This is a genomic window from Psychrobacter sp., assembly GCF_049295055.1.
GTDB lineage: Bacteria > Pseudomonadota > Gammaproteobacteria > Pseudomonadales > Moraxellaceae > Psychrobacter.
Window position 1 is genome coordinate 173,014 of sequence record NZ_JBAQQF010000076.1, and the last position, 45,610, is coordinate 218,623.

The window sequence follows — 45,610 nt, forward strand, 5'->3', positions numbered from 1 at the left end:
TAGCAAGCTAAACGTAAATGGTTCATCACTTGCTGCCGGACATCCATTTGCTGCCACTGGTGGTCGTATCTTAGCAACTGCTGCTAAACTACTGGACCAAAAAGGCTCAGGTCGCGCGCTTATCTCTATCTGCGCAGCGGGCGGTCAAGGTGTTACTTGTATCCTAGAAAAGTAACACTGGCTGTTATTTAGCTAAGCTATTTTTTAGTTAGATAACATCTCGTTATAAAACACCCTTTAATCGCTTGATTAGAGGGTGTTTTTTTGTCTTTATAAAAAGCTTATTTAAAATAGTAAGGCTAATAGCGCTAATAACGTAGTATCTAACAACCTAATATTCAATAAAAATAGTGATGAAGTAATTAGGCAATTAGGCAGCTAGGTAATGAAGAATAGTCAATACGTAGCTCCATCGCTAACTATGCTAAAGTAAGGGGCATGCCAATAAGAACCATAAAGTATTTATCAGGAGCTTATTATGAGTAATTCCCCCTCAGTAATTGACCCTAAATTTTTAACACAGCAAGCGCTAAGCGAGCTTAGTAAGCCTGAACAAAGTAACTTCATTGAGCGAATGGATAAAGATCTCTTAAACGATGAGCTACGGCGTAAGATGCATCAAGACTTAATTGACAGTTATGATGAAGAACTTGAAAATGAGATAGATGATTATATCCGCGATTTTCGTTTTGATGGTCGCAAGATGAGCGAGCAAGAGCGGCTAGATCGGCGTACCTACTTTCAAGAGCTGGTGCGCTTGCAACGTGAGCTTATTAAACTGCAAGATTGGGTGGTTGATCGCGGTGAGCGTATTGTTGTTATATTTGAAGGACGTGATTCTGCAGGTAAAGGTGGCGCAATCAAACGTATTACCCAGCGATTAAACCCCCGTGTGTGCCGAGTCGCTGCTCTACCCGCACCCACTGAACGTGAGCAATCACAATGGTATTTTCAGCGTTATGTGGCGCATTTACCTGCTGCTGGCGAGATTGTTTTATTTGATCGTAGCTGGTATAACCGCGTAGGCGTCGAGCGTGTCATGGGATTTTGTACCGATGCGCAATATGAGGAATTTTTCCAATCGGTACCAGAGTTTGAGCGCATGCTGGTACGTTCGGGCATTCGCTTGGTCAAGTATTGGTTTTCGATTACTGATGATGAGCAGCATTCGCGCTTTATGAGCCGGATTCATGATCCGTTAAAGCAGTGGAAGCTATCAGCGATGGATTTGCAATCACGGCGGCGCTGGGAGGATTATACCAAAGCAAAAGAGACCATGTTTGAGCGTACTCACATTCCAGAAGCACCTTGGTGGGTAGTCGAGGGCAATAATAAGAAACGCGCAAGGCTCAACTGTATTGCGCATTTACTCGAGCAGATTCCTTATAAAGAAGTGCCGCGCGACGAAGTAGAACTGCCTGAACGTAAACGCGACGACGAGTATTACCGCGAGCCTATCCCTGATGATATGTATGTGCCGCCGCGTTATTAAGATAAAATCAGATAACCTTTAAGAATATATCATTTATAGCAAAACAGCCTTATAAAAATATAAGGCTGTTTTTTACGACATGATTTTTTACGACGTTTTTTTTATGAGATTATTTTTATAACAGTGCTGATTTAATATCTATATTAATCACAGCGCAGACGATTATCGATAAGCATAAATACTACATGGTATAAGTTGACTGCAAACTGTCAATCTTACCGGCTAATAGACGTTCGACTTCATTTTTGATTCTGAGTCCAGACATATCAGTGCCAATCTGTACGGCAAAACCCGCTGGGCGACCACTTTGAGCCTTAGAATTAACCCAAACTACCTTGCCATTCATGGGTAAACGCTCGCTAGAATTGGGCAAAGTTACGGCAATAAAAACTTCATCACCCAGTTTTTGTACTCGATCAGAGGGCACAAACAACGCGCCATTGGTAACAAAGGACAAATAGCTCGCATACAACATATCCATATTTTCAATATGACAGGTTAAAATCCCGCCACGTCCTGGCATTGCCATAGTCCGCTTCCTTTATTAATGAGGTTTACTGTATTTCTCAATACATGGTTAATATTATGTCAGCGCAAACCATAAGTGTTAAACATGAATTTGGCACCGCTAATTATATTTTTTGGGTTTGCTAACTATTATAAATCAGCCAATTCTTGCATCAGCTTATCATAGGCAAATTTTTCTTGCACATTTTGTTGTAGCGCTGTTTTTGTATTTTGTAGACTCTGTACAAACGCTTCTAACGCAGTATCGATGGGTTGGTAATCATTCAAAGCTGTTAAAAAATCAATGTCTTTTTGCAGCGCATCAAACCCTAAACGAACACGGCGCATATCCAGTAGCATCAGCTCAGACAGCTCGATAAATTCTGCGATACTGAGCTGTGTTTGCCAGTAATCGCTTGCTGCGACGCTACTACGCTTACCACTACGTAATGCTTGCCATGTCGTGAGCCACAGCGCACGCTTGCTATACCATGGCGCCTTAGCAAGCGCTATCGCCGCTAAAGGTGCACCATTCGCTAATTGTATCAGCTGCTCAATCGCAGCCGTACTAATTGCTTCACGATTGACGGTACTACCTAACGCCTGAGTTACATAATCTAATGAAATAACAGGGTCAATCGTTTGTAATGCCAGTTGCTGAACGCGGCTTTTGATCGTTGGTAGCAACTGCGCAGGGCCATCACTAATCAATAATAAATATACTTGTGATTGTGGTTCTTCTAAAGTTTTGAGTAGCGCATTGGCGGCAGCAATCGTCATTTTTTCAGCATGATCAAGCACACAAATCCGCATACCTTGGCCACCTTGATAAATAAAAGGCTGTAAGGCACGTATATCATCGACTTTTATTTTTATTGCTGCGTTACTAGCTGCTTTGGCAGACTTCTTGTCTTTGGCAGTGCTGCTGGCCGCTTCTTTATGATGAGCACTATCAACACTGACTGGCATACTGACGATTGGTAAAACGTGTAAACTTGGATGCGTACCTGATCTGAGCCACTTACAGCTCTCACAATGACCGCAAGCGCCGAGTGGATGCTCATCACGCGCGCGGCATAATAACCATGCCACCAAACGCCAAACAAAAGCGCGCTTACCCATTCCTTGCATACCAGCAGCCAATAGCGCGTGCGGTAAAGATTGCTGCGGCGTTGATACCCGCTTCGTCAGCTGTGTCCATAGCGATTGTTGCCATGGCAATAGCGGTGCAAAATAAATATTATCTGTCACATCACTCATAGCCATCACTCAATACTTTTGAATAAGAAATAATTTAGCATTTGATTAAAAACCGTTCTATTTTTTACTTAGGCTATTTAATATTAAGCACTTTGAAAAGCTGACAAACTCATGGCATTCAAACGTTCCAGATCTGCTTGTGTATCAACACCTGCTGGTAGCAGACACGCCGCTGTTGCGATAGCAATATGTCCGCCGTTTTCTAACACCCGTAATTGCTCTAGGCTTTCTAATATCTCAAGCGGCGTTTGTGGCCAGTGGACAAACTTCTGCAGTAGACTGACGCGATAAGCATATAGCCCTAAGTGACGAAAGGCATTTTTTGGTGGCTGTTTATTATTCTCAGTTGCCAATACAACATCACGGTCGCAAGGAATCGGTGCCCGACTAAAATAAAGTGCCCGCTGTAGGCTGTTAGAAGTTTGACTGACGACTTTGACGACCGATGGACGCATGAAAGTATTATAGTCTTCGATTGGTTCACATAAAGTCGCCATCACGCTATCAGTATCTTGGACCAACAATGCCTTGACTTGCTCTAACAATAATGGCGGTACCAGTGGTTCATCACCTTGCATATTGACCACAATATCATGCGCAGCCCAGCCTTTAATAGCAGCCACTTCAGCCAAACGATCGGTGCCTGAAGCATGCTCGCTACTGGTCATCACAACATCAAAGCCTGCATCTCTACAAATTTTGGCAATCGTTTTATCGTCAGTAGCAATACACATATCATCAGCAAAATCAGCCAATTGTGCTTTTTCAGCCACCCAAAGTATCATCGGCTTGCCATGAATCTTTAATAGCGGCTTATTAGGCAATCGCGTACTTTTAAGACGTGCGGGAATGACAATGTGAGTTTTGACTGGCGTAACGACTGATGACATGCTTAATTCCTAAAAATCATCTAAAGTTTTAAATGGCAAGGTTTAGACACTTGCTCTTTCAAGCTACTTGCTATTGATAGCGATATTCACAGCTTGTAATTGTTGTGCTAACTGCTCGTAGCAACTATCTGATAATACTGCAGTCACTGGTAAGACCCATAGCCGATTAACAAGCTCTTCATATTCATCATTAAGCGTCTGGTTAATAGTCGCTTGTACCAACAACGCTCTTATTTTAACAGCATCTTTGCTGGTCACAATGATAGGATGCTCAGAATACTGCAATAGTTCCGCTAGACTAAAATCATAATGGTCAGGATAAGAATGCGGGATAACATTTAAATCAAGCGAGTTTAAAGTATCAAAAAAACGCTGTGGATAGCCAATACCACTTACCGCGTGTACCTGATTACCTTTCTCAGGTGCTACAGCATTTACTATCACCAAACCATCCGTTTGATCACTAGATGACCATAAAAGCTCTAAATCATCCGGTTGTAGATGCATCGTTAAACGCTCAGTCACAGAGGAATTACTGTCAGATTCATCATTATTAACTGATGATGCGTCCGTCTTTTGATGATAAATGACATTAGCACCCTTTAATCGTGACATCGGCTCGCGTAAAAATCCTGTTGGTAGCAGCTGTTTATTGCCAAATCCACGTGCCGCATCTACCACAATCCATTCAATAGCACGTTGCAGTGCATAATGCTGCAAGCCATCATCGGCAATAATCAATTGTAGGTCAGGATAAGTTTCCAACAAAGTAGTAATCGCTTGCTGACGATTCGGGCAGACGGCCATCGCAGCCCCTGTCATATTAACAATTAAACACGGCTCATCACCCACCACACTGGGTAAACTATCTGGCATTACCAATGCGGGCATCTGGCTGCTATCACCACCATAACCACGGCTAATGACGCCTACTTTTATGCCTTGCTGCTGTAAATGACGTACTAAAGCAATAATCAATGGCGTTTTACCACTACCACCAACGGTAATATTACCTATGACCATCACAGGGATGGGTGCGCGATAACTTGCAAACACGCCTATTTTATAAGCTTGATGGCGTAACAGCATAAGCAGCGCATATAACCAACTAATAGGCAGCAATAACCAAAGCCAAATAGCTTGACGTTGCCATGCACGCGTCATTGTCGTCTCAATACTCATTGTTATTTACGACTTATCCTAGTTATTGAATACAGTTTATTGAATACAGTTTATTGAGTACAGTTTATTCAGCAAAACGCTGGCAATTAAAATGGGCTGACTACTATTATTCAAAATCGCGAGCATACATTTGCGCATAATGACCATGCAACTCCATCAGCTCAGTATGTGTACCTAACTCGACGATCTGACCGCCATCTAGTACAGCGATACGATCAGCAGACTCAATCGTGGTTAAGCGGTGGGCAATAACCAGCGTCGTACGATCTTTCATAATATTATCGAGCGCTTTTTGAATGTAATACTCCGATTCATTATCCAAAGCGCTAGTGGCTTCATCTAATATCAAAATCGGCGCGTCTTTCAATAATGCTCGTGCAATAGATAAGCGCTGACGTTGACCGCCAGATAGCTGTAGCCCTTCAGCGCCAATCTCACTTTGATAGCCATTTGGCATTTTCATAATAAAATCATGGGCAAAAGCATCTTTTGCTGCTTGTTCAACTTCAGCTTGAGTTTTATTAGCTAAACTTCCATAAGCAATATTATTAAAAACTGTGGTATTAAAAAGCACCACTTGCTGATTCACTATCGCAATCTGGGCGCGCAAACTCTCAAGTTTAATATCTTCAATCTGCATACCGTCAAGGGTAATCTGCCCTGAAGAAGTCGATAAGGTACGTGTTAGCAAGTTTACTAAGGATGATTTACCAGCGCCACTACGTCCAACTAGCGCCACTGTCTCGCCTGCACGCACATCTAAAGTAAAATCGCGTAGTGCGACGGTTGAATCCGGATAAATCAAGCTCACATTATCCAGTTTAATTTCACCTGCTAAGGTCGGACTAAGTGCCCCTGTATCTTCTTCTTCCGGCTCATCTAACAATGCAAATATCGATTCACCTGCCGCAAGACCTCTCTGTAATTGTTGATTAACGTCAGTCAATGAACGTACCGGTTTACTTAATAGCCCTGCTGCAGCGATGTAGGAGATGAATTCACCTGCGGAGATATTGTCTATGACAGCAGGACGCAGCGCTAACCAAACCACCACCGCCATTGCCATCGCCATCAATAACTGTACCGCCGGTGTATTAATACTATTGGTGACCACAACCTTCATACCTTGGCGTAGGTTTTTCTTAGAAGTCACATCAAAACGCTTAGATTCGTATGCTTGTCCACCGTAATTTTTGACCACTTGATAACCACTAATAACTTCATTGGTGATATGACTAACATCACCCATGGTTTCTTGAATACCCTTAGAAAGCTTAAGGTAGCGCTTTGAGGCCACGCGAATGAGCCATAAAATCGGCGGCAGTACGACGAATAAAATCAAAGTTAAACGCCAATTGCTATACAGCAAGAAGCCCATCAATGCTATTACCGTCAAACCATCGCGTAACAAAGTCTTCATCGAATCGGTGCTAGCTGCTGTCACCTGCTCAACATCAAAAATAAGCTTAGATGAAATCGTCCCTGCTGGATTCGCTAAATAGAAAGAGCTAGGCAAGCGTAAAAGCTTATTAAATACCTGAACGCGTAACTCATAGACAAGATTACGCGATACTAATGCCGTATAGTAATTACCTAGAAAGCTTCCTACACCGCGCACAAAGAACAGAGCAACAATAATAAATGGGAATAAATCCTGCTTACTTTGGTCGTTTTGATTAATGGCATCGGTAATATATTGCAGTAATTTGGCAATCCAAATCTCTGTAGCTGCATTAATAGCAAAGCCAATAACAGTGAGTAATAGCGCCCACCAGTATGGCTTCAGATAACTTAATAAGCGTATAAGCGTCTTATGCTTAGGTGTACTTGATGGCGCCACTGAAAGCTTACTAGCAGAAGCTTTTTTAGAGTCAGATTGATAAGCTTGGCTCATAAAAGCCTCAATTTAGGTATAAGAACAGGAATGAATTGCACTGATAAAGCAGTGGTAAATGGTTATAAGGAAGAGCAATACAAAACAGTGCTAGCGCTTAATAGCATGATTTATCGTATTCTCAAATACCATCAAAAATTATTGTGGTAACGGTTGACCAAGCGGAACAACCGTACTGATATTTATATTTAAAAAGCCTAATTTACCAGCGACATCCATGACTCGCACCACTGATTGATGGGTAGCATTGGCATCCGCAACAATGACAAATAGCATATCACGATTACTACCTGTCTCTTGCTGTAGCATACTGGTCAACTCCGCTTCGTTACTACTGGCAAGAGTGATGCCATTGACCAAATAACTGCCGTCTTCTTGCACTGCTACCTCAATACTATTCTTTTCTTCAGTCAGCGCCACACCTTCAGCTTCAGGCAGAATAATGTTTAAACGGCTAAAATGATTAAAGGAGGTTGCGAGCAGCAAAAATACGATTAAAAATAATAAGCAATCAATCATTGGGGTCAGATTAATTTCAAGCGGCTCAACAGTTGGTTTTCTAAAGCGCATATCACTCTCTTCAATATACTTGATACTAATGGGCTCAATGTAGGACTATCATAAATATAGGACTATTATAAATGTAGAATTATCATATCTGCTACATAGCTATTATTACGAAGTAGCGGTCGCTACTTTATCTAAACCTAAGCCATTAATTGAACGCTCGTCTTCTACACGATCATCAACCACTCTATTTTTCACAGGCGTATTGAGCCCATAACTATGCTCTAATAACTTATAGTCATATAGCTCTTGAATCATGAGTCCCGCTTGAGTCTCAAACTGAGCATTGATATCAATAATACGGCGCTGAAAGTAACGATAGGCGACCAATGCTGGGATAGCGACAATCATACCGGCAGCGGTAGTAATTAGTGCCTGTGACACGCCAGCAGCAAGCATCGTCGGGTCTTGCATCGCACCATCAGTAATCGCTAAAAACGAAGAAATAATCCCCAATACTGTCCCCAACAAGCCAAGCAATGGCGCAATCGCGCCTATGGTACCAAGCATATTGATGTTTTTTTCTAGTTGATGAACTTGGACACTGGCACGATTTTGCATATGCATCGTCATCGACTCTAAGCCATACTGGCGATAGAGCAAACCAGTCGCTAGAATATCACCAAGAGGGCTCTTTTCTTTCACATTCATCAGCTGCGTACGACCGATATCGCCATTTTCACGTAGGCGAGTGATCAGCTGCTCGCGCAATCTATTAGGTACAATTTTATTAAATTGTAAAGTATGGCTACGCTCGATAATAATTACTAACGCCAAAATTGAGCACAACACGATAGGCGTCATCAGCCAACCACCCGCCTTTACCAACTCCCACATACGAACTCTCTTTTATATTTTTATAAAAATAGTTGTCATCAAGATAACTTGACAAGATAATTTGAACAGCGACTACAAACGCATTCAATACCTTAAGCCTGTGCTTCTATATGCTTAATTAAGGCGGCTAACTGATCTTGGCTATGGAAGAATATCTCGACGCTTCCCTGCCCATCTTTTTTATGCTTGAGCTTAACTTCTGCCCCTAGCATATCTGTCAGTCTCTGGGTTAAACGTTCAGCATCGCGAGATTGTGCTTGTTCGATACGGTTGACTTTGGGCGCTGGCTGCAAGATGGACTTAACGAGCTTTTCCGCTTCACGTACAGTCATGCCGCCATCGATTATTTTTTGGGCGATGATAGGCTGCTGCTCAGAAGATAAGGCTAAAAGTGTACGTGCATGACCCATATCTAGGGCGCTATTCGCTAGATGGTCTTTCACCGTGTCATGTAATTGATTCAGACGCAGTAGATTCGATACCGTCGTACGAGCCTTGCCAACGACCTCGGCAATCATGGCATGGCTCATACCAAATTCAGTATGAAAACGCTGTAACGCTGCAGCTTGCTCAATCACTGATAAGTCTTCGCGCTGAATATTTTCAATCAATGCGAGTGCAATCGCCAGCTCATCTGATAAAGCGCGTTCAATCGCTGGAATAACGGACTTGCCTGCCATTTTTGCGGCACGCCAGCGGCGCTCACCGGCGATGATTTCATGAGTAACAAACGCTGCACTTTTATCTTCATTTGCCAGCAATGGGCGGATAACGATAGGCTGCATGACACCGTGCTGTTCAATAGAAGATGCTAACTCTGCAAGCGCAGTCTCACTCATGTCACGACGTGGTTGATACTTGCCTGCTTGCAATCGCGTCACATCGATTTGTACCAAACTGATTTGATCTTCAGATGCACTACTTTCTGTACTATTGGCTCGATTGATATTCGCCGGGCTCTTAGTCATCGTGCGCGGCGAACGCGCTTTACGATGACCAGTATCTTTCGACTCAGAAGCAGTTAACTCAGAAGCAGTCGATTTTACACTGGCTTTTGCCTGAACGTTTTTGGCAGACGTCGTTGTATCTAGCGTTTCAGCGAGCAAAGTTGTGTCACGCGCAACCATATCATCTTGCAAGGCAGAGGCGGTAATTTGCTTTTCTTTTTTGATTGACCCTAATAAAGCATCCAAACCTCGATTAGCAGCCAACCCTCTTTTCTTCGCCATGATTACCTATCCTCTAACGCTAAAATAAAAGCCAAATGCTTGTTAATGCGGCTTACTAATAAATACTCTATTAAGTGCTGTTCAATACTTAATGGTTTGGCTAATCGTTTGCTATTATGACTAATCAATTGTTCTTATAAATTGTGCTTATAAATAACCATTTTTTCTTACATTAATACAACTAGCTGCTTTGCTTCATGACTTCAGCGGCTAATTTTTGATAAGCGCGCGAGCCTTTTGACCATCTCTCATAGGCAATAACTGGTAAACCATGCGCAGGCGCTTCTGCTAAACGGATGTTTCTTGGAATATGAGTCTTGTACATAATGTCGCCAAAGTGCGCTTCAAGCTCTGCAGAGACATCGCGAGCTAAAGTGTTACGAGCATCGAACAAAGTTCTCACCACGCCACGAATATATAGCTTAGGATTTAGTTCAGTTAAACGCTCTATCGTCTGTGATAAGTCCGCTAAACCTTCTAATGCATAATACTCACACTGCATCGGAATAATAACGCTATCAGTGGCAACCAAAGCATTAATCGTCAGCAAATTCAAGCTGGGTGCACAGTCTATAATCACATAATCATAAGCAGGTTTTTGAGCTGCTACTTGATCATTGACTAAATCCGCCATCGCTGTTTTAAATAGCTCATGACTGTTGGTCTTACTCATCAAAGTAATATCCATACCAGCCAAATCACGATTAGCACCGATCACATCAAACCCTGCTGGACTACTCACAATAACATCAGATAGCGATACGCCGTCCAGCAACACATCTGCTATGGTCAACTCTAGCTCGTTTTTATCTACGCCCGTGCCACTGGTCGCGTTGCCCTGTGGGTCTAAGTCAATCAGCAGTACGTGCTTGCGCTTGGCAGCCAAGCTGGCGGTCAAATTTACCGCCGTCGTGGTCTTACCCACACCGCCTTTTTGATTCGCAATTGCTATGATTTCCATACACTCACTCAATTTAATTAAGATCTATTACTGGTTTTTATTGAAGCTGTCTTTTTTATAGCTTATTTTATGTCAAATCTCGTTAAAACCTATCTAACTTAAATGCCCTAGTATTTAGGTACTAAAGTAGTGATAACAGGGTTTTAGTTTTATCATCTAAATAATATAGTAAATGAATTTCATAATAAAACATTTGTTTTGTCATCATTATTTGCGTGCTCATAGCTTAGACATTTTTATGAGATAATTCAATTAAATGGCGACTATCATGTAAACGCGGCACATTAAGTTTAATGGTTTTAATCTGCCAATTATCACCCAACGCTTGCAACTCCTCATCGCTCGGCGCCTTACCTTTCATTGCACATAAATATCCACCATCTGCTAACCTTGGCTGTGCCGCGTCAACAAAATCTATCAAACTGGCGAACGCTCTAGACGTGACCACATCATAACTGGCCTCATGCGCTTCGATACGCGAGGCGATAGGCTGCACGTTACTCAAGCCAAGCTCGCTGCTGATTTGCTTAATAAAACGAATCTTTTTCTGATTACTATCAAGCGCAGTACATAGGCGTTCAGGCTGGCAAATCGCAATAATAACTGCCGGTAAGCCCGCGCCGGTGCCGATATCAAGCAGCGACCCTGATGGTAAATGCGTTATAATAGCCAAACAGTCGATGACATGCTTGATCAAAGCCTCTACTGGGTCGGTAATGGCGGTCAGATTATACGCTTTATTCCATAATAAAAGCTGGTCTAAATACAATAATAACGTGCGCTGCTGCGTCTCCGTTAATGCTAGACCAAGCTCATTGATCGATTGTGCCAAGATATTTGCTAATGTCGGTAATTGCGCGCCAAGCTTTACAAAGCCGGTCGGATCGATATGGATATTACCCGTGCTAGCAGATGATGAAGATATTTTAGTAGAGTCTGACATACAAGGAATTATCCAGTTTTGATACGTGAACCGTCTATTTTATCATGCAGGCTGCTCATTGAATAGTTGCAGATTGCGCCAATGTAGGCCATCTTATACTATCTACGCCTACATTGAGCCGTTATTCTTCCTTGATAGTCTTCTTGATAATCTTAAAGCTATCATATCGAAGTTGAGGTTAAAGCTAAGCGCACTCTTATCCGCTAAAACATGCGTCTCTATATGATACAAAACTGCGCTTAATGACTTCTTTAAAAGGTGGCGTTATCTTGTAAGATATCCCATCTATTATGAAACATGAAACATGAACAACCAAACGTGAAATCAAGCATTAAAAAAACAACCATTTAACATTATTTTAACGTTATTAAAAAGACTGACCATACGCTTATGACCGAACAGCCAAACACACTTATGAATCAAGATCAAAAAGATACCAATAATATGCTAAGTCCTACCAGTGCCTTCAATAATAAGCATACTGATGGCGAACAGCGTGATAGCGAAACAGCCGCACTTATCACGCCTCATCCAATATTTACAGAGGTCAGTCAGCGTTGCCTTATCGCGGCCGAACAGCTTAAACGCTATAGCCAGCCTAGTCTGCTACCCACAGATACACGCACTGCGCCAGATTTAGACATCGGTTTTGGGCAGCAGCGAGCGCTTAAGGCACTGTACACTGCTCTCGACATCCACGCTAGCGGCTATCATGTGTTTGCCGCTGGTGAAAATGGCTTGGGTAAACGGACAGTGATTAGTCGCTTGCTAAGTCGCATTGCCGCCGACGCACCGACGCCTGATGATTGGGTTTACGTGCATAATTTTACCGATCCCCGGACGCCTCTGGCTTTGCACTTACCTGCCGGTCAGGTAACGATATTGCAACAACAGGTCAATAACTTGTGGCAGCAAGCTAAAAAGCGCCTGAGCCAACGCTTTCGTAGTGATCAATATCAAAGTAAAATTGAAGCCATCAAAAATGACACGCATCAAAAAGAAAGCCACGCTTACGATGCATTAAATGCTGAGGGCAAACAGTATGATTTGGCGTTGACGTTCCGCTCATTTGATAATAAAGCGGTGTTTGTACACCCCAGTCAACTGCCTGCAGAAGAAAATAATCCTATTGCTAATAACCCAAAAATGGCTAGCAGCAATAAAAATCAAACGGCGACAGATAAAACTAAAAATACGAATAACCGTACTGACACTCATATCAACGATGACATTCATACCAACGATGCTAATAATGCCAATAGCAATAATAAGTATGATGATAGTGCATACAGCGGTCGCGAATATGAAACTGAGCTGAGTAATTTTGCCCAAAAGAACCATATGCAAAAGCGACTGAGTCAGCTAACCATCGCTTTGGAACAACTAGAAGATGAAGCCAATGATGCGATTGAAGCGCTACATCGCAATATTGCACGGCGGGCGCTACAGCCTTTATTCGCCCCTGTATATGAGCTATTTACCGCTCATCCGCTGGTCATCGAATATCTCAAAGCGGTATTTACCGACATGGTTACTCATGTCGAGCGTATCGTGAATGGCGATGACGAAGAGTTTGTGACCGCAGTGTTGGCCACGACACCGAGCCGATATGCAGTCAACGTTATTGTCAGCCATGAGCCAGATAGTGGTGCACCGGTCATCTTTGAAGATTTGCCCACTCACCTAAATTTATTGGGTCATGTGGAGCAAATTACTCAGTTAGGTACGGTCACCACTGATGTCAGCATGATTCGAGCGGGTGCCTTACATCGTGCCAATGGTGGTTATCTGCTGCTAGAAGCCAGCCATTTGCTTGAACACCCTTATGCATGGCAAGGTCTCAAGCGTGCCTTACAATCACGTAAAATCAAACTCTCTAGCCTTGAGCAAATACTGACCTTAACAGGTAGCTTATCATTATCGCCTGCGCCAATAGACCTTGATATTAAAGTAATTTTGCTGGGTGAAGCAGATTTATACTATCAATTATTAGAGCTTGAGCCTGAGTTTGATGCGGTATTCAAAGTGCGCGCTGACTTTCATGATGATGTGGTTCGCACCCATGAGCACGAATTGGCGCTAGTAGGAAAAATGGCTGATATTATCGATTATGCCAAGCTTTATCCTTTTGATAGGAGCGCGCAAGCCGCCCTGCTTGAATATCTGAGCCTACAAGCGGAAGACCAAGACCGTCTAAGTCTGCACAGTGACTTACTCATTAAACTCTTGCATGAATCCAACCGTCAGGCACGTTTGTGTGGTCAAAATATTGTGAGTGCGAATCACGTCACACAAGCCATCGAGGACATGGATGAGCGCTCAGGATACTTGCGCGACCTATATTGGGATGAGCTAAAAAACGGCCAGCAGCTTATTCAAACTCAAGGCAGTGCTGTCGGACAAGTCAACGCTCTCACGGTAGTGAGCTATGCAGATAGTGAATTTGGCATGCCAGCACGTCTGACGGCGGTCATTCAGCCAAATATCGGTACTGGTGAAATACTCGATATCGAGCGTGATGTTGATTTGGGCGGTAGCTTACACGCCAAAGGTATGCTGATTATGACCAGCTATTTACGCGCGCTATTCAGCCAGCATCATGCACTAAATTTTAGCGCCTCACTCGCCTTTGAGCAAAGCTACGCTCATATTGATGGCGATAGTGCCACTGTCAGTGAAGGCTGTGCGCTCTTGTCGGCCTTAGCTAACGTACCGATCAATCAATCTTTCGCAATTACGGGTTCTATGAACCAATTGGGTGAGGTGCAAGCAGTCGGTGGGATTAATGCTAAAATCGCAGGCTTCTTTGATGCTTGCCGCGAGCAAGAACTGACCGGACAGCAAGGTGTGGTCATTCCGATGGCAAACGTCAAACAGCTCATGCTGCGTGACGACATCATTGCAGCTGTCAAAGCTGGCAGCTTTCATATATATGGTGTGCATACGCTCAATGAAGCGCTAACCTTGATGACTGGCTTGCCTATCGATACGATGAATAAGAAAGGTCGCTATCGCAAAGAAACGCTGTTTGGTAAAGTCTTAAGCCGTCTGATGCTGTGGGATGAAAACCAAGATACTAATGACGATATCGATGACAAAAAATCGAAAAAGAAAGCTAAAAAAAAGCGTAAAGCAAAACGTCAAAAAAAAGAAGACAAGAAAAAAGCAGTTAATAAAGACAAAGGTGTAACGACAGACGAACATCCCTAGACGTTACGATAATTTTCTGCGATGATAATCTGTCATTGATTAGCTGCTAAATAGTTACAACTTACAGCCAGTCAATTAGCAACCCGCTCAAAATTTGACCCGTGACTTTATAAAGGTTATCTCTGAATGACTGTATCTCATATCGACGCCGATAGTTCCCAAGCTCAACACTCTGTTGATGAACAGCCAAACGCGCTTGTGGTTTCGGACAATAAAGCCTCCAAAGATACAGCCGATAACCGTCACGGAGCAGCGACGACTGCGCGGCAGTGGCAAGTGTTGTCACAGCTACAGCGCAATCGCTGGGTGGGCACTACTCATGTCTATGAGCAACTTATACTGGCAGGTTTTGATATCAGTTTACGCACCGTGCAACGTGATTTAAATGCCCTCGCCAAACGTTTTCCTATCGAAAAAAATAACGCCAACCCGCAAGGCTGGCGTTGGTGTGATGACGCTCCGCTACAAAGCTTACCGCATATGAATTTATCACAAGCGGTTGCCTTTAATATGGTTGAGGCCAATCTAACCCAATTATTACCGCCCGTTATTCTAGATGAATTATTTCCTTGGTTTGACTTAGCACGTCGACAACTCAAAAACAGCAAAGTAACCCACTCATGGATTGATAGAGTGCGTATTGAGCCTGCGACTCAGCCTTTAGTTGCCCCGCATATTGATTTAGATAGTAAAGACAATATTTATCACGCTTTATTTTATCAACTGCAAATCAAGGCCTGCTATACACGCAGCAATAAATCAGAAGCCAGCGAATATACCTTAAATCCTATTGCTATCATCCAGCGTGGTGTGGTTATCTACCTGCTAGCGACGCGCACCGATGATCCAGAATTTATTATTCGCACTTTTGCCTTGCATCGATTTGCTAGCGTTGAGATACTTGAAAGCGCGGCGCAAACGCCTGACAACTTCCAATTAGATAACTATCTAGATGCCGGTGGCATGGGTTTTAGCCACCCTCTATTTAGTCAGCTACCCAATCATGGCAAACAGGCTGCTATTGAGCTACAATTTACCAAACAAGCAGGCAAAAGCTTAACGGAAAGCAAGCTCAGTGAGGATCAAACCGTCACCATAAACAGCGATGAAACCTTGACCATACAGGCAACGGTTAATTTAACCTCACAACTGGTCTGGTGGTTACGTGGCTTCGGCAATGGTTTGTTAAATGCTAAACCCGCGCTACTCTATCAAGCTATATCAGACAACGCTTTAAATGATAAATAGTGGCTATTACCTAAGCTAATGACGCTAACATTTAGCTGTCTTCAAAATATTATGATCATTTAAAAAAATTAAGAATTAAAAAGGAATATTATGTCGACCACTACCCCATCACCACTACTTTCAGACAGTTTAAGAGGGCTGGGTTTAGATGCGGGGACTTTATTTTTTGCACTCAATTATGAATTTACCAAAATTGAGCAAAAAGGCTTGTTTAAACGCCTAAAAAAGCGTTTTAAAAAAAATGTAGGTGCTATAGATATCGATTTAGCATGTGTATTGTATGATGATAACTGCACCATCAGCGACATGGTCTGGTTTAAACAATTGCGTGACAAAGCCGAATCGGTTCGCCATCAAGGTGATAGCCTCAATGGTAAAGACCGCGGTACGGAAGCGATGTACCTTGCACCACTGGATCAAGAACAAATTAGACTTTACTTAGACGAAATCCCAGCCCATATCACTCATATTGCCTTAATTGCCAACTCATACCATGGGCAGCCTTTTACCAGAGTCAAAAAAGGTGAGATTCATTTAAGCGATGATGAAGGCAACCGCTCTTTTGAGGTGAACTTAAAACAGCTACCGCGTGATTGCATTACGCTTTGGGTAGCACATTTGCGCCGAGAAGTGGACGACTGGCATCTGACGCTACAAAATCTACCGCTTCCTGCGACAGACTTGCAAACAGCCGCAGAACAAGTAGCGCACGAATTGGCACGCGCCTTGCCTATTCCACAAGGAATATAAGATTAAGAGAAGAATGACTATGCGGTAATCATAAAAAATGGTGAGGCGTTAATTAATAACGTCTTACCATTTTTTTATTCCATAGACAGGAAGTATTGATATATTAGAAAGTGTTAATACATTAGAAACGTTTGAGTATTGATTTTGCACGCTATTGACTCAGCTTTACTCTAAATGCTCACCACAATGTGGGCAAAAATTCTTTTTCCGTACTTCTTTTTCACGGCGTTCGAGCTCTTGCTCACGCAGCACTTGCAGCACAATATCCTGTGCTTGCTCCTTATCCAACCCGAGCTCTCGGCGTATTTTCTCAATCATCATCTGATTTTGTACCAAATCAAAATCACTATCGACCAACTGTCCTCGAAAGTCTTGCTCAAGCTCTTCGCGGCGCTGACTAAGCTCATTGGCCAAACCAGTGGCTAAAATACCTGCAGGTAACGCTGCTAGACCGACACCTAGTATAGTAATGACCGCACCCAATATTTTACCTGCATTGGTAATTGGCGTCACATCGCCATAGCCTACAGTTGTAAGCGTCACTACCGCCCACCACATCGCTTTCGGTATCGATTCAAACTCTTCTGGCTGCGCATGGTTTTCTACCAAATAGATGCCGCTAGATGCTGTCACAATCATAATCACTAAGATAAAAATAACCGCTTGAAATGAACCTTTTTCTTTACTGAGAACCACCAATAAAATACGTAATGAGGCAAAATAACGGGTAAGTTTAAGAATTCGAAACAGACGCAAAATACGTAGGAAACGTAGATCGATACTGACAAAGAAGTTTAAAAATGCCGGTGCAATCGCAATGACATCAATCAATGCCGATGGACTTTTCAACCAATCCCAACGCTGACGCCAAGTGGTATTGGCTGGTTTGGCTTCGGCAACGCTCCATAAACGTAGCAAATATTCGACAGAAAATATCACAATTGAAAAGTTTTCAAACCAAGTAAAGTATTGTTGATAAGGGTAATACCAATTATCAACAGACTCAGCGATGACCGCAGTAACGTTCGCCATGATTAAAAAAATAAGGAAATAATCTACATAGCGACTAAAGAGCGTATCGTGCTCATCGTTTTGCAAAATATTATAAACAAAAAGACGCAAGCGCCGTATAGATTGGAATAGCATGCCGTCCCTATGCGGTGTAACACCGGTCTTATATTGATAAAAAATTGGTTTTAAGAAAAGTAATTTTGGGGTGTGAAAAAAATTGTCTAATGGACACACAGATAATCATTTAATTAGTTCTTCATAAAAAACATTACTCAATCGTTAATTTATTGATGAATGATAGAAAAATCCATCAAAATTAAGGAAATCTTATGATATTTATTTTAAGACTCTCTTAAAGCGTCGTTTAACCGCAGCCTATTTTTATATTAAGACTAATACGGCTATCTTATTCATCAAACGCCATTATTATACAAAGTATATATAATAAATATGGGTCGCCACTACTAATATAATGGCAATCGTAATAAAAGCACAGCGTAAAGATTGCTCATCTGCCCGTAATTGATTGCTTAAGTTTTGCGCAGGTAACAAAAAAAGGCCACACTTTGGGCAGCAACAGTCTATTTGATTTAACAGCTTGACTGAGCGGGCATTTTCACAGCGAAGCGGCGAATTACTACAGTAGCCGAGCATAATAGGTAACCGATTCCTTTATCAACCTTTATATAATAGCGGTGAAAAATGCAGCGTTAAAATGATAACAGTGATTTAACTATCCATCTCTAACTTATCTTATCTTAGTGAATCTGATTGTAACTTAAAATATAAATATGTCCGCTTTCTATTCAAAACCTTACTTTTATTAAGGTTTTTGTACTATAATACAACTATAGTGTTACGGGTTAATCCATAACCCTAGCATTGAGTATCGGTAACTAATGTCATCCCTCATTAGCAATTTACCAAAAATCATCTACCACGTTGAGGAATTAAACGATGAAACTACAGTCCCTAGTTTTAGCCGCTGCCACTGCCCTTACTATGACCACTGCTTTTGCTGTACCTGCTGGCACTTGGTCAGTAGCTGCTGGTGCTCACTATGTTGATCCTAAGAGTGATAATGGTACTCTAGCAAATGGTGCAATAGCAGTTAAAGTTGACGGTGATGTACGCCCAACAATTAGTGGTGAATACTTTATCGCTAATAACATTGGTATCGAATTACTAGCTGCGATTCCATTTCATCATGACATTACACTAACAGATGTTGCTACCGGCGAGAAGCTTGATGCAAAGACTCAGCATCTACCACCGACTCTTTCACTACAATATCATTTCGATGGCTATAACATGCCTATGAATGCAAAACCATTTATTGGTGTTGGTGTGAACTACACCAATTTTTTTAAAGAAAAACTTAATAATACTACAGGTTCTGAGTTAAAACTTGACGATAGCGTGGGTGTTGCTGGTCATATCGGTCTTGATATCCCATTTGCTGCAACGGAAGCTTTCCGTATCGATGCCCGCTATATGGATATCAAAACAGATGCTAAGTTAAATGGTGCTGATATTGGCGAAGTAGATATCAGCCCTTGGGTTTACGGCGTTGCTTTTGTAAAACAGTTCTAATATATTCTATTACTATATATTGAAGACAGCGAATAATGAATAAAAGAGGCCAGCTTAATAGCTGGCTTCTTTATGTCTGTCATTTGTCTATAATTTGATGAAATAACAAATATAAAAAAGACCATCCGTAGACAGTCTTTTCATTATTCATACTTTTAGTTATTCATATTGGTTTAAGTTATTCATATCGGTTTAAATAGCCATAAAACCTATAGCAAAATGCGACGCGGATCCGCAAGCAAAGTTGCAACATAACGCGTAAATACGGCCGCATCAGCACCATTAATAACACGGTGGTCATAAGATAACGACAATGGTAGCATTAAACGTGGCTCAAAAGTCTGCTTGGACGCATTCCAATGTGGATGCATAGTGGCTTCTGAAGCGCCTAAGATACCCACTTGTGGCCAGTTAACTAATGGCGTAAATGCCGTACCGCCTAAGATACCTTGGCTTGAAATCGTAAAGCTAGCGCCTTGTAAATCTTTAGTGCTGAGCTTTTTATCGCGAGCTTTAACTGCCAACTCGCCAATTTCAATGGCAATTTGCTTAATACCTTTATCTTGTGCATTTTTAATAACTGGTACAATCAGACCATCGTCAGTAGCTACCGCAATACCCATATTGACACTTTTACGTAGAATAACTTGCGTATTGTCATCGCTTAAATGGCTGTTAAAGCGTGGATGTTGCGTCAGTGCATAAGCAGTCGCTTTGACGATAAAGGCAAGAATGGTTAGACCAATCCCTTCAGCTTTCATGCCACCTTTTAACTCACCCCGTAGCTTTTCAGTTTCCGTAATATCAGACAAATCAAATTGCGTCACTTGCGGCAGATAAGTGTTGTAATTGAGCTGCGGTATCGACACTTTTTGTAGACGCGTTAAATCTTGTGTTTCCGTCTCACCCCAAATCTCGGTATTGCTCATATCAGGCAAGCTTGGTAGGCTTGAACGTACTGCAGTACCGCTAGCAGGTGCTGTACTTTTGGTATTCATGCTGCTTTTGACGTGCGCAAACAAATCTTCCTTTAAGATGCGATCATTCAAAGCTGAACCATTCACTTGCGTGATATCCACACCTAATTGACGCGCAAGCTTACGTACCGCAGGACCTGCATATACTTCAGCCGATTTAGCATTAACCTGAGATTCGGTTAATTTACTATCGCTTTTACTCGCAGCAACATTATTTGTCACAGATACTGATTTAACAGGTGCTTGTTTTGGTTCACCTGTCGTCTGAGTTTGCGGTTCAGACGCAGCAGCTTGCTTACTGGTTGACGCTTCTTGAACGTCAGACGTATCCGCTGCATCATTACCAGCAGCAACGTCATTACTAACAATAATAATGAAGTCTTGGCCATTAGCAACCATATCACCAGCTTTGACCAGTATTTTCTCAATCCTACCCGCTTGTGGAGCAGGTACTTCAACCGACGCTTTATCAGACTCAATCAACAAGATTGACTGATCAGCACTGACCATATCGCCTTCGCTAACCATAATTTCAGACACTTCAGCTTCATCAACGCCTAAATCTGGTAGCGCATGAGTGGTCGCTACGCCTGATTTTTTGGTAGGTTTAGAATCGTTTGACTCAGCCGCTTTAGTATCGTTTTGCTTCTCTTCTTGTTGAGGACTCTGCGGCTCATTCTGCTTATCAGCTACAGGCACTTCTTTGCTTTCTTCATCAGTCGTTTGGCTAGTATCTTGACTATCAGTATCAGATTCAGCATCGTTTTCGAGCTCGATCAGCACCATGCCTTCACTGACTTGATCGCCAACCGCAACGTTAATTTTAGTGACTTTACCAGCGGCAGAGCTTGGTACTTCCACCGAGGCTTTATCAGATTCAATCAGGATAATATTGTCGTCTTTTGCAATGACATCACCAACTTCAACCATAATTTCACTGACTTCGGCACTATCGACACCCAAATCGGGGGCTTTAATTTCCATCCTTGTTCTCCTTGTCTTATGGTTATTTTTCTTTGACGTCATCATCATTGAGCAAGGCTGCATCAGCTTTGTCTTCAGCGCGACCTTCACTGCTTATCTCTTCATCATCTTCAGCGACAAACTCAGGTACTGGGTTTGGATTGATGTGTTCAGCTGTTGGTGCTGGTGCATCTGGGAAGTGATCATAATGAGGCTGTTGCTGCCATGCAGGTGCTTGATCCGCTTCGATACCGAAGCTTGAAATTGCGTCTTTTACCAAACGCATTTCAACTTCGCCTTCATCTGCCAAGCGTTTGAGCGTTGCAACGACGATGTGAGCCGCATCGACATGGAAGAAGCTACGCAGATTCTCACGGGTATCAGAACGACCATAACCATCGGTGCCAAGCGTGGTATAAGGACGATTATCAGGTAACCATGCACGGATTTGTTCTGAATAATTACGCATATAATCTGTTGCTGCAACGACCACACCTTCATGAGGCGCAAGTTGTTCAGTGATCCATGAAACTTTTTCTTCTTCCATAGGATGCAGACGATTGTAATCATCACAAGCCATACCATCACGAGTCAGCTCGTTAAAGCTGGTTACGCTCCAAACGTTGGCGGTGATGTTAAACTCATCTTGTAATATACGCGCCGCTTTTTGAACTTCACGTAAGATAACACCCGAACCTAATAGCTGTACTTGAGTTGAGCCATTATCTTCAAGTAAATACATACCACGCTTAATGCCTTCTTCTGCGCCTTCTGGCATCGCAGGCTGGTCGTAATTTTCATTCATTAGCGTCAAGTAATAATAAACACGCTCACCTTCACCATACATCCGGCGCAGACCGTCATGCATTACCACTGCCAGCTCATAACCAAAACATGGGTCATAAGTGACGCAGTTAGGTACGACGTTGAATAGGATTTGTGAATGACCATCTTGATGCTGCAAGCCTTCGCCATTTAGCGTGGTACGACCTGCTGTTGCCCCAAGTAAGAAACCTTGAGCCTGACAATCACCTGCCGCCCAAGCCAAGTCACCAATACGTTGGAAACCGAACATTGAATAGTAGATATACATCGGAATCATCGGTAACGCGTTGACAGAATAACTGGTTGCTAAGGCAATCCACGTACTCATTGCGCCAGCTTCGTTGATGCCTTCTTCTAACATATGACCATCGATGGCTTCTTTATAGCCCATCAAAGCTTCGCTATCTTCTGGGGTATATTTCTGACCAACCGCCGAGTAAATACCCAATTGACGGAACATGCCTTCTAGACCAAAAGTACGCGCTTCGTCAGGTACGATAGGTACCACACGATCTTGAATGTCTTTATTTTTTAACATAGCAGCTAGCAGACGCACAAACACCATGGTGGTCGACTGCTCTTTGCCGTTGCTGCCTTTTAAAACGCGATCAAAAATCGATATATCAGGAATATTCAATGGAATATGACCACTGCGGCGATTTGGCAGATGACCACCTAATGCTTCACGGCGACCTTTAAGATACTTCATCTCCGCTGAATCTTCGGCTGGACGATAAAACGGTAGCGTCTCTAATTGCTCATCGGTAAATGGCAAATCAAAGCGATCGCGGAAATACATTAAGCCTTCTTGATCAAGTTTTTTAACCTGATGCGATTTATTCACCGCTTGGGTTTGCGTAGATAGACCATAACCTTTAACCGTTTTGACCAAAATAACGGTTGGTTGATCCTTGGTTTTCATGGCTTCACTAAAGGCCGCATAGACCTTCATTGGATCATGACCACCACGGTTCAAGCGTGAGATTTCTTCATCAGTTAACTCGTCTGCCATTTCTTTTAATTCAGGATATTTATTAAAGAAATGCTCGCGAGTAAACTCAGCGGTACGTGCTTCATATAACTGATATTCACCGTCTACCGCTTCTTCCATACGGTGTTTAAGGACACCGGTATGATCTTTATCGAGTAACGAATCCCAATTACCACCCCAAACGACTTTAATGACTCGCCAGCCTGCACCACGGAATACTGATTCTAATTCTTGAATGATTTTACCATTACCACGCACCGGACCATCAAGGCGTTGCAAGTTACAGTTGACAACCCATATGAGGTTATCCAACTTCTCACGACCAGCAAGTGAAATAGCGCCCAAGCTTTCTGGTTCATCAGTCTCGCCATCACCTAAGAACGTCCAAATCTTGCGGCCTTCTTTTTCTAACAATCCACGGTTTTCCATATAGCGATGCACGTGAGCGTGATAAATCGACATGATAGGACCTAAGCCCATCGAAACGGTCGGGAACTGCCAATAATCAGGCATTAGGTACGGGTGCGGATAGCTTGATAAGCCTTTTCCGCCTATTTCACGGCGGAAGTTTTCTAACTGCTCTTCAGTCAAGCGACCTTCTAGATAAGAGCGCGCATAGATACCAGGTGCTGAGTGACCTTGGTAATAAATCATGTCCCCGCCGAAATGATCGCTCGCAGCACGGAAAAAATGGTTGAAACCGGTCTCATAAAGAGTCGCACTTGAGGCAAATGTCGCTAAGTGACCACCCAAATCGTCATCGTTTTTGTTCGCACGCATGACCATTGCCAAGGCATTGTAGCGAATCAAAGCACGAATCTTACGCTCAATGGTCAAATCACCTGGATACATTGGTTCATCTTCAACGGCGATGGTATTGATATAAGCGGTATCAAGACGGTTAAATGGCAAGCCTTCTTGTACCGCCATGTTATATAACGCTTTTAATAAAAACTGCGCCCGATCCTTATCAGCATGTTTGACAACAGACTCAAAAGCTTCCAGCCATTCTTGGGTTTCGGTGCTATCAGCATCCTTGTAATAATTCATCTTTATCAATCCTTTTTATCAGTCAACCCTGCATAGCGGCAGGTGTTATTAAATTAGAGTGTCATACATATTTTAATGAGTAAAAGATTTACTTGATGACTTCCTTGCTGCATCTAAGCATTCCATTGTCTTATGTGGTTTATATACAGCTATGCTATACAAAATAGTGGTACTGTAGATTAGCATATGTGTTGAATAAGCATAATTATAAAACAGAATATACACTTAACTATGTCTATTCAGTCATTAAATGATTATGGCAATCTATTATAGGCGTTTATCAGTGAATTGTTTATGGCTGTAAAGAAATGATGATATGACAAGCATTTTTGAAATAAATAGTGATTAATGTTTTTAGAAATGTTTATAGGAGAACAGCATCAGTAAATTGATTCTCGTCAAACTATAAAGTAGGATTAATGATATATCTGTAATTAATCCTACTAAAACTACCATTCGTCAGCTTTTTAAGATTTTTACAAAATTAATGCTTAATATAGTGACTTACATATTATATACAAAATTTTAATTATCTATATAATTGATATATTAATCAAAGTCTTCAGCAAGGAACATTATATGACAGGCTTTAATTTTCTACAAAATGCATTATTAACTAGCTTAGCATCAATATTTTTATTAAGTACTGCTCATGCAAGTGATGCTTTAAAAATGGATTTAACAGCCAACCAAGTTATCAAAATTGCCGAAGGCAAAACCACTTATTTACCAGTTCGTACAGCTCCAGCGGGTACTGTTATTCAGTATAAAGCAACTTATAGCAATACTATCAATAAAGACATTCTAGACTTAGCAGTTGTGCTACCTATACCTGCCAATATGACTTTTACCGGTGACGCAAATCCATCAAGCGCCCAAGCCAGTATTGATGGTAGGAACTATATGGATATGCCACTGGTACGCAAAGTCGATGGGAAAATGGTCAGAATCCCATTTTCTGAATACCGTACTCTGCGCTGGAATATCAAGCTATTACCGGCACAGAAGTCTGCAGCCGTTGCTTTTAATACCATTGTTAACTGATCGATCTACACTTTACTCTCCCCTTTTTTTAACCTTTGACCTACTTTTTATTTTTATCCGTAAAGTTATAAGAAAAATTAAATACCTTTAACTATAGCTTGCTATTGGTTTGCCGCGATGATGATTTCTATTAGCACTATGAAAAATTGAGTTATATTAAAAAAATAGCAGAGATAAACTTGCTGAACTAATAAGTCGACAAGAATTTCAATATGTCAAAGAAAACACCTTGTTCTCACCTACCGCGATTATGATAGCAATCAGCTTGCCAAGCTTGAATATCGCTTGGTTATAACTTCATGGGCTTTGAAGATGAAGATATCGCTTATGATGATACAACTATAGAAGGTGCTTACTTTAGACTGCGCTTCAAATTTGATGAAGAACTATTCAAGCGTGATGACCCTCGTAAAAACAAGCGTTCGACCACCAATTCTACTTTATAATATCACCGCATTACCGTGTTATCATCTGACGGCAATGTGAGCGTTATTGGGCTATTGATGCCACCAAATGATAAACATAGCCTCTTTAAAATAAGAGAAGCAGCTGTATGGCAATGTGCTGCTGATATAAATTTTCCTCGCTTGCGGTGTAGAGATAGACAAAGACTTCGGGAAATATAATCCAGCAATACCAAACCCCTTTAAAGTAAATTGACTATAGTATTTAATAAGCGATAGAATCAGTATCAAAAATCGCCAGCACTGACCCTTATCAGCTTTTAACAAGGTTTTTACATTATGCTTCATTCTGCTATTCAAGTAGCCACTTATAAAAATCCTATCTATACCGTATTATCAGCTGTGTTGCTATTATCAACGGCTTCTTGCGTATCAACCGTGCCCTCTCCAACTCAAATTGGTACTATAAAAAACGCAGATTATTGTCAGGCTGATGCTCAAACACCCTCTTATAAAAACCAAAGTACGCAGCAGCGCGCTATGAGTTGTATGTTGGCAGAGCTACAACCTTATCAGCAAACAAACATGACAGCATATCAACAATACTTTGCCTACAAAGCGCAAGCTTGGCTTAGCTATGCCATGCATAAAGACAGCATGAATAGCCGCTCACCGGCTGGGCTACAAGCAGCAGAGGCTGCAGAAACTATCTTGCAAGCGTTAAAAAATGGGACGGAACAAGACCTCATCCTCATTCAAGACATACCTGCGACATCCGCTCTAATGCGACCTGATCTGTGGGCGACTTTAAGCGCCCTCAAAGACAGTGGCGGTATTGTAAGCGCTCCCCGTGAGATAGCATTTAGTGAAGTGGCATTAATATGGGCAGCGACTGACCAATGCGAGCATGGCTCACCTCAGTCAGGCAGTCAATTCCGCATGGCTGACCGCTGGCTTGAGCAAGCACGCGAGGCATACGTCAATAATCATGACTCTAAAACAAACGTCGCCTTGCAAGATCTTATCGTACGTTACTATAAGCAATACGCGCCTTTAGATGCGATCGCCGATCGCTGTGCCGGTCAGATACTACCGACTGTCGATAAAATATAACTACATTAAGAACGACAATTTTTCCGCGTACTAATCCACTGCTATTTCTAAAGACTCTTAATAAGGTTTCCTAATAAAAAACAGCAATAAAAAATCCAACATAACTGTCGGATTTTTATACATAATATTTATCTTCAGAACTCAATACAAACATTAACGGTTTTTACTTGGCAGCTTTTCTGGTAGATAGCAACGTAAATAAGCGATAGATGCCGTATTCGCTTCTTGTAAATACTTATCTGTAATGCCCTCATGACGGCGATAAGATACGGTAAAGATAGCGTTAATAATGCTAAAGGTAATCAATAATACATCTTGAATATCTTCGAACTTTGGTACTTCATAACGTTCAGATAAGCGCTTATAGACCAACTGAACAACTTGATTGTCCATATGCTCGCCAAAACTATCACCGACAAAATCAGGCGTATTGGTACCATAGATCAGTTTAGCTTTAGTCTCGTCTTCATCAAAAATTTTCACACAACGATCAATCAGTCCGGTTAAATAGCCCTGCCATCTATCATAGTTAGCCGTTTCGACCGTCGTTAACACTTCTAAGATATCGATCGCATTCAAAAAACGCAATGCTAAGAATATTGCTTCAATGTTAGGGAAGAAATGGTAAGCAGAGGCTCTTGGAATACCAGCTTCTTCACACACAGCAGCTAAAGTGATATCTTTAATAGGTTGAGTTTCACTCAATTTCTTAGCACCCATCAATAACTTCTGACGGCGTGCGCGCCCTTGCTGACTGGTAAATTTAAATTTATTGGGTACTAGCTTTTTTGCCAGCTCCGAATCTACCAGTACATCTTCGATTTTGTCGTCTTTATTTTCACTCATTATAATTCTCTTATGTTACGCCCTATCTTTATAAATATAGTCTTCATCGGATAGTATGCGTCCTAAATCGAAGGACCACTTCTATCAGCCGATAATTTGGGCTAATAGTACCGCTACTATACTCAACGAGGAAGCATGATAAACGCTTGCACACTATCAAGCAAGGGACATGAATGGGTTAAAAAATAATTCATCAATTAGCTAGAAAACAAAGTTAATTGTGAAGCTTTATTTTCGCTCTTATAATACCATGATCAATAACTCTATCTGCATAATCCCACTTTAAATGGTCATTAAAATAGTCAACTCGTTCCACCTGAGCAAGCGAAAACTTACTATCAGATAAAAATTCTTCCGAAACAAATAACTGATCTATCACTTCTGGCATGCCTTGATAAATGTGGGTATATGCCACATCCTTCATCCAGCCATAACGCGCTTGAATACGAGCCGCATCAAACAGTGCAACGTCACGCATACTTTTGTCGTAATTAACTTCACCAGTTTCCGTCATTAATTGAGTGGTGACGCTATCAGTAACATCATTCATATCACCCAACAAAATTAATGGCTCACGAGTATGCCGTAAGCGCTCTATAACAGACATACGAATAGAGGCTGCTTCTGCGGCACGCATACATAAGCTGCGAAGCTTAGCGCGGACTCGGATATTTGGATCATCCATATCTTCTAAAAGATTGCCCGCCTCATCACGTAAGAAAAAAGCACGTTTACTTTTTAGATGTGCAGTAATAATGGTTATCGGTTGTCCAAATGCATTAACACGTAATACGAGCGGCGGACGATTAAAACGCTGATAAGCACCAATATCAGGGATATCAATCACCGCCTTTGGAGCGATATCTTCGAGCAAGCTACTTTCTAATTGCTCAAATCGACTAATGATGCCGACTGCAGGCGTATTTTGCGCACCTTTACCTTGTGTATATGGACTTGCGCTATCATTACTTGCTAACGGTATCACCACATGTTCAGGTTTAAAACCCAATGACACTGCCAATGCTTCAAGTGCATTGCTGTCCCATACTTCCTGTACTGCAATAATATCAGCATGAGCTTTTGCTAATAAGTCAGTGATGCCACGCAGCTTATGTTCATATTCATGATTACTATAAGCGGGTGCATTTGGATAATAAAGTCGGTTAGGATTGGCAAAATTAAGCAAGTTAGCAGTCGCTATATAAAACTGTTTATGGTTATTTTCAATATTACTGGTCATAAATTACCTATTATTATTATTTTTAAGCGTTATTTCCGATAGCTAATTTTAACAATCAGCTATATTTACATTATCTATATTCATACATATTAATATACAGCAAAAAAGCCTCCAAAGAAATCTTTGGAAGCTTTAAAATAGCATAAAACTGGATTATTTTGCCTTTGTATTATAGGGAACCTACAATCGAACTAAATCTAGTAATGAGATAGTAAGCTTTAGCATTGTTTACTTACTTAAATTAAATACGCTATTAGTTGTACTTAATTTAGTTATACATAATTTAGTTATATATAAATAAGGCTAACCTATCTCTGCTATTCAATAATTAATTAATGGAATAGACGGCCTATGATAAACGGCTCCATGCATCATGTGATGCTCTACGTGCATCGTTCCATTCCATGCGTGACTCACCTTTTACTTCATTCCATGAACGTTCTAGATCAGACTCATGATCTTCAAAGCGTGCATCGGCAGGATAACGGCCGCGGTTAGCATAACCTACCGCATAGGCTGGATGTAAATCACGGTCAAAATCATAACCTTCTTTATAATAATCTGCATTAGCGTACTCTGCACGCCAGTAAGCTTCTTCACGGGTTGGATCAATCGCTTCTGCTGCTGCATGACCTGCACCGCCACCAACGATAGCGCCAATAGCACCACCAATTAATGTACCTAGTGGACCTGCCATTGTACCAATAGCTGCGCCTGCTGCGGCACCGCCTAGACTACCAATACCAGTACCTACTGGATGTGAACCTGGCTCACCTGTAATGATGTCAGCATTCAAATCTTTTTTCGCTTCTTTCGACATATGTTTTACTGCGCTGCGGTCAATACCATCATGATCTTCTATAATATTGTCGTCTTCATGTCTAATGACTCTATTATCTATCGTATGATCGCTACCTGTTAATCTACGTTCGTTATCGTCGAGGATGCGCTCTCTATCACCTACTTCAAGATAGTCTTCATCAACTACACGATTATTAGGATCTGTAATACGGCCATCGTTATTCATAATATTATCCTTAAATGATTTATTATCTATTAGATTTATTTAGTGCTAGAAAATTAGCAGTCTTTTTTATTTAACTTTTACTTAATTCATCTAAAGTATATAAATTCATAGGTAGGAACAGATAGATGGGTTATGTAAACTATGTCCAAATTACGATGGTCTTGCGTTACAGCCTGTATCTTTGTAGGAGTCTTGTAGGTCAGCATAGCCTTTTAAGTAATTTTTAACTGAGTTATTACATTGAGTAAACGTATTCCATTCCTTATATAGCTCTCAACGCTCTATCAATTGCTCGTTGCCATTTATTAAGATGCTGCTCACGGGCATCACTAGACATAGTAGGCTCAAAAATTCGATCGACTTGCCATGAGGCTTGCATTGTTGATTCGTCGTATAGACCCGTTTTTAAGCCAGCCAATAACGCCGCACCTTTAGCAGTAATTTCTGTATCTTTTGGGCGCAGTACAGGCACACCAAGTAAGTCAGCTTGGAACTGCATTAGCAAATCATTATTCGCAGCACCGCCATCCACTCTTAACTCAGTCAGTGGATGAGGACTGTCCTTTTGCATCGCAATCAGTACATCATAAGTCTGATAGGCAACGGCTTCTAACGCCGCACGGGCAATATGGGCTTTGGTAGTGCCGCGACTCATACCAGTAATGCTGGCGCTGATATCCGAGCGCCAATAAGGGGCGCCAAGCCCTGTAAATGCAGGGATTAATACGACATCCTCACTGCTATCAACTTGCCGCGCTAAGTCCTCGACCTCACTGCTTTGTTTAATCATACCTAGATTATCACGCAACCATTGAACGATTGCGCCTGCCATAAATACACTGCCCTCTAAGGCATAAGTCACTTCTTTTTTTGGTGGCTGTAATATACGTTTGCTTGACTGGACAATTTGATCAAACGATAAATTCTCTGGACGCGTCAGCGTAGATTTTCGTTGCCAAGCGATGGTCGTTAGTAGTTTATGCTCACTAAGTTTGGGTGTCTGACCGATATTCATCAGCATAAAGCAACCCGTACCGTAAGTATTCTTTGCCATGCCAGCATCAAGGCAGCCTTGTCCAAAAAGCGCTGCTTGCTGGTCACCCAATACTGCATGAATAGGTATTTGTTTGGCAAACAGTCCTTTTTTAGTTTTACCAAAATCGCCGTCAGATGGCAAAACTTTAGGCAATATATTCATCGGTATCGAAAAAAGGGCACATAACTCCTCAGACCACGCCAGCTTATGAATGTCATATAACAAGGTACGAGAAGCGTTGGTTACATCAATGACATGCTCGCCGCCTGTTAGCTTATATATCAGCCAACTGTCTATGGTACCGACTGCTATTTCACCTTTACTAGCGCGCACCCTCAGTTTGGGATTATTCTCTAACAACCAAGCGATTTTACTGGCGCTAAAATAGGGATCTAAGCGTAAGCCTGTGATACGTTGCACTTCACTTGCCATATTACTCTGACTGCCATTATCGCTATGAGCCATACCAGTAGCACTTTCAGAAGCAAGCGTTTTGCAATAACTTGCGGTGCGTCTGTCTTGCCAAATGATAGCAGGCGCTAAAGGCTTACCCGTTTGCTTATCCCAAATGACAATAGACTCACGCTGATTGGTAATCGCAATACTGGTGACATCGGTGGCGAGGAGCCCCGCCTGATTGATGACATCATGCGCACAGCTAATTTGCGTCTGCCAAATTTGTTGCGCATCTTGCTCGACAAACCCTGCTTTTGGCGTAGTTAAAGTCGTCGGCTGTTGCGCCATTTTAATTGGACGCGCATGATCATCGTACAATATCGCTCGACTCGATGTTGTTCCTTGGTCTAAAGCTAAAATATATCCTGCCATCACTCACATCCCGTCTAATCTTATTTATTTTTATCATTGCTATCTTTATAGTCATAAACTTTATTGTCATAGATGTATTATTGACACCTTTTTTTGGGTGTTAATTTTAATAGTCAACACTTTAACTATGAGCAATATTTGCACATAACCTCTACCCTTTTAACAAAATAAAGAGCTGAAACATAGCATGCAATAGTACTGCCCATGCTATATGCACTGTATGTTTGAAGAAAGCCAGATATAACAAGCTATTAAAATATCAAACTATAATCAGTTAGTTAATAAACTTTTTATGACTTCTAAAAAATAATATTATTATTTATTTTGAATGTAGATGCTTACCATAAAAATATTACCTATTCAATGCAGAACAAGAAAATACTGAGCATTGACCCGTCACCATTGTGCCACTACAGTGTACGCTTTGTTATTAATAATAAAATATCGGCGTTTGTTAATAGTTTATAATATCGACCTCGCGTTATAACTGAAACGTTATGACAATGGTTAATATAAGCAATTAGTAATAGGTATTTTTAGCACCTATTCTACCTAATACTTACTATGACTGATGCCGCTTATATGCTGTACGTGATTATAAATACCTTGCATTCTAATTAATGGCTTATGTATCTTATGAAATTTGCTTTATCGACTCTGTCTACTGCTGTGATGACCATTACGCTCATGAGCATAGCTGCGTCACCCTCCGCCAGCGCTAACGACAATACGATTGATTCACAAAATACTGGGTCGCAAAATGAAGTAGCAGCAGTCAATGTGACAAATGTGACACAGATTATCGATGCTGACAATCAACTCAATACTCAAAATGCGAGCAATGTAGTCAATGCAAACAATACAAATATAGCTACCACAAACAGTGAGATTGACCAAGTTAAGCATAAAAAGGGTTTGACTACCCTTATCGATCCGATCACTCATAAAAGTATTGATAATAGCTATCCAGTAGAAGTGTCTAGCCTTTTAAGCCTTGAACAAGCACAAAACATCTTATTGCAAGTGTCACCAAAGATTGCTGCCAACCAAGCAGCGATTGCCGCTAGCGAATATGAAACTGATGCGCTCAAAACCATAGACAATCCACTTGTATTTGCACGCGTATCCGCCAGCACTTACAATTTGGACGCAGATGTTGATTTATCGACACTCAAAAACGGCATCGTCAACGACATTAATACTAGTGTTGATAACATCATCCCACCTATTCCGGATTTACCAAATTTTGGTGAACTGGTTGGTGAGCGTATCCCAGACAATTATGAGTTGAAGCGCTCAGGCTCAACGACAGGCGCAGGTCTTGGTGTGGTATGGCCCATTTATACCGCTGGGCGCACGACCGCTTTAACAGGTGCGTCTAATGCCCGCACCCAAGAAGCGGTAGCAGACAGCCTATTAGATAAAAATGAGCTTTATAACACCTTAATCGAGCGTTATTTTAAGGCGCAATTGGCCATTATTGCCGCCTATCTACGCGAAGATGCTTATGGTACCGTGCAGCAGGTTGACCATATGGCACAGCGGCTTTTTGAGGAAGGTTTTATCTCACGTGTTGATCGCCTAGAAGCACAATCTGCGCTTGCCGATGCAAAGAGCGAATCCGTAAATGCCAATAATGATGCGCGTCTGGCAATGATGGCTTTACAGCGCCTATTGCGTACTGAGTATCGCATCAAACCCTCAACTCCGCTATTTGTCTCGAGCAGCCCTCTCCAAGATGTAAATTACTTTCAGGATTTGGCACTCACCAATCACCCAGGTCTACAGAAAGTCGCTGCCAAACGTGCGCAGGCGCAACAGCTACATGCGCTATCCGATACAGGTTATAAGCCTACCGTCATGCTATATGGTTATGGACAAATCGAAAAAGATCCTAGCTGGGTCGCCGGTATATCCGCAAGCTGGAAACTATGGGGTGGACTCGATAAAACCGCAACATTGGCATCAAGTAATGCCAAAATACGCCAAGCTGATTTGACTGAGATCGAAGTCAGCGACAATCTATTATTACTGGTCGAAAAAAACTGGCACGATGTCAATAATGCTCAGTCACGTTATCAGGCATTACAGAGTAACGTTGAGCTGGCCGCAGAAGTACTGCGTTTGCGGCGATTAGGGCTACAAGAAGGTCTAAATACTCCTATTGATGTGGTACAGGCACAAACGCAATCTCTCAAAGCCCGTACTGAACAAGCGCAAGCGGCGAACACTTATGTACAATCACTCGCAGCCCTTATGCAGAGCTGCGGTACACCTCTCGCCTTTAACGCTTATCTCAATGCTGCCGATATTCGGCTGCCAACCTTATATGAGAAATAACATACCTAATAGATCGCCTCAAACAAGCATGACACTCTATTAGCAAACAATTTTAAAAATAGTAAATAACAAACGACTTATTCTGCTTATTACCGACTTTATTGCTTTAGGAATCTCACTGTCATGACTGAATCTACAAACGAATCAGACGACTCACGCAAACTAAACGACTCAGACCCATCAACCGAATCAGGCGATATTCATAATGAGCAGGTGCCCATTGATCCTGTGGTGGATGTAACTGATGTTGAACCAGAGCTAGAGCAAGCAGTCCCTAGTTATAAGCGCGATTCAGCAAAAACTGATAAATCTGCGATAATAAAAAAGGCAGTTTTAGCGCTCTTGGTACTGATTGTGTTGGGTGCCATCGCTTATGGTTTGTACAAGAGCAATCAAAACAGCGAGCCTGAGATTATTACCTTGCAAGGGCAGATGCAAATGCAGCAAACGTCCATCGCTGCAAAAGTACCGGGACGTATTGCGCAAATTATGGTCACAGAAGGTGATGCGGTTACGGTTGGTCAGCAGCTGATTGAGATGGACTCCCCTGAGATCAATGCTAAGATTAATCAAGCACGTGCCGGCAAACAAATGGCACAAAGTCAATTAGATAAAGCAGAAAATGGTGCTCGTCCACAAGAGATTGCCCAAGCAAAAGCGGCGTGGCAAGCCAACAAAGCGGCATCTGATTTGGCAGAAAATACTTATCAGCGTGTCAATCGGCTTTATGAAGAAGGACTGATGGCGCGGCAAAAACGCGATGAGGCCTATGCGCAGTATTTGGCTACTCAAGATCAAACTGAGGCCGCACGTTTGCAATATGAGTTGGCAATGGAAGGCGCTCGCAGTGAAGATAAATCCGCTGCAACAGCACAAGTCGCGCAAGTCGACGCCCAACTAGAAGAAGCTCTAGTAGCAAAAGAAGAAGCGAATTTAAAAAGCCCTATTGCTGGTGTGGTAGATACTGTCATTGTCAATGCAGGCGAAGTGATTGGTCAAGGCGTTCCCTTACTCACTTTGGTCAATACCAATGACCAATGGGTAGTACTGAATGTCACTGAGACGTACTTGAATCAATTTGCGATTGGTCAGCGCTTTACTGGTACTATTCCTGCTTTATCGTCGCCTGAGAAACCTTATACTAAGCAGTTTACGGTTTACGCCACCTCTACGTTATCTGACTTCGCAACGTGGCGTCCAACCAATAATAATGATGGTTTTGATGTTCGTACTTTTGAAGTTAAAGCGCGACCGACAGCGCCTGATAGACGTATTCGCTCGGGCATGAGCGTGGTTGTAAGCATCAACCCTGCCCTTGTTAATCAGAACCAAGAGTAAGCCATGCGCCTAACCATGCTAAATAGGCTGAGTCGGCTAAGTAATGCTTTTTTACGCAGTGCTGCCTACGAGCGCCGTTTTTTAGCCAAAAATCCTTGGGATTTTAGCATGGTGGTTTGGATACCATTGGCTACTGTGCTATTGATTTGGTGGATTTTTTCGCAAATCCAAATCACAGATTTACCCATTGGCGTCATTGATAAAGATCGCGGGCCTGTAGCCAATACTGCGCTGCGTTATTTGGAAGCCAATCCCAACTTAACCGTAAAGCAGCTTTATCACTCGCCTGCTGCGGCGGAAGCAGCTATCTTGCAACGTGATATTTATGCCGTGGTTATTATCCCCGAAGATTTCTCTCGCAATATCTCATCAAGTAAACCCGCACCTATCGTCCTACAAGTAAATGCTCAATACGGTACCCACTCTGGCATTATTCAAACCAGCGTACAGTCCGTAATCGGTACATTATCAGCAGGCGTTGAGATACAGCGTTTGGTTAAAAAAGGAATGGCACCATCACAAGCGGCGATTGCTTACTCACCTATCAACATTCAACGCATCAGCTTGTTTAATGCGGCGACCGACTATCAGCAATTCTTAGCGTCAACGGTCATTCCTGCGTTACTACATATTTTGGCAATGGTTGTCGGTGCGACAACTATCGGCCGTGAGCTGCGTGACAAGCGAATCGGTCGCTGGTATCGATTTATTGATGGTAGTCGACCTAACTTATCGTTGCCGTCTAATAATACTGACGCTAACACCTCAGGCAACACGGCAAGCACTCAATTACAAACACCGAAAGATGTGAGTGTTTTAGTATTAATATTTGGCCTATTAGGCAAGTACTTTTGGCCGATATTGGCTTATAGTATATGGTCAATACTAGCAATATGGCTTGCAGCGCCGCAGCAAGCCATTGCCATCAGCTCTATCATTGCCACTTATCTCGGTCTGGTGCTATTGATGATGCTATCATTTTGGCTTGGGGCAATCTTGACTTTAGCCTCATATTCGTTACGTATGGGCTTGTCAGCCACTGGGTTTATTTCAGCGCCTTCCTATGCGTTTGCAGGTGTTACCTTCCCTTATATAGCCATCAGTGACAGCGCCCAACATTGGTCAGATACGCTGCCGCTCACCCATTATCTTAAGCTACACATTGCGCAATTACAGATGCAAGCGCCTGTTGCTGTGTCATTACCCATTGTCTATGGGCTCACTATAGCGACACTTGTTGCTATGTTCCTAACCGTTTTATTGAGTAAACGCGCACTGGCGCATCCTGAACGTTGGGGGGCACGCTAATGTCATTATCACCAAAAGATAACTTATCTACTACAACATCAGACTCCACAGAAACTTCGTCATCACCAAGCTTTTTTGGCAGCTTTTTACAGACGATCAAAGATGTTTTTTCCGATAAAGGCGTACTGTTACTATTGATGATTGCGCCTATTATTTATGGCTTCTTTTATCCTTGGCCGTATTCAACGGAAATCGTTAACCATGTACCTGTCGGTATTGTTGATAAAGATAATAGTAATTTGTCACAAACCATCGTCCGCTACGCAAGTGCCAGCCCACTGCTAGATACAAAACGCTTTTTAAATGAGCAACAAGCCATCGATGCCATGTGGACAGATGAAATCGCTGGTTATATGATTATTCCAAGTGGAATTGAACAGCAAGTATTATCAGGGAAGGCGGCTAGCGTCAGCGTCCTCGGTAACGGTGGCTATTTTCTATTAAATAAAAACGTCCAAATGGGGTTTTTACAGGCAGTTAGTACCGTATCAGCAGGCATTGAAGTTAAAAAGAGCGTGGCACAAGGGGCGTATTTAGCTACCGCCGCCGCCAACACCCAAGCAGTGCCATTAAAGATTATTCCTTTATATAATCAAACAGAAGGTTATGGCGCTTACGTTGTGCCTGCAGTGTCTATTCTTATTTTACAACAAACACTTTTGATGTCGACCGCAATGCTAGTTGGCACTTGGTATGAGCGCCGTCGTCATAAAACCAGTATCCGCGGCTGGCTTGGGCGTATTGCGGCGCTGAGTATGTTCAGCTTCATTATTGGCTGCTTTTATTATGGCTGGGCATTCGAGCTACATCATTATCCACGTGGTCAAAATATGCTTGGCAGTCTATTATTCCTGCTACTGTTTTGTCCGACGGTGGCGACGCTTGGTTGCATAGTGGGACTCTGGTTTCGCCAGCGTGAGCGTAGTATGCAAATATTAATTTTCAGCTCGCTACCGATGTTTTTTATCAGTGGTTACCCATGGCCGGCTGACCAACTTCCAGAATTTTTACAAATCACTCGCTGGTTATTACCAACAACGCCTGGCATCAACACCTCAGTTCAGCTGAACCAAATGGGGGCCAGTGTCGCGCAAGTTGCAACGGGCTTTTATGCATTGGCAGGACTGTGGTTATTTTACTTCTTGCTGCTATTGTTTGTGCGCTGGTTTACTTCGCAAAGTAAAACTGCCTATTAACTTAGAAAGTTAAAATTCTAGAAACCTAGAAACCTAGAAACCAACAAGATATAACTCGTTAAAGCATATTATTGAGATAAAACTTCCTATCTGCATTTTATTTATTTTATAGTAAAAAACGATGATAATATTGAATCAAAAAAAAGCGCCTGCTAATTGCAGACGCTTTTTTATAGACTCACTTTAATATCGTTAATCTTTAGAACACCCGGTTAAGACCGTTTAATGCCGCCACCCGATAGGCTTCTGCCATCGTTGGATAATTAAAGGTGGTATTCACAAAGTATTCAAGCGTTGCATTACACTTCATCACTGCTTGGCCAATATGAATAATTTCTGAAGCATGGTTTCCGTAGCAATGAATCCCTAAAATCTCCAATGTCTCACGATGGAATAAGATTTTTAACACCCCTGAACGCTCACCGATAATTTGGGCCCGTGCAAGATGCTTAAAGAAAGCCTGACCGACTTCATAAGGCACTTTAGCATCTGTCAGCTCTTGCTCGGTTTTACCGATAGATGAGATTTCAGGAATCGTATAGATACCGGTCGGTACGCTAGATACTGGCTCAGCATCCCTATCACCGACCATAAATGCCGCCGCACAACGACCTTGGTCATAGGCAGCAGAAGCTAGAGACGGCCAACCGATCACATCCCCTGCTGCATAGATATTTTCGACTTCAGTACAATAAGTATCATCGACCTTTAACTGACCACGGCTATTGGCTTTAAGCCCAACCGCTTCTAAATTTAAACTTTCTGTATTACCTGAGCGACCATTTGACCAAAGAATGGCATCAGACTTAATTTTTTTACCGCTTTTAAGATGCAAAATCACACAATCATCATGAGTCTCAAGATGATCAATTTCTTCGTTGTTACGAATAACGACGCCAAACTGTCTAAAGTCATGGGCAAGCGCATCGCTAATCTCGCTATCCAGATAACTCAACAATTTATTTTGGTTATTAATTAAATCAACTTTATAGCCTAAACCAGTGAAGATAGAGGCGTATTCACAACCAATGACCCCCGCACCATAAATGATAATCTTTCGGATTACATAATCCATTTGTAATATTTTATCAGAGTCAAAAACGCGCGGATGATTAAAGTCTAAAATCTCAGGGCGATAAGGACGGCTACCAACGGTAATGATAGCTTTATTAAAAGTAATGGTTTCGAAAGTATTGTCGTCAATTTCAATGCGTAATGTATGGGCGTCAATAAAGTTTGCCCAGCCATGAATCACTTCAATGCGATTACGCTCATAAAATCTCGTATGAGTGCTGACTTGCTGACGAATCACTTGACGCGCTTTGGCCAAAACGATATTTAGCGGAACTTGTTCATAATCCATCGCTTTGGTAAACATGGGATCACGGCGAAAGTTAATTAAGTTAAATACTGATTGGCGCAGCGCCTTACTCGGAATCGTACCGACGTGGGTGGAGTTACCACCGACTTGCTCACGCGGATCAATCACCACTACTTTTTTGCCAGCTTTCGATAACTTCATCGCGGCGGCTTCACCAGCAGGACCTGCCCCTAGTACGACAGCATCGTATTCAAACTCATGCTTGTCGCCTTTTATACGTTTTGAATCTTTGCTAAAGCCAGATTTAACATCGATACGCGTATCATCAAGCGGATTGACCAGATCAGGGTGATGCATGATATCGTCAGTAACTTGCTCGTGAGTTTGTTCGATTCTCTCTTTTTTATTTTTACTCTCAGTGTGTTCAGGATTTGGCGCGCGGCCACTCTCTTTATTAGACACCTCAGTGTGAGTATCTTCACCGATATCATTGGTCGCGTCGCTTATAGTTTTGCTTCCCATCTTGTCCTCTTTATTAATTTATGACTCTGTTTTTTTAGGCTATGAATGCATCAATTTATGAATGTATAAACATATAGATGAAATCAATGTCATGGCACTAAAGTGTGCTTACCATACGTTGTGATAAGATATTTTGCAATCTCAGCGACAGTTACGCTATAGCTAGCGCTCCTCTTTGGACAATGCATTCCGTTATTCCAATCAGCCAATACGGCGTTTTAGACCGGTCATCTGTAAGATTCGAGTAGCAATCTCTTCAACTGACATCTCTGAAACATCAAGGCTTGGAATGCCTTGAGAAGTATAAATGCCTTGTATGGCGCGCTGTTCTTGCTGACACTGCTGATAACTAGAATAACGACTGCCTGCACGGCGTTCTTGACGAATTTTTACCAAGCGATCGGTATCAATAATCAAACCAAATAGCTTGTGTTTATGCTCACGCAGTGCTTTTGGTAGCTGATTGTCATTTAAATCTTCTTCAGTCAAAGGATAGTTGGCTGCACGAATACCAAATTGTAAGGCCAAATATAAGGATGTTGGTGTTTTACCAGAACGCGAAACCCCGATAAGAATGATGTCTGCCGCATGATAATGGCGAGTACGTGCGCCATCATCGTTATCTAAAGCGAAATGCACTGCATCGATACGTTCTTTATAAGTCTCAGAGTCGACATCATCATGCGCATGACCCGAATGTCCGTCCGGTTCTACGCCGGTTTCTTCCGCCACTCGACCGATGAGACCCTCATACATATCTAGATTACAGCTATGCGCTGAGTTAATTTTTTCACGAATTTCAGGGTTTACAATGGTATCAAACACCAGTGGTAGCAAGCCATCTCGTTGATAAGCGGTATTGATTTGCACAACTGCATCTTCAGCACGCTCTAAATTATCGACATACGGTAACACTCGCGTCTCAAAAGGCACTGAGGCAAACTGACTCAAAATAGCGCGTCCAAGGGTCTCTGCTGTAATCGCGGTACCGTCAGAGATAAAAAACGCGGTTCTTATATTTTCTTCGTTATCAACTGTTAATGCTTTTTTATTTTGAATGGTAGTATTAGGGGATTCGGACGGGTTCTTTGAGTACATAACGTTGATACCTTGGTTGAAACCTCAATAGTATTCTTTAATCAGCGCTTAGTAGTGAACGCTTAATGATGGCTGCTTAACAATTTGTGATGTTTTGATGCATTCTCTAATGATGTTCAATTAGCCTTGCAGCATTTAATGCTTAATAGTTCAGTGCCATGCGTCTCATATTTATGCTTTATATTATACCCATAATAGCAGCCTAATAGTAATCAATGTTACAGGCGTACACTTAGAATATGACACCAAAACTAATTTGATTAAGAAAAATTTTACAGCAGCTCATCGATTGTATTATGACCCTATCTTATGCACTACATATATAGGTATAAAATATAGATATAAATTTTAATCCTACTTCAAAACCTTGTTGCTTACTGACAAAAGAATCCGCTAATTTTATTAGAAATGAGCAAAACTGTCAGATAAGCAGTAATCGATAGTCTTATTTCCATAATATTTTGCTAACCAACTTTTATGACTTCCGACATCAAATATGTACCAAGTCCCACAATTTGTATCTTTTTCATCATTATTTTGCTTTAACCCCTCGAAATTATCCAAATATAGCGGTATAATTGACCTTTATAATCCTTACTAAATAACCTTATTTTCTGGAGTTATCATGGCAGCGCAATCTACAGCACTTGTAATCAATCTAGATCAGCTAGGAAAAGACGATATTGAGACAGTTGGTGGTAAGAATGCTTCACTTGGCGAGATGATTAGCCATTTGTCTGATTTGGGCGTTAGTGTTCCAGGTGGCTTTGCTACAACTTCAGATGCGTTCAACCGCTTTTTGACAGAAACGGGCTTGCTTGACAAAATTAATCGCGAGCTTAAAGAGCTTGACGTTAATGATGTGAATAAGCTTGCTGCTACCGGCAAAAAAATTCGTAACTGGATTGTTGAACAAGAATTACCAAAAGACTTAGAGCAACAAGTGCGCAAATCATTCGAAGAAATGAGCGATGGCAAAGATATCGCCGTTGCTGTGCGCTCTTCTGCGACTGCTGAAGATTTACCAGATGCGTCATTTGCGGGTCAACAAGAGACTTTCTTAAACATTCGCGGTATTGATAACGTTCTTATCGCCATTAAAGAAGTATTTGCCTCCCTTTATAATGACCGTGCTATCTCTTATCGTGTACATAAAGGTTTCGAGCATGAAGGTGTTGCATTATCTGCTGCCGTTCAGCGCATGGTGCGTTCAGAAACGGGCGCAGCTGGCGTTATGTTCACCTTAGATACAGAAAGTGGTTTTGATCAAGTGGTATTCATCACCTCAAGCTACGGCCTAGGCGAGATGGTTGTCCAAGGCGCGGTTAACCCTGATGAATTCTATGTATCAAAACGATTACTTGCTAACGGTAAACCTGCGATTATTCGCCGCAACCTAGGTAGCAAGCATAAGAAAATGATTTATGGTGATGAAGGTAGCACCACCAAATCTGTAAAAGTGATTGATGTCGAAAAAGAAGATCGCATGCAGTTCTCTTTATCGACTGAAGAATTGAATTCACTTGCCAAGCAAGCGATGACCATTGAAAAGCATTACGGTCAAGCGATGGATATCGAGTGGGCAAAAGACGGCGATACCAATGAAATCTTTATCGTTCAGGCACGCCCTGAAACCGTTAAGAGCCGTCAAGACAGCAATGTCATGGAGCGTTATATCATCAATACTGGTGATGCTAAAATTCTATGTGAAGGTCGTTCAATCGGTCAACGTATCGGCGCTGGTAAAGTACGTATCGTTAGCAACCTAAACGAGATGGACAAAGTACAAGATGGCGACGTTCTCGTATCAGACATGACCGATCCGGATTGGGAACCAGTAATGAAGCGCGCCTCTGCTATCATCACTAACCGTGGTGGTCGTACCTGTCACGCAGCGATTATCGCTCGTGAGCTAGGCGTACCAGCAATCGTTGGTTGTGGTAATGCCACTGAATTATTGGTTGATGGTCAAGACGTAACGGTTTCTTGTGCTGAAGGTGATACTGGCTTTATTTATGAAGGTCAGATTGAGTTTGACGTACAGACTAACTCTGTTGAATCTATGCCAGAGCTTGCCTTTAAAGTAATGATGAACGTTGGTAACCCAGATCGCGCCTTCTCATTTACCCAAATGCCAAACGAAGGTATTGGTCTTGCGCGTCTTGAGTTCATTATCAACCGTATGATTGGTGTGCATCCAAAAGCATTGCTAAACATGAACAGCTTACCGCGTGAAATTGCACAAGCTATCAATGAGCGTATCGCCGGTTATGCTTCACCAGTTGATTTCTATGTGGATAAATTGGTGGAAGGTATCTCAACTCTAGCTGTAGCTTTTATGGATCAGCCCGTTATCGTTCGTATGTCAGATTTCAAATCGAATGAATATGCTAACTTGCTAGGTGGTAAGTTATACGAGCCATCAGAAGAAAACCCAATGCTTGGTTTCCGTGGTGCTAGCCGCTACGTATCTGATAACTTCCGTGACTGCTTCGAGCTTGAATGTAAAGCACTGAAACGTGTACGTGATGAGATGGGCTTGACCAACGTCGAGATTATGATTCCATTTGTACGTACGGTTGGTGAAGCCAAACAAGTGATCGATTTACTTGAGAAAAATGGTCTAAAACGTGGTGAAAATGGTCTGCGCATCATCATGATGTGTGAGCTACCGACCAACTGCTTATTAGCAGAAGAGTTCCTAGAGCACTTCGATGGTTTCTCAATCGGTTCAAACGACTTGACTCAGTTGACCTTAGGTCTTGATCGCGATTCAGGTATCGTCTCACATCTATTTGATGAGCGTGATCCTGCGGTTAAAAAGCTGTTATCGATGGCGATTGATGCTTGCCGCAAAGCTGGTAAATACGTTGGTATCTGTGGTCAAGGTCCATCAGACCATCCGGATCTAGCTTTATGGCTCATGGAACAAGGTATCAGCTCAGTATCATTAAACCCTGACTCAGTGCTAGATACTTGGTTCTTCTTAGCAGGTGAAGAAGTAAAGTAAGCTGCCGTCTAAAGGCTGCTTAATAAAGATTAATAGTAACAAGTAATACGAGTACACTTTATTATTAGGGTTTGTTTGCCACTCATCATTCATTTGAATGACATGGCACGCAAACCCTATGCTGTATTTAGCGCGCGAGTACATTTCTAAAAAAGACGACTTGTGAATTTTAAATACGCCCTAATATAGTGATCTAAGATATGACCAACGATGTAGGCAACTATGCAGATTTTCCTTGCTCGAAATAACGTCCAAGCCGGTCCATACACCTTGGATCAGCTCAATATTATGCTCACTTCTGGTGAAGTACAATTAGATGATTTGATCTGGCACGAAGGCTTAGATCAGTGGCAGCGCGTTGGTAATTTGACTAACAATCAAGCTTTTTATCGCCCTGCAGCTTCTCATATAGTAACGCCTGAGGTTAATGACTCTATTATCAATAATGTTACTATCTTCCCAGAAGATGATAGCGCAGATGCTAGTAAAGACAATAAGTCGGTATCGCTAGATCGCCTATATGGCAAACCTGAACGCTCAAAAGACACGAATAAAAGTACCAAAGCAGACATGACGACCAATCGTCAATATAAGCCAACTGGTAATGTCTCATTGAATAAGTCTGGTGCGACTAAGGCTGCTTCAGATAAAGTAGTTGGTGATGTCGTTCTGGCGCCTATTATGTCACGCCTATTAGCCACAGCTATTGACTGGCTATTACTGATTATTGCATTTTTACCTTTATTTATGGCTATAAATAAGCTGGGCGGTTTTCCTACAAACTTAGCGAGTATGGATCAAATGCTCGCTTTCTCTCTAAACTTAGCCGAAAAAATACCGCAAAGCACACAGCTGATATCGAATGTTATGTTGTTTGGCCTCGTTATTATACAGCTACTATTTATTGTTTTACGGGGACAGTCGATAGGCAAAGTTATTACCGGTATTCGGGTAGTCGATCAAACTACGCACCGTTTGCCTTCTTTTTTTAGACTGGTAATTATGCGTACTATTTTATTAGTACTTATCTATTTACCTTTTTTCACTACCTTTATATCCGCTATATTGTTAGCAGTGAACTACTATTTGGCATCGAAAAGCCCTAAAAATATCGGTTGGCATGATAGATTGGCTAAAACTCTAGTGGTGAAGGCAGATAGTAGTCAGTTGATTAAAGAGTCAAAAATAAAATAGCCCTTTTGTTGGTTATTAATAGTCCTTTTTTAATAACACCTTTTATAGTTGCGGTAAAAAGTAGCGTCTCAGCGTTGCTTTTTTATTGATTAAGAATAAATGTATCAGCTTAATAATTTTTATTAACAGCAGCGCATTGATTAACCTTTGTGTTCATCAGTGACTACTGTTATAATACGGCGCTTTATAAACTAAGCTTATTCTCTGTTAATTATTTATAATAATGGGTAGGATTTGAGCTTACCTTATAAATCTCCTTGCTATTAACATAGGGTTAATAGCTACTAATCCGTAAGGAGTCATAATGCGACATTACGAACTGGTGTTACTTGTACACCCAGACCAAAGCGACCAAGTGGTCGGCA

The 45,610-nt window shown here is 41.9% G+C and carries 34 protein-coding genes and 1 pseudogene (1 of these 35 cut by a window edge); 16 read left to right on the forward strand and 19 right to left on the reverse strand.

Going from position 1 to position 45,610, the window contains the following annotated elements; all coding sequences use genetic code 11:
- Positions 1-175: the 3' end of an acetyl-CoA C-acetyltransferase gene (locus WAZ74_RS11750; protein WP_422308480.1), read on the forward strand. It extends 1,475 nt beyond the left edge of the window; only the last 175 of its 1,650 coding nucleotides appear in the window; its start codon lies beyond the left edge, outside the window; it ends in the stop codon at positions 173-175.
- Between the two features lie 303 nt (positions 176-478).
- Positions 479-1,492 carry a polyphosphate kinase 2 gene (gene ppk2 / locus WAZ74_RS11755; protein ID WP_422308481.1) on the forward strand — a complete coding sequence of 338 codons (1,014 nt, stop codon included), beginning with the start codon at positions 479-481 and terminating at the stop codon, positions 1,490-1,492.
- A 181-nt stretch (positions 1,493-1,673) separates the two neighbouring features.
- Here the strand turns inward: ppk2 and WAZ74_RS11760 are convergent, their stop codons facing one another.
- The 10 genes from WAZ74_RS11760 to rsmG form a co-directional block, all read right to left on the reverse strand.
- Complete coding sequence (locus tag WAZ74_RS11760; RefSeq protein ID WP_422308482.1) at positions 1,674-2,021, reverse strand: PilZ domain-containing protein; 348 nt, start codon at positions 2,019-2,021, stop codon at positions 1,674-1,676.
- Between the two features lie 128 nt (positions 2,022-2,149).
- Complete coding sequence (locus WAZ74_RS11765) at positions 2,150-3,259, reverse strand: DNA polymerase III subunit delta' (RefSeq protein ID WP_422308483.1); 1,110 nt, start codon at positions 3,257-3,259, stop codon at positions 2,150-2,152.
- 83 nt (positions 3,260-3,342) lie between these two features.
- Positions 3,343-4,149 carry a 3-deoxy-manno-octulosonate cytidylyltransferase gene (gene kdsB, locus WAZ74_RS11770; protein WP_422308484.1) on the reverse strand — a complete coding sequence of 269 codons (807 nt, stop codon included), beginning with the start codon at positions 4,147-4,149 and terminating at the stop codon, positions 3,343-3,345.
- Positions 4,150-4,212: 63 nt separating this feature from the next.
- Complete coding sequence (lpxK, locus tag WAZ74_RS11775; protein WP_422308485.1) at positions 4,213-5,331, reverse strand: tetraacyldisaccharide 4'-kinase; 1,119 nt, start codon at positions 5,329-5,331, stop codon at positions 4,213-4,215.
- Positions 5,332-5,437: 106 nt separating this feature from the next.
- Entirely contained in the window at positions 5,438-7,225 is a 1,788-nt protein-coding gene (msbA, locus tag WAZ74_RS11780; protein ID WP_422308486.1) for a lipid A export permease/ATP-binding protein MsbA, read from the reverse strand.
- 138 nt (positions 7,226-7,363) lie between these two features.
- Positions 7,364-7,795, reverse strand: a complete 432-nt coding sequence (locus tag WAZ74_RS11785; RefSeq protein WP_422308487.1) for an ExbD/TolR family protein — start codon at positions 7,793-7,795, stop codon at positions 7,364-7,366.
- 105 nt (positions 7,796-7,900) lie between these two features.
- A complete protein-coding gene (locus WAZ74_RS11790; protein ID WP_422308488.1) occupies positions 7,901-8,629 on the reverse strand; it encodes a MotA/TolQ/ExbB proton channel family protein in 729 nt (242 codons plus the stop codon).
- A 92-nt stretch (positions 8,630-8,721) separates the two neighbouring features.
- Positions 8,722-9,858 (reverse strand): ParB/RepB/Spo0J family partition protein, encoded by a 1,137-nt coding sequence (locus WAZ74_RS11795; RefSeq protein WP_422308489.1) that lies wholly within the window; start codon positions 9,856-9,858, stop codon positions 8,722-8,724.
- Positions 9,859-10,039: 181 nt separating this feature from the next.
- Complete coding sequence (locus WAZ74_RS11800; protein WP_422308490.1) at positions 10,040-10,819, reverse strand: ParA family protein; 780 nt, start codon at positions 10,817-10,819, stop codon at positions 10,040-10,042.
- Between the two features lie 226 nt (positions 10,820-11,045).
- The gene (gene rsmG, locus WAZ74_RS11805; protein WP_422308491.1) at positions 11,046-11,762 is read right to left on the reverse strand and encodes a 16S rRNA (guanine(527)-N(7))-methyltransferase RsmG; all 717 of its coding nucleotides are present in this window, start codon (positions 11,760-11,762) and stop codon (positions 11,046-11,048) included.
- 390 nt (positions 11,763-12,152) lie between these two features.
- Here rsmG and WAZ74_RS11810 point away from each other — a divergent pair, with 390 nt between their 5' ends.
- From WAZ74_RS11810 to WAZ74_RS11820, 3 genes are all read left to right on the forward strand, one after another.
- Positions 12,153-14,972 (forward strand): AAA family ATPase, encoded by a 2,820-nt coding sequence (locus WAZ74_RS11810; protein ID WP_422308492.1) that lies wholly within the window; start codon positions 12,153-12,155, stop codon positions 14,970-14,972.
- Between the two features lie 126 nt (positions 14,973-15,098).
- Positions 15,099-16,220 (forward strand): helix-turn-helix transcriptional regulator, encoded by a 1,122-nt coding sequence (locus tag WAZ74_RS11815; RefSeq protein WP_422308493.1) that lies wholly within the window; start codon positions 15,099-15,101, stop codon positions 16,218-16,220.
- 90 nt (positions 16,221-16,310) lie between these two features.
- Positions 16,311-16,970: a TerD family protein gene (locus tag WAZ74_RS11820; RefSeq protein WP_422308494.1), complete on the forward strand. Its 660-nt coding sequence runs from the start codon at positions 16,311-16,313 to the stop codon at positions 16,968-16,970.
- A 165-nt stretch (positions 16,971-17,135) separates the two neighbouring features.
- Here the strand turns inward: WAZ74_RS11820 and WAZ74_RS11825 are convergent, their stop codons facing one another.
- Complete coding sequence (locus tag WAZ74_RS11825; protein WP_422308495.1) at positions 17,136-18,116, reverse strand: ion transporter; 981 nt, start codon at positions 18,114-18,116, stop codon at positions 17,136-17,138.
- A gap of 822 nt (positions 18,117-18,938) precedes the next feature.
- Between WAZ74_RS11825 and WAZ74_RS11830 the strand changes: the two genes are divergently transcribed.
- Complete coding sequence (locus WAZ74_RS11830) at positions 18,939-19,574, forward strand: OmpW/AlkL family protein (RefSeq protein WP_422308496.1); 636 nt, start codon at positions 18,939-18,941, stop codon at positions 19,572-19,574.
- Between the two features lie 209 nt (positions 19,575-19,783).
- Here WAZ74_RS11830 and WAZ74_RS11835 read toward each other — a convergent pair whose 3' ends face one another.
- Entirely contained in the window at positions 19,784-21,535 is a 1,752-nt protein-coding gene (locus tag WAZ74_RS11835) for a 2-oxo acid dehydrogenase subunit E2 (protein WP_422308497.1), read from the reverse strand.
- 22 nt (positions 21,536-21,557) lie between these two features.
- Positions 21,558-24,380: a pyruvate dehydrogenase (acetyl-transferring), homodimeric type gene (gene aceE / locus WAZ74_RS11840; RefSeq protein ID WP_422308498.1), complete on the reverse strand. Its 2,823-nt coding sequence runs from the start codon at positions 24,378-24,380 to the stop codon at positions 21,558-21,560.
- Positions 24,381-24,959: 579 nt separating this feature from the next.
- On the opposite strand from aceE, the gene WAZ74_RS11845 reads away from it, so the two are divergent.
- The 3 genes from WAZ74_RS11845 (at position 24,960) to WAZ74_RS11855 (ending at position 26,941) form a co-directional block, all read left to right on the forward strand.
- The gene (locus tag WAZ74_RS11845) at positions 24,960-25,424 is read left to right on the forward strand and encodes a hypothetical protein (protein WP_422308499.1); all 465 of its coding nucleotides are present in this window, start codon (positions 24,960-24,962) and stop codon (positions 25,422-25,424) included.
- 299 nt (positions 25,425-25,723) lie between these two features.
- Positions 25,724-25,870, forward strand: a complete 147-nt coding sequence (locus tag WAZ74_RS11850) for a hypothetical protein (RefSeq protein WP_422308500.1) — start codon at positions 25,724-25,726, stop codon at positions 25,868-25,870.
- A gap of 297 nt (positions 25,871-26,167) precedes the next feature.
- Positions 26,168-26,941, forward strand: a complete 774-nt coding sequence (locus WAZ74_RS11855; RefSeq protein WP_422308501.1) for a hypothetical protein — start codon at positions 26,168-26,170, stop codon at positions 26,939-26,941.
- A gap of 153 nt (positions 26,942-27,094) precedes the next feature.
- On the opposite strand, the gene WAZ74_RS11860 is transcribed toward WAZ74_RS11855, so the two are convergent.
- The 4 genes from WAZ74_RS11860 to glpK form a co-directional block, all read right to left on the reverse strand.
- Positions 27,095-27,787 (reverse strand): TetR/AcrR family transcriptional regulator, encoded by a 693-nt coding sequence (locus WAZ74_RS11860; RefSeq protein ID WP_422308502.1) that lies wholly within the window; start codon positions 27,785-27,787, stop codon positions 27,095-27,097.
- 214 nt (positions 27,788-28,001) lie between these two features.
- Positions 28,002-29,027: an endonuclease/exonuclease/phosphatase family protein gene (locus WAZ74_RS11865; protein ID WP_422308503.1), complete on the reverse strand. Its 1,026-nt coding sequence runs from the start codon at positions 29,025-29,027 to the stop codon at positions 28,002-28,004.
- 349 nt (positions 29,028-29,376) lie between these two features.
- On the reverse strand, positions 29,377-29,847 hold the full coding sequence (locus WAZ74_RS11870; protein ID WP_422308523.1) for a glycine zipper domain-containing protein: 471 nt from the start codon (positions 29,845-29,847) through the stop codon (positions 29,377-29,379).
- A gap of 469 nt (positions 29,848-30,316) precedes the next feature.
- Positions 30,317-31,918, reverse strand: a complete 1,602-nt coding sequence (gene glpK / locus WAZ74_RS11875; protein ID WP_422308504.1) for a glycerol kinase GlpK — start codon at positions 31,916-31,918, stop codon at positions 30,317-30,319.
- Between the two features lie 636 nt (positions 31,919-32,554).
- Here glpK and WAZ74_RS11880 point away from each other — a divergent pair.
- The 4 genes from WAZ74_RS11880 to WAZ74_RS11895 all read left to right on the forward strand — a co-directional run bounded on the left by WAZ74_RS11880 (position 32,555) and on the right by WAZ74_RS11895 (position 38,100).
- Positions 32,555-34,258, forward strand: coding sequence for a TolC family protein (locus WAZ74_RS11880; RefSeq protein WP_422308505.1), 1,704 nt, complete (start codon positions 32,555-32,557; stop codon positions 34,256-34,258).
- Positions 34,259-34,381: 123 nt separating this feature from the next.
- Positions 34,382-35,596 carry an HlyD family secretion protein gene (locus WAZ74_RS11885; RefSeq protein ID WP_422308506.1) on the forward strand — a complete coding sequence of 405 codons (1,215 nt, stop codon included), beginning with the start codon at positions 34,382-34,384 and terminating at the stop codon, positions 35,594-35,596.
- A gap of 3 nt (positions 35,597-35,599) precedes the next feature.
- On the forward strand, positions 35,600-36,904 hold the full coding sequence (locus tag WAZ74_RS11890; protein WP_422308507.1) for an ABC transporter permease: 1,305 nt from the start codon (positions 35,600-35,602) through the stop codon (positions 36,902-36,904).
- On the forward strand, positions 36,904-38,100 hold the full coding sequence (locus WAZ74_RS11895; protein ID WP_422308508.1) for an ABC transporter permease: 1,197 nt from the start codon (positions 36,904-36,906) through the stop codon (positions 38,098-38,100). Before WAZ74_RS11890 ends, WAZ74_RS11895 begins: the two co-directional genes overlap by 1 nt.
- A gap of 199 nt (positions 38,101-38,299) precedes the next feature.
- Here the strand turns inward: WAZ74_RS11895 and sthA are convergent, their stop codons facing one another.
- The gene (sthA, locus tag WAZ74_RS11900) at positions 38,300-39,943 is read right to left on the reverse strand and encodes a Si-specific NAD(P)(+) transhydrogenase (RefSeq protein WP_422308509.1); all 1,644 of its coding nucleotides are present in this window, start codon (positions 39,941-39,943) and stop codon (positions 38,300-38,302) included.
- Between the two features lie 201 nt (positions 39,944-40,144).
- Complete coding sequence (ppsR, locus tag WAZ74_RS11905) at positions 40,145-41,041, reverse strand: posphoenolpyruvate synthetase regulatory kinase/phosphorylase PpsR (RefSeq protein ID WP_422308510.1); 897 nt, start codon at positions 41,039-41,041, stop codon at positions 40,145-40,147.
- Between the two features lie 625 nt (positions 41,042-41,666).
- On the opposite strand from ppsR, the gene ppsA reads away from it, so the two are divergent.
- The 3 genes and pseudogenes from ppsA to WAZ74_RS11920 form a co-directional block, all read left to right on the forward strand.
- Positions 41,667-44,051: a phosphoenolpyruvate synthase gene (gene ppsA / locus WAZ74_RS11910; protein ID WP_422308511.1), complete on the forward strand. Its 2,385-nt coding sequence runs from the start codon at positions 41,667-41,669 to the stop codon at positions 44,049-44,051.
- Positions 44,052-44,273: 222 nt separating this feature from the next.
- Positions 44,274-45,245, forward strand: coding sequence for an RDD family protein (locus tag WAZ74_RS11915; protein WP_422308512.1), 972 nt, complete (start codon positions 44,274-44,276; stop codon positions 45,243-45,245).
- Positions 45,246-45,549: 304 nt separating this feature from the next.
- A pseudogene (locus WAZ74_RS11920) lies at positions 45,550-45,610 on the forward strand (30S ribosomal protein S6); the annotation flags it as partial.

Coding starts and splice junctions, on each gene's coding strand:
- ppk2 (WP_422308481.1), top strand. CDS start 479: ATGAGTAATTCCCCCTCAGTAATTGACCCTAAATTTTTAACACAGCAA.
- WAZ74_RS11760 (WP_422308482.1), bottom strand. CDS start 2,021: ATGGCAATGCCAGGACGTGGCGGGATTTTAACCTGTCATATTGAAAAT.
- WAZ74_RS11765 (WP_422308483.1), bottom strand. CDS start 3,259: ATGAGTGATGTGACAGATAATATTTATTTTGCACCGCTATTGCCATGG.
- kdsB (WP_422308484.1), bottom strand. CDS start 4,149: ATGTCATCAGTCGTTACGCCAGTCAAAACTCACATTGTCATTCCCGCA.
- lpxK (WP_422308485.1), bottom strand. CDS start 5,331: ATGAGTATTGAGACGACAATGACGCGTGCATGGCAACGTCAAGCTATT.
- msbA (WP_422308486.1), bottom strand. CDS start 7,225: ATGAGCCAAGCTTATCAATCTGACTCTAAAAAAGCTTCTGCTAGTAAG.
- WAZ74_RS11785 (WP_422308487.1), bottom strand. CDS start 7,795: ATGCGCTTTAGAAAACCAACTGTTGAGCCGCTTGAAATTAATCTGACC.
- WAZ74_RS11790 (WP_422308488.1), bottom strand. CDS start 8,629: ATGTGGGAGTTGGTAAAGGCGGGTGGTTGGCTGATGACGCCTATCGTG.
- WAZ74_RS11795 (WP_422308489.1), bottom strand. CDS start 9,858: ATGGCGAAGAAAAGAGGGTTGGCTGCTAATCGAGGTTTGGATGCTTTA.
- WAZ74_RS11800 (WP_422308490.1), bottom strand. CDS start 10,819: ATGGAAATCATAGCAATTGCGAATCAAAAAGGCGGTGTGGGTAAGACC.
- rsmG (WP_422308491.1), bottom strand. CDS start 11,762: ATGTCAGACTCTACTAAAATATCTTCATCATCTGCTAGCACGGGTAAT.
- WAZ74_RS11810 (WP_422308492.1), top strand. CDS start 12,153: ATGACCGAACAGCCAAACACACTTATGAATCAAGATCAAAAAGATACC.
- WAZ74_RS11815 (WP_422308493.1), top strand. CDS start 15,099: ATGACTGTATCTCATATCGACGCCGATAGTTCCCAAGCTCAACACTCT.
- WAZ74_RS11820 (WP_422308494.1), top strand. CDS start 16,311: ATGTCGACCACTACCCCATCACCACTACTTTCAGACAGTTTAAGAGGG.
- WAZ74_RS11825 (WP_422308495.1), bottom strand. CDS start 18,116: ATGCTATTCCAATCTATACGGCGCTTGCGTCTTTTTGTTTATAATATT.
- WAZ74_RS11830 (WP_422308496.1), top strand. CDS start 18,939: ATGAAACTACAGTCCCTAGTTTTAGCCGCTGCCACTGCCCTTACTATG.
- WAZ74_RS11835 (WP_422308497.1), bottom strand. CDS start 21,535: ATGGAAATTAAAGCCCCCGATTTGGGTGTCGATAGTGCCGAAGTCAGT.
- aceE (WP_422308498.1), bottom strand. CDS start 24,380: ATGAATTATTACAAGGATGCTGATAGCACCGAAACCCAAGAATGGCTG.
- WAZ74_RS11845 (WP_422308499.1), top strand. CDS start 24,960: ATGACAGGCTTTAATTTTCTACAAAATGCATTATTAACTAGCTTAGCA.
- WAZ74_RS11850 (WP_422308500.1), top strand. CDS start 25,724: ATGGGCTTTGAAGATGAAGATATCGCTTATGATGATACAACTATAGAA.
- WAZ74_RS11855 (WP_422308501.1), top strand. CDS start 26,168: ATGCTTCATTCTGCTATTCAAGTAGCCACTTATAAAAATCCTATCTAT.
- WAZ74_RS11860 (WP_422308502.1), bottom strand. CDS start 27,787: ATGAGTGAAAATAAAGACGACAAAATCGAAGATGTACTGGTAGATTCG.
- WAZ74_RS11865 (WP_422308503.1), bottom strand. CDS start 29,027: ATGACCAGTAATATTGAAAATAACCATAAACAGTTTTATATAGCGACT.
- WAZ74_RS11870 (WP_422308523.1), bottom strand. CDS start 29,847: ATGTCGAAAGAAGCGAAAAAAGATTTGAATGCTGACATCATTACAGGT.
- glpK (WP_422308504.1), bottom strand. CDS start 31,918: ATGGCAGGATATATTTTAGCTTTAGACCAAGGAACAACATCGAGTCGA.
- WAZ74_RS11880 (WP_422308505.1), top strand. CDS start 32,555: ATGAAATTTGCTTTATCGACTCTGTCTACTGCTGTGATGACCATTACG.
- WAZ74_RS11885 (WP_422308506.1), top strand. CDS start 34,382: ATGACTGAATCTACAAACGAATCAGACGACTCACGCAAACTAAACGAC.
- WAZ74_RS11890 (WP_422308507.1), top strand. CDS start 35,600: ATGCGCCTAACCATGCTAAATAGGCTGAGTCGGCTAAGTAATGCTTTT.
- WAZ74_RS11895 (WP_422308508.1), top strand. CDS start 36,904: ATGTCATTATCACCAAAAGATAACTTATCTACTACAACATCAGACTCC.
- sthA (WP_422308509.1), bottom strand. CDS start 39,943: ATGGGAAGCAAAACTATAAGCGACGCGACCAATGATATCGGTGAAGAT.
- ppsR (WP_422308510.1), bottom strand. CDS start 41,041: ATGTACTCAAAGAACCCGTCCGAATCCCCTAATACTACCATTCAAAAT.
- ppsA (WP_422308511.1), top strand. CDS start 41,667: ATGGCAGCGCAATCTACAGCACTTGTAATCAATCTAGATCAGCTAGGA.
- WAZ74_RS11915 (WP_422308512.1), top strand. CDS start 44,274: ATGCAGATTTTCCTTGCTCGAAATAACGTCCAAGCCGGTCCATACACC.